This is a genomic window from uncultured Aquabacterium sp., from assembly GCF_947366995.1.
Lineage (GTDB): Bacteria > Pseudomonadota > Gammaproteobacteria > Burkholderiales > Burkholderiaceae_C > Aquabacterium.
Map to the genome: position 1 here is coordinate 1 of NZ_CANBCC010000014.1, position 56,939 is coordinate 56,939.

Genomic DNA, 56,939 nt, shown 5'->3' on the forward strand with positions numbered 1-56,939 from the left:
TCGGAGTAAGGTTTCGGGCTCACCGGCCGCGCACACCGCGACGCCAACAAGGGAGGCCCCATGTCCGAGACCGTTTCACGGCGCGCCCGATGCCACCCCAGCGTGGCGGCGCTGGCGCTCGCCTGCCTGATGGGCGCATCGCACGCGGCCGAGATCCAGCCTCTGCGCGAGTCCTTCCTCGATGCGATCTTTTCGCAGGACAGCTTCGGTGCCAGCCCGATCGACATCCGTTTCAACCCGGGTGGCGTGATCCACAACGCAGACTGGCGCACCATCGACCTGAAGGCCTGGGGCCATGTGCGAGGTTCGCTCGGCGCGCTGACCGAGAGCGCCGGATTGGCCGGGTCGCCCACCATCCCGCTTTTCTATGTGGATGGCTATGTCGAACGCGGCATCCCGGCGCCGTCCGTGGTGGGGCTGGCCCGCGTGGGCAGCGCGGGCGTCACCGTGCGTGCCGACTTTCAGGCGGACCTGCTGCCCAGGCCGGCAGGGCAGTGGCCGTGTCCGCCGCCAGATGCACATATCCCGGGGTGCCATGTGCCCTCGCCAGCTGTCGGCCCAGCCGAGATCGAAGCCCATCGGTGGCGTGCTGCCGCAGTGGTGGCGCACGAACTGGGCCACAACCTGGGCCTGATGCACACCCGTGTCGAGAACAACCTCATGGACGCGACGCTGCAGGATCCGGCCGCCTACGCGCTGACGTCACTTCAGGTCAGCACCATCCTGTCCAGCCGGTTCGTGCAGACGGATGCATGGGGGCAGCGGTTCATTTCGATCACGCCCTTTGCCGTGCTGGGTGCACCGGTGCCCGAGCCCGACGGCTGGCTGCTGGTGGGCTCGGCGCTCGCCGTGGTGGGCTGGCGGGTGCGGCGCCGATCCCAGGCGCCTGCGCGTCAGGCCGAGCGGTGCCGGGCCCGTCGCCCGAGCAGCGAGCTGGGCAGCAGTGCCACCGCAGCGGCCGCGAGCAGGGCCGCCATGGGCAGATGACCGGTGGCGCCGGCCCAGACCGCGGCCAACAGGCCCGCCAGGGCGGCCACGGTGGCGATCACGCGAGCGCGTCGCCACGGGGAAGGGGCTTGCCGAGAGTCCATCGCACCTCCTGAGGGGATGGCGTGGCAACGATTGACGTTTCGTGAGGGATGCCACGCGGAACCGCCATTGAAGACCCGTCAAGCGTCGAGCGCAAGGCAGGGGAACCCCGCGGTACCCGGCGTGTGCGCGGCTCACAGTGCCAGTCGGCTGGCGTAACCCGTCATCTCCAGATAGCCGCCGCCCACAATGCGGCCGGTGTCGTCCTTCAGCGTGCTCAACCCTTCCCAGTAGACGCTGCCGGTGCTGCCGCGGCTGTCGAGCTCCTGGTTGTCGAGTTCGGCCTCTACCGTGTAGCGGCGGCCCCCGGGCAGGGTCACCGTCCAGGCCACCGGGTAGTTGGCCCCGGTGGCCGGGCTGCGCCAGCGCCGGCCTGCGGCGAACTGCACTTCGCCATTCGCAAAGGCCTGCGCGAGCTGGCCTGGTGCGCGCCAGCTGCCGCCGGTCCACAGCGTGCTGCCATCGGCCCGCCTCAGCCTGAAGGCGGTGAGGGCGCTGCCATCGGCCAGGTTCATGCCGACCCAGTCCCAGCCCACCGCGTCGGGGTGCATCACGGTCTCGCTCCATTCATGGTCCATCCAGGCCCGGCCCTGCACGACCAGTGGCTCAATGCGTGAGCCAGCGTGGTCGACCCGCTTGAGCGTCAGGCGGCCGTCCACCTGCAGCTGGGGATGCGAGTAATAGTGGCTGGCTTGACCGACCTCGGGCCCCTTGCGTGAAAAGCCGCCCTGCCCTTGAAGCAGCACGGGCTGGGTCTGGCTGAAGCGCAGGTCGAGCAGAAAGTCGCTGGCGTCGACGCGGCCGATGTAGCGGCTCTGTGCCGCTTCGCCGTCGCGGCGCAGGCTCCAGCCGCGCAGGCGCACGTCGGTGTCGCGGGTGCTGGCCTCCGCCAGGCCAAAGCCGGCGCGGGCCAGTCGCTGGTCGTGCAGCAGGCGCCGGCCGGCCAGGTCGGTCACGGCAGCGTGGGCGAACAGCAGCTGGTGCGGGGCGAAGGCGCTCGGGTTGTCAGGCCCGACGTCGGTGCGCGAGCGAAAGAAGGTGATCTGGAAGCCGAAGCGGCGTGGCGAGGGGCCGGCTGTCTGCAGCGCCCCCGTCAGGTACCACCATTCGGTGCGGCTGCCCGGGTGGGCGCCGAAGTCGCGCGGAAACCGCAGCGTGCGCCCGGCACGAGGGAGGTCTTCGGGCGAGCGACCATCGGCCGGCCCGCGGCCTTCGGGCTGGGCCGCCCAGGCCGCCGCACCCGGTGGCAGCGTGCACAGGCTCATCAAGCGAGCCAGTGCCCGGCGTCGGTCCATCGGCATCACCAGTCCTCCTTCACGGCCATCACCGCGTCGTGCCCGGCGGCGGCGCGGCCCGCCAGCCAGGCCGTCAGCGTGCCCGCCAGCACCACGCTGGCGCATAGCGCGGCCAGCCGCCATCCCGGCAGCAGCAGGTCCATCGTCCAGTGAAAGCTCTGCGGGTTCACCACATGCACCAGCACCACGCTTACGGCGACGCCGAGGCCCAGCCCCAGCAGGGCTCCGACACCGGTGAGCGCGGCGCCCTCGCCGGCCACCGTGGCCAGAATCTGCCGGCGCGTGAAGCCCAGGTGGCCCAGCAGGCCGAACTCCTTGCGACGCGCCAGCACCTGCGCCGAGAAGCTGGCCGCGGTGCCGAACAGGCCGATGCCGATGGCCACCGCCTGCAGCCAGTAGGTCACGGCAAAGCTGCGGTCGAAGATGCGCAGCGTGACCTCGCGGATCTGCCTCGGCTCGGCGAACTCGAGCAGGCTGCCATCGAGTTGCTGCTGCGTGGCCAGCGTGCGGATCTGCGACTGCAGGGCATCGGTCCGGGCCTCGGGCGCGAGCCACAAGGCCAGGTCGTTGACGGTACGGTCGCCGGTGAGCCGCTGGTAGTCGGCCTCGGCCAGCACCACGGCCCCTTGCTGACGCGCGTAATCTCGCCACACGCCGAGCACCCGCGTGGCCACGGGCGGTTGGCCTGCACGCAGGGGCAGCATCAGGCGCGTGCCGGGCCGGGCGCCGTAGAGGTCCACCATGGCCTCGCTGACCCACGCCCCCACTTCACCCGGCTGCACCGTGCGGGCCGGCAGCGCCACGCCCACCAGCGGCAGATCGCGTGCCGGATCGGACAGCGGGCGGGCGATCAGCGCAATGGCCGGTTGGGCCGCATCCAGCCGCAAGCTGGCCACGCGGACCCCTTCGGCGCGGCGCACCCCCGGCAGCGCGCGGATGCCCTCGAGCAAGGCCGGCCCGAGGTTCTGGGCCTCGGCCTGGTCGTTGTTCGTGGCGGTGCGCGCATACAGGTCGGCCGGCAGCACCACATCGAGCCACTGGGTGACCGAATCGCGGAAGCTGGCCACCATGACCGTGAGGGCCACGGACAGGCTCAGGCTGGCCACCACCCCGGCAATGGCCACCGTGGCGGTGTGGCGCATGCGACGGGCGCGTTCGACGGCGAGCAGCGCAGCCGCGTGTCGAGGCGCCGGGAACAGGCTCAGCAACCCGCCCACTGCGGCCGGCACACAGGCAATGCCGCCCATCAGGATGGCGGCGACGGCCAGGTAGGCCCACAGCGGCACGCCGCCCACTGGCGGCAGCAGGGCCAGGCCGACGCCGGCCAACAGCAGGCCTGGGCCGATCCAGGCCGAGCGCCCTGCGCCGCCCAGTTCGCCCAAGCCCTTCAGCGCCTGCGCGGGGGCCAGCCGTTGCGCCGATCTTGCCGGCAGCCAGCCGCCCGCCAGCGCGGCCACGACGCCCAATGCGCCGTACAGGGCGGCCGCGCCGGGTGACCACTGCAAGGCCGGCGCAATGCCGGGGAAGTAGCCGCCACCCAGGTCGCCCGACAGCAGGCGCAGGGCGGCGGCGGCCAGCCCTGTGCCCAGCGCCAGGCCCAGCGCCGAGCCCACCACGCCGATCAGCGCCGATTCGGCCAGCACGAGCTGCAGCCGTTCTCGCGCGCCCAGGCCCAGCACGCCCAGCAGCGCGAACTGCTGCTGGCGCTTGGCGACCGACAGCGACAGGATCGAGAACACCAGGAACGCACCGGTGAACAGCGCCACCAGGGCCAGCACCGTGAGGTTGACGCGGTAGGCGCGGGACACGTTCGAGACGCGCTCGCCCGCGTCGTCGGCCGAATCGGCACTGACCCCGGGCGGCAGGGCCAGTGCGCGCAGCACGGCGGCGGGTTGTGCGCCCTCCACAAGCTGCAGATCGAGCCGCTGCAGCCGGCCCCACTGCGCGAACACCTGCTGTGCCCCGGCAATGTCCATCACGCCCAGCGCCGCGCCGGTGGCCCCCACCTCGCCCACCACCGACAGCCGGCGCCACGCCAGCCCGGCCTGCACCTCGATGGCATCACCCGGCTGCACACCCAGCGCGCGCCGCGCCGTGGCGTTCAGCGAGATGGCGTCCGGACGCAACAAGGCAAAGCGATCGCCCTCGTCGGACGACGCCCGTTCGACGGGCCGCGCCATCAGCGTGGGGGCGAGCGGGGCCGCCACCAGCCCGTCCAGACCGATCACCTGCAGGCTCACCGGTTGAGCCTTTTCTGGCGTGCCGCCTGATCCGACGCGCCGCGCGCGTGTGCGCACCTCGACCACCGGGCTGGCAAGCCGCACCTCCGGGTGGGCAGCCACGCGGGCATACAGGGCTTCGTCCAGGCTGCCGCTTGCCGCGCGCAGGCTCAGGTCGGCCTGGCCATTGACGCTGCGCACGGCGGCGCTGAACTCGCTGAGCGCCGAGCTGTTGATCAGCTGCACCGAAAACGCCAGCGCCACACCCAGCATGACGGCCAGCACCGCCGTGGCATGGCGCAGCCCGTGGTGGCGCAGTTCGGGCCACGAGAACGCGCGCAGCAGGCGGCCCAGCACCCGCGGTGCGGCGGTGTCGGCTGCGGGCGTCATGCCGGATGCGGCGCCGTGCCGGGGGCCGGCCGCGTCAGTTCCGTCAGGCCGGTGGCCGTGAGCCGCAGCACGCGGTCGGCCCGCGCCGCAGCGGCCTCGGAGTGGGTGACCATCACGCACGCTGTGCCATGCTGTCGGGTCTGCGCCACCAGCACCGACATCACCTGCTCGGCCGTGCGCGGGTCGAGGTTGCCGGTCGGCTCGTCGGCCAGGATCAGCGCCGGGCGGTGCACCAGGGCGCGGGCAATCGCCACGCGCTGCAGCTGCCCGCCCGAGAGCTGCTGCGGCAGCCGCGCGCCCAGGCCATCGAGCCCCACGTCGGCGAGCGCCTGCGCCACGCGCCCATCGTCGCGCTGGCCCAGCAGCATCAGCGGCAGGGCCACGTTCTGCGCCACGTCGAGGTGCGGCAGCACGTGAAAGGCCTGGAACACGAAGCCTAGGTGCCGGCGGCGGAACAGCGCCTGCTCGGCCTCGCCCAGCGTCGTGATGGGCGTGTCCAGCACCGTCACCTCGCCTTCGGACACCGTGTCCAGCCCGGCCAGCGCATTGAGCAGCGTCGACTTGCCGACGCCGGACTCGCCGACGATGGCGACGAACTCGCCCGGACGGACGTGCAAGTCGACTTGGGAGAAGACCGGATCGGGGCCATAGCGCTTGGCCAGCTGGCGGACGTGAAGCATGCCCACAGCATATCGGCACCGCCCGGCCTGCCCTGCATCCGGGTGGGGACAAGACCATGACGGCCGCACGCACCCGGGCGGCTTGCCCTACGGTGCGGGCCCATGTCGTTGCCCGTTCAACCCGCCGCCCCCGAGCCCTCCGTGCCCAGCCCGTGCCGCAGCCTGTGCAAGCTGGACGCCGACAAGGTCTGCACCGGCTGTGGCCGCACGATCGACGACATCCGCGCCTGGCGCGAGATGCCCGATGCCGAGCGAATGGCGTGTGTGGTGCGGGCCGAAGCGCGCCGTCTGGCCTGGGGCCAGTTGGCGTGAGGGCGTGCGCGGGCGCTCAGTGCGCGCCGCGGGTCAATGTGTCGGATGGGCTTTCGCCGAAGAGCTTGCGGTAGTCCAGTGCGAACTGGCTCAAATGCCAGAAGCCCCAGCGCGCGGCCACATCCTGCACGCCCTGCCCATGGCGCGCAGCCTCGCGCAGATGGCGGCGGGCGCCATTGAGGCGGATCGCGCGCAGGTACTGGATCGGGCTCAGGCCCATGACCTCTTCGAAACAGTACTGCAGCGTGCGGCGGCTCACGTGCAGGCGCTCGCACAGCTCGGGCACCGTCACCGCCTGGTCCGGGTGTGTCAGCACGTACTCGCGTGCGTGGGCCACCACCTTCTGCCGGCGGGCCACGCTCTGCCGTACCGCGGTGTCGGCTTCGCTGGTGTCAAGCAGATCGAGCAGCAGGCTCAGCACGGCCCCTTCCATGGCCACCAGGTCGGCGCCATGCCAGCCGGTGGCATGCGGTTCGCTGAGCGGCAGCAGCCCGTCCAGCGCGTTCAGGCAGGCGTGCCGGGCACCTTCCTGCACGCGCAGCACCTCCGCCTGATGCAGCGCGTCCCAGTCGACATGGCAGCCTTGCCGTGCGGCTGCGTCCTGCAGTGCCTGGCGCTGCACCACCACGCCGAACAGGCTGTGGCGGTCGGGGGTGACGAGGTCGAAGCGCTCGCCGCCCGGGCGTACCATCACGTCGTGCGAGCCGTGCAGGCGGCCGTTGATGCGGGTGGGCAGCGTGGCGGCCGGGTCGGGCACGCCGAACCAGAAGGAATCGGCCCAGACCTCGCACGACTGGCGCAGCGCCTGGCTGGTCTGCTCGCGGAAGACCTGGATGTGGGGCAGGCGCCACTCGGTCAGCCGGCCGACGAAGCACCCAGCCCCGAGCTGGTCGTACTGCTGATGCCAGGCGGTCAGGTTGTGCGCGTGTTCATCGACGTCCTGCGCGACCGCCTGGTGCAGGCCCGACGGGGTGGCCGCGAGCGCGCCCCACAGCGGTGCAGCAGGCAGAGGGTGGTCGGCAACGAGCGGGTGTGCGGGCATGGTGCAGGGCGGAAAACAGCGTCAGCCCTGCTTCAAGCAACTTTCCTACCCGCTCGGTGCCGCGCCCCTGCTTGCGGTCAGAAGCTGCGCGTGACGCTGGCCACCCAGCGTGTGCCCACCACGTTGCGGCCGCGCCCGTTGGCGTCGAAGAAGGTCCACAGCGCGGTGTCGCCCTTCTTCGCGTCGCCGGTGTTGTGGCTGCCAGCCAGCGAGAACGTCCACGGGCCCTCCACGCGCGAGACCCCGACCTTCACGTCGGTGAAGTTGTAGGCGGCGAAGTTCTTGACGATCTGGCGGCCGGCATGCAGGTTGAGCGTCCAACCCGGGGCGATCTCCGGGTTCCAGTTGGCCTCGATGTAGGTCGAGCCGCGCGAGCTCTTGTTGGCGCCGCTGTAGGGGTCCACCGCAAAGCCGGACCAGTGCGAACTGACGGCATGCCAGATCCCGGCCGAGGCGGCGCCGTGGCTGACGGCCGCGTGCAACTCCTGGGTGTCGTAGCTCACGTGCTTGCCATCGGCATCGCGCGTGAAGGCGCCAGGGAACCAGTAGCTGATGAAGCCCAGTTCCAGCCCCACGCCCGGGCTGAGCTCGGTGCGCCAGCCGCCATACAGGTCGATCTCGGTGCCCGAACCGTTGGGGTAGGCCGCGTTCGACACGCCCGAGCCGAACAGGCCGGCGAACCAGCCGTCCCGGTGTGTCGCGTCGAAGGTCAACTGGGCAGCGGGCTTGCCCTGGGTTTGCGACACACCGCGGAACAGGTAGTCGGACACCACGCCGGCGGTGCCGGTCAGGGTCCAGCCGGAGGCCGTGGTCGTCTGCGCGTGGCCGCACAGCGGGGCAAGCAGGGCCAGCGAGGCCGCAAGGGGCAAGACGGGAAGGCGGCGCAGCGCGTGGATCAGGGACATGCGTGAGGCTCCATGTGGGTTGCTGAGGCACCTCCAGTATTTCGGGCGTTCGGCGGAAATCCTTATCAAGATTCGGCAAACCTGCGGCGCCAGCCCGCGCCCTCCCACAGGTTTGCCGAAATCCGATAACGCCCGCCCGGGGGCCTTTCTACAGTGAGCTCAGATCCATCCACCTGCGCGCCCTTGCCGGCCCGTTGCCATCATGTCGACCTCACCCCCCACCGGTTCGCACACCCTCAAGCCCGTGCTGAGCACCCTTCAGCTCTGGGGCATTGCCGTCGGCCTCGTCATATCGGGCGAGTACTTCGGCTGGAGCTTTGGCTGGGCCTCGGCCGGCACGCTGGGCTTCATGGTCACGGCGCTGTTCGTGGCCACCATGTACACGACCTTCATCTTCAGCTTCACCGAACTGACGACGTCGATCCCGCACGCGGGCGGTCCGTTCGCCTACAGCCGGCGCGCCTTCGGGCCCAAGGGTGGTTACCTGGCCGGAGCGGCCACGCTGATCGAGTTCGTGTTCGCGCCACCGGCCATTGCGCTGGCCATCGGGGCCTACCTCAACGTGCAGTTCCCATCGCTCGACCCCAAGACGGCGGCCCTGGGCGCCTACCTGATCTTCATGGGGCTCAACATCGTCGGCGTGCAGATTGCCGCCACCTTCGAGCTGCTGGTGACGTTGCTGGCCATCTTCGAACTGCTTGTTTTCATGGGCGTGGTCTCACCCGGTTTCTCGGTGGCCAACCTGGTCAAGGGCGGCTGGTCCGGTCAGGACGAATTCAGCCTCGCGGCCATTCCCGGCATCTTTGCGGCCATCCCGTTTGCCATCTGGTTCTTCCTGGCGATCGAAGGCGTGGCCATGGCGGCAGAAGAAGCCAAGGACCCGAAGCGCTCCATTCCCATCGCCTACATCACCGGCATCCTGACGCTGGTGGCACTGGCGATCGGCGTGATGGTGTTTGCCGGCGGTGCCGGCGACTGGACCCAGCTGGCCAACATCAACGACCCGCTGCCCCAGGCCATGAAGATGATCGTGGGCGAGAACAGTGGCTGGCTGCACATGCTGGTGTGGCTGGGCCTCTTCGGCCTGGTGGCGAGCTTCCACGGCATCATCCTGGGCTACTCGCGCCAGATCTTCGCGCTGGCCCGTGAAGGCTACCTGCCCGCCTTCTTCGCGCAGGTTCACCCGCGCTTTCACACGCCGCATCGCGCCATCCTTGCCGGCGGGGTGGTCGGCATCGCGGCCATCTACAGCGACCAGCTGATCCAGTTCGGCGGCCAGACGCTGACGGCCAACATCGTCACGATGAGCGTGTTCGGCGCCATCCTCATGTACATCCTCAGCATGCTGAGCCTGTTCAAGCTGCGCCGCAGCGAGCCGGGCATGGTGCGGCCCTTCCGCGCGCCGCTGTACCCGGTCTTCCCGGCGATCGCGCTGTGCGGCGCCCTGGTGTGCATGGCCACGATGGTCTATTACAACCCCTTGATCTTCGGCGTGTTCGTGGCCATGCTGGCCGTGGGTTACGTGTACCACCTCGTCACGGGCCACCAGCGCGCCACACCCGAGGCCGCATCCGCCGTGACGCCCGCCCTGCACTGACGATGACCGAGACCACCGCGCCGCGCTATGCCCACCGGGTGGGGGCCCACACCTTCACGTTCCGGGACCTGAAGGACCTGATGGCCAAGGCCACGCCGGCCCGCTCGGGCGACCGGCTGGCCGGCGTGGCCGCAGGCTCGGCGCAGGAGCGCGTGGTGGCCCAGATGGCGCTGGCCGAACTGCCGCTGCGTACCTTCCTGAACGAGGCGCTGATCCCGTATGAAGAGGACGAGGTCACCCGCCTCATCCTCGACACGCACGACGCCGCCGCCTTTGCGCCCATCGCCCACCTGACCGTGGGCGACTTCCGCAACTGGCTGCTGGCCGACGACACCGATGCCGATGCGCTGGCCGCGGCGGCACCCGGCATCACGCCCGAGATGGCCGCGGCCGTCAGCAAGATCATGCGCAACCAGGACCTGATCCTGGTCGCTCGCAAATGCGCGGTGCGCTCGGCTTTTCGCAACACCATCGGCCTGCCGGGGCGCTTCTCCACCCGGCTGCAACCCAATCACCCGACCGACGACGCCAGCGGCATCGCGGCCAGCATGCTCGACGGCCTGCTCTATGGCAGCGGCGACGCCGTCATCGGCATCAACCCGGCCACCGACAACGTGCCCCAGGTCATCAAGCTGGTGACCATGATGGCCGAGGTCATCGCGCGCTACGAGATCCCCACGCAGTCGTGCGTGCTGACCCACGTCACCAACACCATCCAGGCCATCGAGCGCGGCGCGCCGGTCGACCTGGTTTTCCAGTCCATCGGCGGCACGGAGGCCACCAACCGCAGCTTCGGCATCGACCTGGCCGTGCTGGGCGAGGCCCGTGCGGCGGCGCTGTCGCTGCACCGCGGCACGGTCGGCGACAACGTCATGTACTTCGAAACCGGCCAGGGCAGTGCGCTGTCGGCCAACGGCCACCATGGTGTCGACCAGCAGACCTGCGAGGCCCGCGCCTATGCCGTGGCGCGCCACTTCAAGCCGCTGTTGGTGAACACGGTGGTGGGCTTCATCGGGCCGGAGTACCTGTACGACGGCAAGCAGATCATCCGCGCCGGGCTGGAAGACCACTTCTGCGCCAAGCTGCTGGGCCTGCCCATGGGCTGCGACGTCTGCTACACCAACCACGCCGAAGCCGACCAGAACGACATGGACGTGCTGCTGACGCTGCTGGCCGCGGCCGGCTGCACCTTCGTGATGGGCATCCCGGGTTCGGACGACATCATGCTGAACTACCAGACCACGTCCTTCCACGATGCGCTGTATGCGCGCCGCGTGCTGGGCTTGCGGCCGGCGCCCGAGTTCGAAGCGTGGCTGGCCCGCGTGGGCATCTTCAGCCAGGCCGATGCGGGCTTCCGCCTCCCGGAGGGCATGCCGGCCTTGTTTCAGCCTGCGCTCAAGGGGGCGGCCTGATGGCACAGGATGATCGTTCCGACGCGCCCCCGCTGGTGCACGCCAACCCCTGGGCCGCCCTGCGCCACTTCACCGCCGCGCGCATCGGGCTCGGTCGGGCCGGCGTGAGCCAACCCACGCAGCCGCAACTGGCCTTCCAGCTGGCGCACGCCCAGGCACGCGATGCCGTGCACCTGGCGCTGGATCTGGACGCGCTGCAACAGGCGCTGGCTTCGCTCAAGCTGGGCTGCCTGCGGCTGCACAGCGCGGCCACCGACCGCGACACCTACCTGCAGCGGCCCGACCTGGGGCGAAGGCTGGACGCGGCCTCACGGGCGCAACTGACCGAGCGCCGTGATGCGGGCGGCAGCCGGGCAACGGCCGGGCCCGACGCGCCCACCGCGCGGCCCTACGACGTCGCCTTTGTCGTGGCCGATGGGCTGTCGGCGCTCGCGATCGGCAGCCACGCCCTGCCCTTTCTGCAGCGCATGGTGCCCCGCCTTCGCGACGAAGGCTGGCGCATCGCCCCGATCGCCCTGGTCGAACAAGGCCGCGTGGCCGTGGCCGACGAGGTGGGCGAGCTGCTCGGCGCCCGCCTGGTGGTGATCCTGATCGGAGAACGGCCGGGCCTGAGTTCACCCGACAGCATGGGTCTGTACATGACCTGGATGCCGCGTGTGGGCCTGACCGACGCCAGCCGCAACTGCATCTCGAACGTGCGCCCCGCCGGTCTGCCCTACGACGAAGCCGCCGACAAGCTGCACTGGCTGCTGACCGAAGCCCGCCGCCGCGAACTGACCGGCGTGGGCCTGAAGGACGAGACCGCCCAGCCCGCCGATGCCCTGGGGCTGGGCGCGCGCAACTTCCTGCTGCCGGACAAGGGGTGACGCGAGGCGGCTGGGGCCCGTCTGTGCCCCGGCTTCCGCCCGCCTGCCCCTGTGCCCGTCAGGGCCTGGGGGAATCCGCCATGCCTCGCGGCCCGGTTCGGCCGAACAATGGGGTCATGGCTGTCAGCGTCTTCGACCTCTTCAAGATCGGCATCGGGCCCTCAAGCTCGCACACCGTGGGGCCGATGCGCGCCGCGCGGATGTTTGCCGAGCGCCTGCAGCGCGGCGGGGTGCTGGCCCGCACCGCCCGCGTGAGTGTGGCGCTGTACGGCTCGCTCGGGGCCACGGGCAAGGGCCACGGCAGCGACAAGGCCGTGCTGCTGGGTCTGGCCGGCCACGAGCCCGAATCGGTGGACGTGGATGCCATCCCGGCCGTGCTGGGCGCCATCCGCGAAGCAGGGCGCATCGCGCTGCTGGGGTCTCACGACATCGCCTTCGCCGAACGCGACGACCTGATCTTCCACCGCCGCGAATCGCTGCCCTTTCACGCCAACGGCATGGCGTGCACGGCCTTCGACGACGCTGGCACCGTGCTCGACGCGCAGCGCTACTACTCGGTGGGCGGCGGCTTCGTGGTCAGCGAGCAGGTGGCCGAAGACGGCCAGCGCCACAAGGTCATCGCCCCCGACACCACCGTGCTGCCGCTGCCGTTTCGCAGCGCCGACGAGCTGCTGGCGCTGTCGCGCCGTGAAGGCCTGAGCATCGCCGCCGTGATGCGCCGCAACGAACGCCACTGGCGCAGCGACGACGAGATCGACCGCGGCCTGCTGCGCATCTGGCGCGTGATGCAGGACTGCGTGGCCCGCGGCTGCGCCACCGACGGCACGCTGCCTGGCGGCTTCAAGGTGCGCCGGCGCGCGGCCGAACTGCACCGGCAGCTGTCGGCGCCGCCCGATGCCGCCGCAGCGCAGGACCCGTTGCGCGCCATGGACTGGATCAACCTCTACGCCCTGGCCGTGAACGAGGAGAACGCCGCGGGGGGGCGGGTGGTGACGGCGCCCACCAACGGCGCGGCCGGCATCGTGCCCGCGGTGCTGCACTACTACCGGCAGTTCGTGCCCGGCGCCAGCGAGCAGGGCGTCATCGACTTCCTGCTGACGGCCGGCGCCATCGGCATCCTCTACAAGGAAAACGCCAGCATCAGCGGGGCGGAGGTGGGCTGCCAGGGCGAGGTGGGCGTGGCCTGCTCGATGGCCGCCGGCGCGCTGTGCGCGGTGCTGGGCGGCACGCCCGAGCAGGTCGAGAACGCCGCCGAGATCGGCATGGAGCACCACCTGGGCCTGACCTGCGACCCGGTGGGCGGGCTGGTGCAGATCCCGTGCATCGAGCGCAACGCGATCGCGTCGGTGAAAGCCGTGAATGCGGCCCGCATGGCGCTGCGCGGCGACGGGCGCCACCACGTGAGCCTGGACAAGGTCATCAAGACCATGCGCGAGACCGGCGCCGACATGATGAGCAAGTACAAGGAGACGGCCCGCGGCGGGCTGGCCGTCAACATCGTGGAGTGCTGAGAGGGGCTGCGCTCAGCGGCGCACGCAGCGCTCGAAGCCGTGGTTGCCGCCCTTGAACTCGGCCTCGTAATAGAACTTCTGGAAGCTGGCCTTGCCCTTGCGCACCGAGACCGTGCCCAGGCCGGTGCCGTAGTCCTTGGTGGACGGATCGGTCAGGGCGAAGGTGATGGCGATGTGCGAGCCCGTGGCCACGGCCTGACCCAGGTAGGTGCCGAAATCGGGCACCTCCATCTTGAACGCGTAAGCGCCATAAGCGCCCACGCTCTGCGACTTTTCGAGCGCCATGGTGACGACGGCGGTGTAGGGGCCTTCCTTGGCGTCCTGGCCGGTGCAGTCGTACACGCCGCTGAGGTCAGGGCCCTGGAAAGGCTTGGCGGCGTGGGCGGGGAGGATGAGGGCGGCGGCGAGGGCCACGGTGGGGGTGAGGCGGGTGGGCATGAGGACGAGCGCGATGGGTGAGCGAGACACCCTGATTCTGCCTCGGGCGGGACCCTGGTCGTTCAGCGGAGCAATTCGCGTTCTGTCGCTGCCAGATGGATCGCTGCCTTGAGCACCAGCCTTTCCCTTTCAGGCTTGATCTGCAAAATAGATCGAACTGATGATCCCTTCAGGCAATGGTCGGTCCGGGCGATCAGCCAAAGGCCGTCGATCCATGTTCCGACAAGGGGCGGTTGTTTGCGAACTTCAGCTCCTTGTCACCGCCGATGTAGCAACAGCGCGGGTCGGATGGCAGCGTCTCGTCTTTGGCGAAGCCGGCCAGAGAGTCATGGACAAAGTGATCGAAGAACTCGATGACGAGCGGGTCGCTCAAACCCTTGCCGTGGATGAACTCGTCTTCGTACGCCTTCAGCATCCGTTGGTAATGCGGCCTCAGGCGCGTATTGCCTCCTGCTTGATGGGCTTTGATGTATTCGATGTCCTTCAACAGGTTCTTGTCATAGATGTCAAGGTTTCCGATCAACTCGTCGCTGTAATCCGGCAGGGCTCGCTGCTTTGCACGCTCGCGCAGGAAGGCATCGTTGACGTCGTCAAAATGGGCCTTGGCTCTCAAGTAGGCTTGGTGTTCTTGCTCGTGCGGAAAGTCTGGCGAAGACTGACACGCAAGCAGCCAGGCACTTTTCTTGTCGTTCATGTCCTTTTCAGCGCGCAGCCGCGCAGGATCCTGTTCCAGCGCACGGACCCTGGCCTGCAGGCCTTGCTGCCCGGACGCTGGGTCGCCTTCGTCCTCCTTGCGGAAGATGTCGTTCTGCTTCTTGATTTCTGCGTATTCCTGATCCCGCAAGCGCAGGCGGATCTTGCGAAAGCGCCAACGGTAATACAGTTCGCTGTTGGCAAGGAGGGCATCGCCGAGGCGGCCTTCAGTGAATCCACCTGCGGACAACACCTTGTTGAATCGTTCGCCCAGTGCCGAATCAAACTCGAAGTCGCCAGCGATCGCGGGATCACTCAGTCGCTTCAAGGGGACGCCAGACGTAACGGCCTCCTCATACATTCTCCGCAGCGGAATCTTGCTGAGCAAGAAGCTCTTGAGCGGACTTTTCCCGCCCTCTCCAGGGCGGTATCCACCGCCGACGTTCGAGTGCGCCCCGGGATAAACCACTTCCTGCGCGCCAGCGGGTAAGTTCGCGCCATCCCACACCGTGTCCAGGGGGAACGAATTTCTGAACTCGTTCATCGCCATGAGGTGTACGGTTCGCGTCACCAGCGGGGGAATGCGGAGGTTCCTGGCCCATGAGCCGTGCCCGTCGAACGCGCCAGGGGTGGGATCGGCGCCTGGGGCGTCACCGAAGGCCAGGGTGTTGAGCCAGTTTCTGCGGCGCGCCATGGCCGTATCCAGCGCCATCCACTTCTTGGCCGCAGCCAGCGAGCCCAGGCTGGTGCTCGCGGGCAGACCAACCGAAGCCACAGTGTCGAACAGGCCAAGAAAGTAGATCTCGCACGGACGATCGATGCTTGTCAGCGTTGCTTTGCCGGTACTGGCATTCCAATAACAGCGGCTGTCCACCCGCCGCGCGAACGCGCGCGCCAGAGTGGCTCCGCGGGAAAAGCCAAAGATGGCCAGGTTGACGGCTTCGATTTTGTCACTGGGGTGCTTGGCGATGGTGGCATCGAGCCACTTCATGGCCTGATCCAGGCGCGCATCGCCGTACTTGCCAAAGGCCATGCCGTCGTCGTCACCGATGTCGCCAATGTCCTTGAAGTAGGTGCCTAAGCCTGGGATGTAGTGAGCATAGACGCCTTTCTCGATATCTTCCCTGGGGTGTGCTTTGAACAGGCGGGCGACATTGCTGTGCTTGTCCGTACCTTCGTCAGCGTCCAGGTTGTTGCCGGTGCCGTCGAAGAAGAAGGCGATCTTCAGTGTGACTCTGCACGTGTGAGCAGGACGCTGCGCGGCCAAGCGCGCATCCAGGGCCTGCGCGCGTTGAGCGAGGTCTGGCCCCTCCAAGGGAGCTTGCGGGGGGGGGCACACCGGTGCGGTCAAGGTGGTGGAAGCTGCTGCGCTGCTGCTCAGGGCTTCGTAAGGCTGTCGCGTGGCGGGACCTGCCGTAGAGGCATCAGCGGGCTTGCTGGCGTTGATCATGGCTGCACGGTGGATGGTTGTGAGAGGCGCCTGGGCGTTGTTCGTCTGCGGTGATGGGCAGTTTCAGCCGAGGTGGGGAATAGCCCGGTGTTACCGCGGCTTCGACATGGCCGTCGGGGTAGAAGTGCACCTCCAGCGCCATGGCCGGTGTCGACACGGCGCTCAAGGGAATCAGTGCCTCCTTCCATAGCGTCTTGCGTTCAACCACAAAGCGAGGACCGAAAGCGTATGGGTTGGCTTTCTGTTCCATGCAGTAGGCCGCGGCCCATCGGATCTTCAACTGGATGGGTCGGTCTGCATTGGGGTCGAAGCTGTAGCAGCAAGTAGATTTGCCTCCACCAGTCGTCGGGCTGCTCACAAAGATGTTGCCTCCGCCTGCCCCATTGACCGTGAAGCTGTCGATGTAGGTGTCCGTGTAGTTGTAGCCTTGAATCAAAAGACCTTGTAGGTCACGTGCCCCGCTCCCGCTCTCCGCCACCGGACTGGATGGGGACGCCACGCAAGCTGTGATACCAAGGCAAGCGGTGAAGAGGGTGACAAAGATCGTTGGCTTCATTTGCGGGTGACGTGTTCAATGGCCTGGCGCAGCGTCGACTGGCGATTCTTGACTTGGGCCATTGCAGTAGCCCACTCCTTGCTGTCTTCGAAGCCTTCGCCCAGCTCCAACGACAACACGCAGAACATCACGCGGTCAGAGAGCGCTTCCAGCCGTAGCCGGTCTGCTGCCTTCAGCATGCGTCTGGTCATAGCTACCCTTTCTTCGACCTGAACAGCCAAGAACGCTTCAGGAGATTCGCGTACCAACTCCGGCATGACCGTGTCCACCTCGGCCGCGGCGAGCAAGAGATCGGCTTGATGCTGCGTCAGGATCAAGGGGGCCGCAAAGGGTGCTGCCTCGGTCGTGGGCGGCAATTCGATGGTACGGAAGGTGCGCGCGCGGTCCACATAGGCCCACTGGCCGCCCAATGCCCAATACCGCATCGCTTGATCTTCTCGCAACACCGCATGGATCTCGGGCAAGACGCGCGGGTCATAGCACCGGAGCAGCACATGGTAGTCGTCTGGCAGTGTGGCCATGGTGCGCTCGTTCAATGCGTGTGCCAAGGCGCTGGGTGCCAGCGTGCTGTGCAGCCACGTCACACAAGCGCTCCGGCTGGCCCATTCGAGCGTTTCGTCAAAGTCGCGCAGGCCTGGCCGCTCAGGCCGCAGCGGCATGAGCCATGCGCTGGCTTCTTGCGCGTCAGGTCGTTCATCCGCCAAGATGTTGTGAGCCTGGCGTGCTTTCAAGCGCGCCAAAACCTGACGCTTGTCTACATGAACGTTGGCCATGTCGACCAATGCGTAGCGCTGATGCTCTACGGGAGCCTCTGTAAGCCAGGTGTGCGCGGCTGCTTTCCAATCTGAACCCGTCAGCATCGTTCACCCGCGTTTGGCAAAAGGCGACCCGGACTTGGCGGCGTTGAGCAGGCAGGATACGCACACGGAAGTCGGCATGGTCGGCATTTGCCATGCAGAAGAGCCGCCGCCCACCATCGATTTCTTCCCCGCCTTCACCGTGATCTTCCCCGGACACTGCGCCGTGAAGCTGCCCCCCTCAATGATGATGCTCGCACCCCCCGACACAGCCAGCACGACCCTCTTGGCGGCCGCGACGTTCACCACCCCATTCGCCGTCTTCAACTCCAGCGTCTGCTTGGCTGCCACCTGCGCCGCACCGGCCTGCGCCTGCATGTCCACCGCGCCTTGCGCGGCGATCATCGTCAGTCCCTTGCCTGCGGCTTCCGCCCCCGGCTGAATCGCCCCGGCCAGCACGCCGATGGCCTGCCCGGTGTGCACGCGGGCCTGCCCGCCCACGGCCACCTGCGTGTCCTGCCCGCTGGCGATCTGCACGGTGTCCTGCGCACTGAGGTGCAGGTCCTGCCCGGCCGTCAGGCCCAGCCCGGCCTTGCCGATCAGGGCAATGTTCGGGTCGGCCATGTGCGGCACCTTGCCCGTGCCGGGCGTGGTGCACTGGTCGGCCGCATCGCCGCAGGCGTCGCCCAGGCTGGCCGCGCTCACCATGCCGCTCAGGCTCTGGGTGAGTGCGGCCGCCGGGGCGGCGCGGTCGTTCAGCGCACTCTGGCCGGCGCCCAGTGAACCCGCCGCGGTGGCGACGCCCACCGTCTGGTGCGTGGTGGCCGCCTGGTGGAAGGTCTGGCTCAGTTGCTGCGCCTGCTTGGCCAGCGCCATGCCGGGTGCGTTGTCGCCGGCCGGCGTGGCGCTCTGGCCTTGCGCCTGCGGCAAGGCATAGGTGCTCAGCATCACCCCGCGCGCAGCCCGCAGGCCGCCCCAGGCGTCGGTGCGCAGCTCCAGGCCCAGGCCGCGCAGGCTGCCGCGGTGGTTGTCGGCCTGGTGCAGCAGGTGGCCCATCTGCAGCCAGGTCTGCGCCTGCGTGGTGTGCAGGGCCAGGCGTTGCTGGCCGGGCGTGTCGTCGAACACCAGTTGGTTGTGGCCGCTGCCCCCGAACTCCTTGCTCTTGACGCCGCTGAGCGCCGCCGCATTGGCCTGGCCCTCGTTGCCGTCGGTGGCGCTGCCGGGGGCGGCGCCGTGCCAGGCGGGGCTGTGGCCACCTGCGCCAGCCGCCACGCGGTTCATCTGGCTGGCCGGGCGGTGGTCGGTGGATTGAGCCAGCGCCGTGGTGTCGGCCTGTGCGGCTTCGCCACCCGGCGTGGGCGGCAGGCCCGATTCACCCCGGCCGTTGTAGAGCGCGCCGATGACCACGGGGCGGTCGATGTCGTTACCCAGGAAGCCGACCAGCACCTCCTGGCCGATGCGGGGGATGAACTGGTGGCCCATGCCGGGGCCGGCAGCGCGCTGCACCACCCGCAGCCAGCAGCTGTGGTCGGTGTTGGCGCGCTGCGGGGCAAAGGGGTTGGCCTGCCAGTGAAAGCGCACCTTGATGCGGCCGAGGGCGTCGGTGTGCAGTTCGTCGGCGCCGCTGGGTGACACAGTGCCGCCGGGGCCCACGACGATGGCGGTTTGCGGGCCGAGCGCCGTGGGGCGCGGGCGGGGCCGCAGGCCGGTTTCATCCAGCAGCACGGGGCGCCAGGGCACGCTGCGGCGCAGGGCTTCGAACGCGCAGGCGAAGCCGGTGGCCGCAGCCCGCTCGTGCAGGGCCTCGGTGTCGGCGTCGGCCCCCACTCCCGAACGGGCCTGCAGGTCCGAGGCGCCGATGGCCTGGGTCACCGCCTCGCCCAGGTCCTTCGGCAGGTTGTTGACACCCAGGGCGATCACGCGCGTGGTGAAGAACTGCTTGTCTTCGTCCTTCAGGCCGAAGACGGCCAGCGGGTCGAGCGTGCTCTGCGTCAGCGCAAACCATGTGCCGGCACGCAGCGTGCGCACGGTGCCGTGGCCGAGCCAGGTCTTGTAGCGGGCTTCGTGGGCTTCCTGCAGCAGGGTGGCGAGGAAGGTGGCCTCGTCGCTGCCGCTGAAGAGGAAATCGCCCGTGGGGTCGTAGCTGGCCAGCCAGCCTTGCAGGCTGGAGGCTTCCTCGCCACCCCACGGGTTTGCGGTGGGCACCTCCGCCGTGATGGCAGTGTGGGCCTTGTAGTCCCATCCCTGAACCACGGTGGCGGTGGGGCCCAGCGCCCGCCAGGCACCCATGGCCTGGATGCTGTCCTGGGCCTCCTGGCTGCTGCTGCGGTGAAAGCGGATGCCGCCGTCGGTGTGGCTGGTGCGGTCTTGCGGCTGGGCGGCGCTGCGCACGAAGAAGACCACGCGGTGGCCGCCGGGGGCGGCCTCGTCTTCTTCCACGCGCCAGGCGATGCCTTCTTCGGCCAGCAGGCGCTGCACGAAGGCCAGGTCGGATTCGCGGTATTGCGCGCAGTACGAGCGCAGGCCACCGTTGCGGGCAAACAGGCCCTGTGCCACGTGGTCGGCCACGCCGTCGTTCCACTGCCAGGCGGCCACCGCGCTGTGGTCGGCGAACACATCTTCGACGATGTCGATGACGCTCTTGTCCTGCCACACCCGGCTTTGCAGGGTGTGGCCCAGCAGCGCGATCCAGGGCTGGATGACGAGCGCCTTGCGGGCCAGGCCGCCGTCGGCATCCAGGCTGTGGGCCTCGGTGACGTAGCCGCTGCGGCGGGTGCGGCTGCCGTCGGCCAGCGTGGTGTGCAGGGTGACGGGGCGCGCGTAGAGCTGCTTGAGTTCGACGTGGGTGTCGAGCACAAGCGCGTGCAGCTCGAGCCGGAACGGCTCGGAGACGGCTTCGTGCAGCGTGAAGCGCTCGACCATCAGGTCGGCCGGCAGCGGGCGTTCGCTGGATGCGCCGGTGAGGGTGTAGAGCCGGGTATCCGACTGCCAGCTTGCGATCAGTTGCCGCAGCAGGTGCTTCAGCCCGGCCTGTGCGGCCGAACCAATGGCGGACGCGGCGGCCTGGCCTGCAGACGTGACAGCGTCTGGCAGGAGTGATGTGCCCATGCCCATGGCGGGTTCCCTGAAATCTGTTTGTGTGCGCGGGTGCGCTTGGATGGCAGGATTTTGAGCGGGGCCGCGGGGCTTTCGTCCACCCCGTATGGGTGAGGCTGAAACAGCTTGTAAGGTGCGTGTCGGACGGCAGTCAGCCGACGAACCACGCCAGCGCGAACCAGCCGACCATTGCCACCGCCAGCATCAGCTTGAGGACCAGTGCGAGCACGAAGCCCAGGCCGGCGGCGACCCCGGCTCGCGCTGCGCGGGCCGGGTCGCGCCGAGACACCCATTCGCCCAGCAGCGCGCCCAGCATGGGCCCCAGGATGAGGCCCGGCAGACCGCCGAAGAGGCCGGCGACGGAGCCGATGCCGGCACCGCCCATGGCGCTCTGGCTGGCGCCCGCACGCTTGACCGCGATCACGGCCGCGACGTAGTCGACCAGCCAGCCGAGCAGGGCCAGCAGGCCCAGGCCGAGCAGCGTGCCGCCGCCCACGCGGGCGTAGCCGTCCGCCCAGGCGGCCAGCCACATGCCCACGAAGATCAGCGGCGTGCCGGGCAGCAAGGGCAGTACCACGCCGAGCACGCCGATGACGATGGCGGCGATGGCAAGAAAGGCGAGCAGAGGGTCCATGCGTGTTTCGACTCGGGTGCGAGCCGCGGGTTCCCTGCGCGGGCCCGGCTCAGCCCGCGAGCCGAGCCGGGTGGGTGTCCAGCACTTCGGGTTCGGCGAGGTGCAGCACGTAGCGGCCGCGGCCAGTCTGCTTGGCCTGGTACATCGCGCTGTCGGCGGTGCTCATCAAGGCGTCGAACGAACTGTCGCCATCGCCCAGCGCAATCCCGATGGACAGGCCCAGTGCGCACGGCTGCCCGGCGATCTGCACGGGCTCGGCGAGGGCCTGCATGCATTTGGTGGCCACGGCCCGTGCGCTGGCGCTGGCATCTTCGTTGTTCAGGCCGAGGTCGCTGAGCACCAGGGCGAACTCGTCGCCGCCCACGCGGGACAGCGTGTCGCTTTCGCGGACGATGGCGGCGAGGCGGCGCCCGACTTCGACAAGGGCCAGGTCACCGGCCTCATGACCCAGGCTGTCGTTGATAGGCTTGAAGCCGTCCAGGTCCATGAAGAGGACGGCGAGCCGGGTGCGGGTGCGGCGGGCGCGGGCCAGCGCCTGGCCCATGCGGTCGGCCAGCAGCAGGCGGTTGGGCAGCCCGGTGAGCGCGTCGTGGTGGGCCATGCGGGCCAGTTCGTTCTGGCTGTCGATGAGCCGGGCGAGCAGCCGGTTGAAGGCCTTGGTGAGGTGGCCGACCTCGTCGTCGCGGACGACGGGCAGCGGGGCGAGTGGCATGTCGCCGCGGCTCATCCGGTCGGCGTGGTCGGCCGCGCGCAGCAGGGGGCGGAAGACGAGGTACAGGCCAACCGAGGCCAGCAGCAGAAAGATGACGACCGTGGCGACGGCGTGCACGCGCACGAAATGCCGGGTGCGCTCGATCGTGACGAAGGCTTCGTCGGCGGGCATGCGGGCCACCACGAACCAGCCCGCGCCTGGCACCGGCGCCACACCGGCGACCGCTTCGGCGCCGTTTGCCTCGGTGATGAGCCCGCCGCCCTGGTGACCGGTGGCCGCCGCATCGAACAGCGGGATCTGGCCGATTGCCGGGGCATCGCGCAGCACCTGTTCGGGGTCGGTGGCCGCGACGATGAGGCCGTCGTAGGGCGAAATCACCAGCAGCCCGCCCATCGAGCCCACGCGGGCCTGCGCCAGGGGCTGAAGAAAGCCGGGTGCATCCAGGGCCGTCAGGCCGGTGAGGACGGCCAGCACGCGGCCTTGCGGGTCGACGATGGGTGCCGCCATCGGGAGCAGCGTTTCGCCGGTCTGGGGCGCGCGCAGCGGCCGGCCGAGTGCCGGTGTGCCGTTGAAGGCGGTGCGCACCCAGGCGGGCATGGCTGCAGCCGTGTTCGATGCGCCCATCTGGGTGGCCGTCCGCACTTCGGCCAGGGCCCGGCCGTCCGGTGCAAGGATGGCGAGGCCGGGCACGAAGGCGGACTGCAGCCGGTGCTGGGCTGTCAGCCAGGCCTGGAGCGCCTCGGGATCGGTCAGGTCACCCAGCGGGGCGGCGGTGGCCAGGCGGTGCAGCGTGCGTTCGCGTTCGTCGAGCTTGGCGGTGATGTCGCGCGCCACGTAGCCGGCGAGCGCGGCCTGCTGGCCGGCCAGCACGGTGCCGAGGTCGTCGCGCAGAAAGGTCGGCAGCCGGTGATAGCGAACCACCGAGCCAGTGAGGGCCAGCGCCACGCCGAAGAGGACGAGCCGCGTGACGATGCTGCTGGTGATGCGCCGAAATCCCATTGGGCGGGATCATAGGGACATCCCGGCCGCGGCCCTAGTGGAAAAGCGAGGAACACCGCCTTCATTCCATGATGCGGGATGCGGTCTGGGGCGTGGGGCCGACACGCCACACCGTGTTGCCCACGTCGTCGGCCACCAACAGCGCGCCGCGGCCATCGAGCGCCACGCCCACGGGGCGGCCCAGCGCCTTGCCATCGGGGCTCAGAAACCCGGTGAGCACATCCACCGGCTCGCCCGAAGGCTTGCCTTGCGAAAACGGGATGAAGACAACCTTGTAGCCGCTGCGGGGCTTGCGGTTCCACGAGCCATGCTGCCCGATGAACATGCCCTGCTGCCATTGCGGCGAGAGCGCGTTGCCTGCGGCGTTGACGAGGCCCAGCGAGGCGGTGTGCGCGCCCAGCGCATAGTCCGGTGCGATGGCGCGGGCGACCTGCTCCGGCTGTTGCGGCTTGACACGCTCGTCGACGTGCTGGCCCCAGTAGCTGTAAGGCCAGCCGTAAAAACCTCCGTCCTGCACAGAGGTCAGGTAGTCCGGCACCAGGTCGTTGCCCAGTTCATCGCGCTCGTTCACGACGGTCCACAGCCGGCCGCTTTCCCACGCGAGCCCGTTGGGGTTGCGCAGCCCGGTGGCAAACAGCCGATGACGGCCGGTGGTCAGATCCAGTTCCCAGATGGCCGCACGCCCGGTCTCCTGTTCCATGCCGTTCTCGGCCACGTTGCTGTTCGAGCCCACGGTGATGTAGAGGCGCTGCCCGTCGGGCCTGGCGATCAGGTTCTTGGTCCAGTGGTGGTTCAGCGGGCCACCCGGCAGGTCCAGCACCTTCTCCGGGGCGGCGTCGATGCGGGTCTGGCCGGGCTTGAACGGCAGGCGCACCACCGCGTCGGTGTTGGCCACGTAGAGGTGGCCCCCCACCAGCGCCATGCCGAAGGGCGAGTTCAGGCCGTCGCGCAGCACGGTGCGCACCTCGGCGCGGCCGTCGCCGTCGGCATCGCGCAGCAGGGTGATGCGGTTGGCGCTGGGGCCGGACGAGCCGGCCTTCTTCATGGCCCGCGCCATGAACCAGCCGCGGATGCCTTTGTTGTCCTCGGGTTTGGGCGGGGCGTTGGTTTCGGCCACCAGCACGTCGCCATTGGGCAGGGCGAGCAACCAGCGCGGATGCACCAGTCCGGTGGCGAAGGGCTGCACGCTGAGCCCCGCGGCAGCCGTCGGTTGCTGGCCGGCCGGCCACCCGGTGGCTTCGGCGATGTGGACCGTCGGCACCCACTGTCGGTTCGGTGCGGGCAGCGTCGGGGACGCGCCGTATCCGGCTGTGGTGGGCAGGTCGCTCGCGTCACCGCACGCGCCGAGCGAAAGGGCGCTGACGACGCCCGCGGCGAGGGCACAGGCACGTACGGCAGAGAGGCAAGAATGGGGACGGTGCATGGTGGCTCCTGGTGGCACGGCACGGATGGCGCGGCTGGTTGGGCAAGCGCCGCGCCAGAAACGTCGCCGTACCAGGTCGGGACACTGTGTCACGCGGCGCGTTTGACACAGGTACAGCGAAAACCTGTCACGCTCCGTGACACTTTCAAGGGTTAACCCTCAAAGGGTTCCCGGCAGTGTCGGCTTCTTGACACCCTTGCCTACCATGGCGCTCCACTGGGGCGGTGTGTGCTCCAGAAGGTGACGATACGGGGACACATGCCCCGCACGGTGTGCCAGCGGCGGTGATCCCGCCTCCGGCGAGCCGGTCACAGCACGAGGAGACCCACCAGATGAACATGCGAACGCTGCACCACCCCGGGGCACCCCTGCGAGGCAGCCTGTCCGAGACAGGCGGCCCGGTGTTGCCCGAACCTGTGATGGGCGAGCGGCATGCCGAGACCATTCAGCAGTCGCATGAGCGCTGCCTGACCATGGGGCTCAACCGGACCGACCGGCTGGACTTCCCGACCCTCAGCCGCAACGAGCTGGCCCTGGCGCGCGAGCGCAACCACCGGCTGTACGTGCATGCGGCGCCGGTGATGGAGACGCTGTTCTCGCAAATCCTCGATTCGCAGAGCATGGTCGTGCTGACCGATGCCAACGGCACCATCCTGCACACGATCGGGCCGGATGCCTTCCTGCAGCGCGCGGCCAAGGTGGCACTCAGCCCGGGCGTGAACTGGTCGGAGTCGACCAAGGGCACGAACGCGATCGGCACGGCGCTGATTGAAGAACTGCCGACGCTGGTGCACGGCGCCGAGCACTTCATCAACGCCAACCACTTCCTGACCTGCTCGGCCGCGCCCATCCTCGACCCGCGCGGCAACATCCTGGGCGTGCTCGACGTGACGGGTGACCAGCACACCTTCCATCCCTACACGCTGGGGCTGGTGCGCATGTCGGTGCGCATGATCGAGAACCACTGGTTCTCGGATGACCACCGCAATGTGGGGCACATCTACCTCCATGCACGACCCGAGTTCCTGGGCACGCTGACCGAAGGCATCCTGGCCGTGAACCCGGACGGGCGCATCATGGGCGCGAACCGCGGGGCCCAGGAGCAACTGGGCATGAGCAGCGCAGCCCTGCGCATGCACACCGTGACTTCGCTGTTCGGTGCCACCATGGGGGCGCTGACCGAGCGCTTCCGTTCACCGCAGGTGGGCCCCATGCTGGTCGAGACCGTGTCGGGTCGCCAGCTGCACCTGCGTGCGCGTTTCAACTGGCCGGTGTGGCACAGCCTGTCGGAGTCCACAGCCGATGCCGTCGAGGCCACGCCGGTGGCGGCGGTGGCGGGCGGCTCCGGCCTGACGCTGCCTGCGGCCTCCGCGCCCAAGGACGCCTCCGCCGCCCCCGGCGGCCGGACGCCCCTGCGCACCGCCGAAATGGGCGGCGTGACGGGGGCACCGGCCCCGGCCGGGCTGGGTGGCTCGCTGGGCAGCGGGCCGACCTCGGTGTCGTCGGCCATGCCGCCCGGCAGCCCGTTCGGCGTGCCGAGTGGCCGCCTGGCCGATGCCTTCGTGCCGGGCACGCCGGGAACCGGCTCATCGGGTGAGCCACCGCGTTCATCGGCCTCTCGCAAGCTCGGCCTGAGTGCGCTGGCCACCGGAGACGCGCAGATGGCCGCCCTGCTCGACAAGCTCAAGCGCGTGCTCAACCGTGACATCCCGGTGCTCATCCAGGGTGAGACCGGCACGGGCAAGGAGTTGCTGGCACGCGCCATCCACCTGGATTCGAGCCGCGCGAGCGCACCGTTTGTCGCAGTCAACTGTGCTTCCATCCCTGAAACGCTGATCGAGTCGGAACTGTTCGGTTACGAGGAAGGCGCCTTCACCGGTGCGCGGCGCAAGGGCGCGGTCGGCAAGATGGTGCAGGCCCATGGCGGCACGCTGTTCCTGGATGAAATCGGCGACATGCCGCTGTCGCTTCAGGCCCACCTGCTGCGCGTGCTGCAGGAGCGCGAGGTCACGCCGCTGGGCAGCGGACGCGCCATCCCCATCGACATCAACCTGGTCTGCGCGACCCACCGCAACCTGCGCGAGATGATCGAGCGCAAGACCTTCCGCGAAGACCTGTACTTCCGCCTGAACGGGTTGGTGGTGCGGATTCCGCCGCTGCGCGAGCGCACCGACCTGATGGTGCTGGTCGAGCGCATCCTGCAGCGGGAATGCCCGGATGTGGCCCATGAACTGGCGCCCGACGTGCTCAACCTCTTCCAGGCGTGCCGCTGGCAAGGCAATGTGCGTCAGTTGGCGGGCGTGTTGCGCACGGCCTGCGTGATGGCGGGTGACGAGCGCTTCATCACCCGCGCGCACCTCTCGGACGACTTCATGGACGACGTGCTGCGCAGCCAGAGCCAGGCCGGACTGGGCGCACGGGCCACCGCGACCGGTTCGGGTGGCAGCATGGCCGGATCAGGCTACATCGGCGGCGGCATGGTGCCGCCGGCCGCAGCCTCGAGCGGGCTGCACGGCCACGGGCAGGGTGGGCTGCATGCGGTCGCTCCGGTGCACGCCTACCCCGAAGCGAGTGCCGCCGAGGGCATGGACATGGGCCGGCACGCCGCTCCGCCGGCCGCTGCACCCAGCACCGTGGCCAGCGCGCCATCGGCGCCCGCCTCGCTGGTCGACATCGAACTGCAGACCATCCGTCAGGCGGTGGAGGCTGCGCGTGGCAACATCTCCGAAGCGGCCAAGCAACTGGGCATCAGCCGCAACACGATCTACCGCAAGCTGCACTGGCAGAACAAGCAGCAATGACGACCTGATTGCGACGCCGGGATTCAGCACCCCGGCCCTCCACGGCGCCAGAGGGCGCCGTTTTTTTTGGCGGCCCTTGTCAGAAGCCGTGCAGGTAGCGCACGGACAGCAAGGCATTGCGGCCTGCCGCGGTCTCGAAGAAGCGGCCGTTGCCATCGTTGACGATGACGCTGCCGGCGTAGCGCTTGTCACCCACATTGTCGACGCGGGCGAGCACCTCGATGGCGCTGCCCTTCGCGTCAAGCTGGAAGCGCTGGAGCCAGCGCACGTTCACGATGCCCCAGCCGGCGGCGAAGTCGCTGTTGCGGTCGTTGACGGCCGTGCGGCTGCGGGCCTGCCATTCCAGGCCGGCTTCCATGCCGCGCTTCGGCTGCCACACCAGCTCGGCAAACGCGTTCTGCTTCTGCGTGCCGGCGATGCGGTTGCCCGCGGCCACGGGGGCGGTTGCGGTGGTGCAGGGGGTTCCCGCGCAAGTCAGGAAGTTGTCTCGGTAGCTGGCGTCCAGCCAGGTGAAGGCGGCGGCCGTGCGCCACTGTGGGCTCAGACGCCACTGGCCGCTCAACTCCAGGCCCTTGCGCTGGGTGTGGCCCACGTTCTGAAACGTGGCGCGCCCGCCGCTGTTGCTCAACGCGCCGATCTCGTTGCTGGTGTTGACGACGAACAGCGTGGCGTCCAGCGCCGTGCCGGGGGCCGGGCGCCACTTGCTGCCGATTTCGGCGTGGCGGCTGGTTTGCGGCTGAAGCGCGGTGTTGAAGCCGCCGCTGCCATCCGGGCGGTAGGCCAGCTCGCCCAGGGTGGGTGACTCGAAGCCGCGTCCGGCGCCGGCATGCAGCGTCAGAGTCGGGCTGGCTTTCCAGCGCAAGCCCAGCACGGGCGTGTTGTAGTGAAAGCGCATGGTGCCCGAGTCGTCGACGTTGGTGCCCACCACGTAGCTGTCCTTGCTGACCATCGTGACCTGGCCCGAGCGCAGGCCGGCCGTGGCCGCCCAATCCGGGAGGATGGCCCATTCCGCCTGGGCGTAGGCCTCGCGGGTGCGCGCCGAGTTGGCCTCGTCGCGCCGCTGGGTGCCCTTGACGCCGTAGAGGGGCGCACTGCTCGGGCCGGTGTAGTTCAGGTAGCCACGGCGTGCGTCGTACTGATCCTCCATGTTCAGGCCGGTGACCAGGTCGACGTTCGTCCAGCGCCAGTTCATGCGCCCGTCCAGGCCCATGTAGTCGCGGTCGAAATCGACGACCCCGCCGCTGTGACGCGACGTCAGGGGATTGGTGCCCTGTGTGCCAGCCGCGATGCTCTGGTACTGCGTCACCGTCCGTCGGCCCGCATAGGCCACCAGCTGGCTTTCCTGCAGCGCCCCCGCCTGCGTGAAGCGGTGCTGCCAGCTCGAGCCGAGCTGCGTCTGGTTCAGGTTCTTGCGCGTGTTGTACTGCTGTGCCTCCGGCGTGACCTGCTCTGGATCGGCATCGAACTGCGACCGGCTCAGCCCCAGTGGGTCCTGCGCCTGCTGCACATGGTGGCTCAGCTGCGCCACGATGCGGTCATGCGGCAGGCGCCATTCGGCCTTGACATTGCCCAGGTGGCGGTCTGCGGCGCTGCGGTCGCGCGGGCCGTCGGTGTGCAGGCTCGAGGCGCTGGCCGACATCGACAGCGTCTCGCTGATCGGCGCGCCACCGGCCAGCCGCACCTGGTACAGCGCGTTGCTGCCCACATCCACGCTGCTTTCGAAGAAGCGCTCGGTGATGGGCTGACTGACCAGCGAGATCACGCCGCCGGCCGCATTGCCGTACAGCGCCGAGAAGGGGCCACGGATGACCTCGATGCGCTGCGCGCCGGCCAGATCGAAGTGACCGACCTGGCCCTGCCCGTCGGGCATGGTGGCCGGGATGCCGTCGGTGTAGAGCCGCAGGCCGCGCACGCCGAAGGTGGCGCGGGCGCCGAAGCCGCGCGAGCTGATCTGCAGATCCTGCGCGTAGTTGTTGCGGTTGTTGACCACCAGGCCCGGCACGCGCGCCATCGCCTCGGACAGGTTGACCATGGGCCCGGCCGCGCGCAGGGTGCGGCTGTCGACCACGCTGGCCGCGAATGGCGCGTCCTGCAGGCGGGTGGCACGGGTGCTGGCGCTGACCACCACCGGATCGACCTCGGAGGCCGCTTCGGACGCCTCGGCTGCCCGGGCGGCACCGGTGTGCAGAAGGCCGGCGCAGCTGGCCAGAGTGGCCCAGGCCAGCGGGCTCAGTCGGAGCGGGGTGGGGCGGCGGGAGGCGATGTGGTGTCTCATGGTCTCGTTGTGTTGGCAGCGTGCCCCGGACGGGCCGGGTGCGGTCGGTGTCCGGGTGCAGACACCGTGCCAGGGCGCCAAGGGCGTGTCATCGGGGCAAGCACGCGCCGCGCGCGGGCCGGCTTGGGGGGAGACCCGCGGGGTCGCTCATGATTTTCTGGAGCCTGTGTGACAGCGGTGACACACGTGCGCCTGCGTGTCCCGGCATGGAGCACGCGCGACGGCGCTGATGGGCGGCAAAAAAAAGCGGGTCCCGAGGGACCCGCATCGAAAGCACAAGACTGCCGTGCTGCTAGGAGGAGACAAGCATGAAACAGAACGGGTCCGCCTGACGGGAGCAGGGACTTGACGACCAGGCCGGTCGGGCGGGATACAACTGGAACAACGGGTACAACCGGTACAACCACTGCGATGCGGCGTGAACCGGCGCCGCGCCGGGGTGAGGGCATCCGCCCCCGGAAATCAGTGCATCTGGATGCCGCCAGCGGCCTTGCCCTTGCCGGCGCGGGCGGGCGGGTTGCACATGCCACACACGAAGTGACGCGAGATCTCGTGCGGGTGGGTGACGAAGTGGCCGCCACACTTGGAGCACTTGGTCATCGTCAGCATGCCGTTGTCGACGAACTTCACCAGACGCCAGGCGCGCGTCACAGACAGCAGCGGCTCGAGGTTCTGGGTGGTGGTCTGTTCCAGATAGAGCTGATAGGCCTTGATCACCACGTCGATCTCGTCCATTTCCGCGGCCTTGTTCAGGTACTCGTGGATGTTCATGAACAGGCTGGCGTGGATGTTGGGCTGCCAGGTCATGAACCAGTCGGTCGAGAAGGGGAGCTGGCCTTTCGACGGCGACTTGCCCGAGACTTCCTTGTAGAGGCGCAGCAGGCGCTCGTAAGACATGTCGGTTTCCGACTCCAGCACTTGCAGGCGTGCACCCAGGTTGATCAGGGTGACGGCGCGCTCGATTTGCTTGGCTTCGGTCAACAGGCTCTTGGTGCGCATGGTGGTCTCTCTCGGTAGGGCGAAAACGGCGGACGCGGGGCGGGCGGCCCGAGGATCAGGCGGCTTCCTGGTGGCGGCCGGCCATCAGGATGGAGGCATGCAGGCGGCTGACGGCGTCGTTGGCGGCGCCCTTGCCGTGGTTGGTCAGCAGGTTCCACACGAGGTCGTCGTCGACACGCATGCGGCACACCAGGGTGTTGCCCGAAGCGATCTTCAGCACCTGGGCCGGGGTCAGCGAGGCCAGGCGGTCGGCCGCTTCTTCCGACAGACCCAGGCGGAACAGGGCCTGCTCGCGGTCCGTGCGGATCAGGTTCTGAGCCAGCATCAGGTACGAGAGGTTGGTTTCGCGGATTTCGTTCAGGATCTGTTCGTTGGTCATGGTGTGCTCCGAGTTCTTGCTGTGCGGTGCAGTGCGGAACTGCGTTGTCGATGGAGTCATTGTGCAAACAACGGCCAGTTTTCTTGATAGGCGGCTGGCTGTAAGGCCGGTCGGCGGGCGGCTACACGGCGTGTAGGAATTTGTCTGACAGAAGCCCCGAACAGCGGCATCCGTCACGGCCAGACAAAAGGTTGTGAAAACCTGCCTATTTGTCTGTTGATTCACGCCGGCGGGCGCACGGAGGTGATGCCTGCGTGACGGGCGTCACACGTTACGCGTGAAAGGCGGTTCTATGCTGGGGCGATCAAGGCAACCGCCCGATGACGGCGCATCGAGCTGCGCCGCCCCACGAGGTTGCCGTCACACCAGGAGGGCGCCCATGCGCTGGCAGAAAACGGATTTCTTCTCCCTCACGCCCGTGGCGGCCTGGCTGGCCCTTGGCCTGACCGGCGCTCCGGCGCTCGCAACCGCCTCGCCTTCGCCCGCGGTCGGCATGAAGCTGCAGACCCAGGCCGCGCTCGCGCCCGCCCGGCTGATGGCCATGCAGCCGGGCGAGGTGGTGAGCATCGATTTTCCGATGGCGGGGCGCCACAGCGTCGTCTTCGAGCACACCACCGCCGGCCGCGGCGGGCTGCGCTACTGGCACGGCCACCTGGCGGGCCAGGAGCGCGACCGCGTCGTGCTGCAGGAGCTGCCCAATGGCCGACTGGTGGGCGCGCTGCGACACCAGGGGCAGCTCGTGAGCTTCCGGCAGGAGGCCGACCGGCGCCTGGTGGCCGACCGCGAGGCAGCCCGCATCAGCGGGCAGGCCTGGCGCCTGGGCGAGCGTCTGGACAAGGGCACTCGGGTGGTCCATGAGAACGTGGCAGCGCTGGTGGACGCCAGCGTGGGCAGCGAGATCGCGCTGCCCCTGCCCGACGGCCGCACCGAGGTGGCCATCGTGACCGCCAGCGGCCTGGATGCCGATGGCCATCTGCAGATCCAGGCCATCAGCCGCCTGGAAGGCCGTGGCAGCCCGACCGTGGTGACCGTGGGCAGCGACGCGCTGTTTGCCGCCGTGTTCACGCCCCAGGGCGAATACCAGCTGGTGACCCGCCAGGGCCGCACGCTGATGCTCGACCCGCAGGCCGCGGGCTTGACCCAGCCCCAGGGCGATGACCACATCCCGGTCACCGACGCGGCGGGTGCCACCCTCGCGGCAGCGCAGTCGACCCGCACCACCACGAAGACCACCACCACGACAAAGACCACCACGGTGGCGGGCAGCACCACGACCACGGGCTCGACGGCCTTCGTGCCGCTGGCCGCCGGCACGGTGGACACCACGCTGACGCTGTTGATGACCTACAGCCCCAGCTTCGTCAGGCAGTGGGGCACCGAAGCAGCCGCGCGCACGCGCCTGTCCAACATCGTGCAGGTCGCCAACGCGGCCTACGGCAACAGCGGCACGGGCGTGCGCTTCAAGGTGGTCGGCTGGAAGCTGGTGAACCAGGCCGACGCCACCCCGCAGACCGTGATCTCGGCGCTGCGCGCAGGCACCGGCGCGTTCGCCGGCATCGGCACGCTGAAGGCCAGCGTGGGCGCGGCCCTGGTGAGCTTCTACGCCCCCTTCAACACCACCACGGCGGCCTCCAGCACGTGCGGCGTCGCCTATGTGCCCGCCTCGGGCTCGCAGGGGCTGGCGGCCTACCGCACGCAGGCCCCCACGCTGATGTACTCGGCGCTCAATGACGGCCAGACCACCAGCAGCTACTGTTCGCTGCTGAGCTTCCCGCACGAACTGGGGCACAACCTGGGCGCCCTGCACGACAAGGCCAACTCCAGCACCTCCGGCGTGTTCCCCTACAGCTACGGCAAGGGCGTCAGCGGCAGCTTCGGCACGGTCATGTCCTACATCTCGCCGCGGGTGGCGCTGTTCTCGTCGCCGCAGCTCCAGTGCACCGCCACGGGCGCGGCCTGCGGCACCGACACGGAAAACGTCGTGGCCACCGTGCTGCAGACCAAGTCGGTCGTGGCGGCGCTCGGCAAGCCGGCGAATGCCGACGTTGCGGTGACCGGCGCCACCATGGTGGCTGGCGCGCTGCGCACGGCGACGGGCGGGGCGTACACCGGCGCCACCACCATCGGCACCAGCACGCCGGGCGTCACCTGCACAACGGGCACCACCGGGCTCTATGTGTGTCGCGTGCCCAACGGCACGGCGTCGATCACTGTCGCGGTGAAGGCCGTTGGCAAGACCGTCAGCCCCTCGGTGGCCACCTTCGCGGTCAGCCCGGTGGCCGAACGCCCCGTTGCCGGCACCACTTTTTACGTGCGTTGAGGAGGAAGTTGGCGCTCACTCACGACGACATCGCCGCTTGGTGACCCCCGGGGCAGGCCTTGGGGGTTTACAGCAAGTGAAATGCCCTGCTTGATAGCTGTTGGCAATGGAGTGAATTTGTTCAATCAATTCGCTTTATGGGGCGGGCTGGCCTAAGATTCACTTCGTTGTTCATCACAACCCAAACCAAGGAACCAGTCATGAGCCTGATCAACACGCAAGTCCAGCCTTTCAAGACCACCGCTTTCGTCAACCGTGGCGACAAGGGTGAATTCATCGAAGTCAGCGACGAAAGCCTGAAGGGCAAGTGGTCCGTCCTGATCTTCATGCCGGCCGCCTTCACCTTCAACTGCCCGACCGAAATCGAAGACGCCGCCAACAACTACGCCGAGTTCCAGAAGGCCGGTGCCGAGGTCTACATCGTGACCACCGACACCCACTTCTCGCACAAGGTGTGGCACGAGACCTCGGAAGCCGTCGGCAAGGCCAAGTTCCCCCTGATCGGCGACCCGACCCACCAGCTGACCAACGCCTTCGGCGTGCACATCCCGGAAGAAGGCCTGGCGCTGCGCGGCACCTTCATCATCAACCCCGAAGGTCAGATCAAGACGATGGAAGTTCACTCGAACGAAATCGCCCGTGACGTGTCGGAAACCCTGCGCAAGCTGAAGGCTGCCCAGTTCACCGCTGCCAACCCCGGCCAGGTCTGCCCGGCCAAGTGGAAGGAAGGCGCCAAGACCCTGACGCCGTCGCTGGACCTGGTCGGCAAGATCTGATCGACCTGACGTCAGACACCTTGTTTGACCTGTGAGAAGGCGCGCCCTTCCCACATTGCTGACACTGCCTACCCTGCGGGCCCACGAGGCCGGCCGGGGTGGTGCAGTGCAGCCTGCTCGCTGGCCTCAACCCTTGACGCAGTACAGGAGGCCGGTTTTCACAGTCGCTTGACACCGAATTCACTCAGAAAAGGATGACCACCATGCTGGACGACAGCCTCAAAGCCCAACTCGGCGCCTACCTGGAGCGCGTACAACAGCCGTTCGAGATCGTGGCCTCCCTGAGCGACAGTGAAAACTCCCGCGAGATGCTCGAGCTGCTGCAGACGATCCAAGGTCTGCGCGCCGACAAGATCACCCTGAAGACCGACGGGCAGGACGCCCGCAAGCCTTCGTTCACGCTGCAGCGCGTGGGCAGCGGCACCAGCCTGCGCTTTGCCGGCCTGCCGCTGGGCCACGAGTTCACCTCGCTGGTGCTGGCGCTGCTGTGGACGGGCGGTCATCCCCCGAAGGAAGAAGCCGAGACGCTGGACAACATCCGCGCCCTGGACGGCGACTTCAACTTCGAGGTCTACATGTCCCTGAGCTGCCACAACTGCCCGGACGTGGTGCAGGCGCTGTCGCTCATGGCCATCCTGAACCCGAAGGTCAAGACGACGGTCATCGAAGGCGGCGCCTTCCAGGAAGAGGTCGAGAAGCGCGAGATCATGGCGGTGCCCATGGTCTTCCTCAACGGCCAGGTGTTCGCCTCGGGCAAGATGTCGGTGGCCGAGATCGTGGCCAAGCTCGACACCAACTCGGCTGCCAAGGAAGCCGCCAAGATCGACGCCAAGGCGCCGTACGACGTGCTGATCGTGGGCGGTGGCCCTGCCGGTGCAGCCGCGGGTGTGTACGCAGCCCGCAAGGGCATCCGCACCGGCATCGCCGCCGAACGGTTTGGCGGGCAGGTGAACGACACGCTGGCCATCGAGAACTACATCTCGGTGCTGGAAACCGACGGGCCGAAGCTGGCTGCCGCGCTGGAAGCCCACGCCAAGGCGTACGACGTCGACATCATGAACCTGCAGAAGGCCGCGCAGATCATCCCGGCCGAGCAGCCCGGTGGCCTGATCCAGGTGAAGATGGAAAACGGCGGCACGCTCAAGGCGAAGACCGTGATCCTGTCGACCGGTGCGCGCTGGAGGAATGTGAATGTGCCCGGCGAAGCCGAGTACAAGAACAAGGGCGTGGCCTACTGCCCGCACTGTGACGGCCCGCTGTTCAAGGGCAAGCGCACGGCCGTGATCGGCGGCGGCAACTCGGGTGTCGAGGCCGCCATCGACCTGGCGGGCATCGTGGCCCACGTGACGCTGATCGAGTTTGCCGACACGCTCAAGGCCGACGCCGTGCTGGTCAACAAGCTCAAGAGCCTGCCGAACGTGACCATCTACACCAACGCGCAGACGACCGAGATCACCGGCGCAGAGGGCAAGGTCAATGGCCTGAAGTACAAGGACCGCGCCACGGGTGAAGAGCACACGGTGCCGCTGGAAGGCGTGTTCGTGCAGATCGGCCTGGTGCCCAACACCGAGTTCCTGCGCGGCACGGTCGAGTTGAGCAAGTTCGGCGAGATCATCGTCGACGCCAAGGGCCACACCAACGTGCCGGGCGTGTTCGCGGCCGGCGACTGCACCACGGTGCCGTACAAGCAGATCGTGATCGCGGCCGGGGCCGGTGCCACCGCGGCGTTGAGCGCCTTCGACCACCTGATCCGCCAGGGTTGAACGATGACAGCTTGAACCGGTTGGTTCCTTGAGAGGCCTGTTTCCGCAAGGGAGCAGGCCTTTTTTTTGTTCGGCCCTCCTGCGCTGTCAACCACGGCATTCCCCAGCCCGCGGTCGGGGGGCGAGGTCGCATCATCGCCCCATGCCCTCGAACGCCGTGCCCCTGCCCTCCTCCCTCCGCGTGCTCGAACGCGGCTGGCTGTCCTCCAACCAGATCCTGCTGTTCGACGACGACGGCGCCACCGTCGTCGACACCGGCTACGTGACGGAAGTGGAGGACACGCTGCGCTTGATCGACGAGGCCCTGGCCGGCCGGCGGCTCAAGCGCATCGTCAACACCCACCTGCATTCCGACCACGCCGGCGGCAACGCGGCGCTGCAGGCCCGACACGACTGCGTGACGTGGATTCCGCCTGGCGAGAGCGAGGCGGCCGCCGCGTGGGACGAAGACCGTCTGAGTTACCGCCCCACCAGCCAGCAATGCCCGCGCTTCCGGTTCGATGCGCTGGTGCACCCGCACCAGACGCTGCACCTGGGCGGCGAGGATTGGACCGTGCTGCCCGCCCAGGGCCACGACGAGGCCATGGTGATGCTGTGGTGCGCGCGTCAGGGCATCCTGGTATCGGCCGATGCGCTGTGGGAAAAGGGCTTCGGCGTGATCTTTCCCGAGCTGGTGGGCGAGGCGGGCTTCGAGGCCCAGGCGGCCACGCTGGCGCTGATCGCCGACCTGGCGCCGCGTGTCGTGATCCCAGGCCATGGTGCGCCGTTTACGGCAGTGCAGCCAGCGCTCGAAGCGGCGCGGGCGCGCTTGCAGTGGTTGCGCAACGAGCCCGTGAAGCACGGGGAGTACGCACTGAAGGTGCTGGTGTCGTTCAAGCTGATGGAGGCTCAGTCGCTGAGCCAGCCGGCCGTCGAAGCGATCGTGCAGGCCGCCTTTGATCGGCAGCCTGCCCTGGCCGCGCTGTATGCTGGCCGCGAGGTGGCTGCGGTGGCCCGCGACGTGGTGACGCAACTGGCGCGCAGCGGCGCCGTGCAGATCCGCCTGGACGGCGGCATCGACGCGCCGGCGCGCTGACGCTGCACGCCTGGCTGCTCACCCCGCGCGCCGGAACGTGAGGTTGATCCGGTCGGGCCCGAAAGCCGGGTGGTGCGCTGCCTTGATCGGGCGCACACCGTGAAAGCGCAGCCGCGCGGGGCCGCCCCACACCAGCACATCGCCGTGCCACAGCGGGATGGGTTGCGTGCCACCCGCCCGCGCCAGTCCGCCCAGCAGGAAGGTGGCCGGCACGCCGAGTGAGACCGACACGATGGGCGCGCTGAAATCGCGTTCATTGCGGTCCTGGTGAAGCGACAGGCGCGTGCCCGGCACATAGCGATTCACCAGGCAGGCATCCGGCTCGAATCCCGGAAACCCGGCGGCATCGGCGGCGGAGCGCGCCAGCGCCAGAAACGCATCCGGCATCGGGGGCCAGGGCGCATCGCACAGCGGGTCGAGCGGGATGTAGCGGTAGCCGCGCCGGTCACTGACCCAGCCGAGGGCCCCCGTGTTCGTCATGGCCACCTGCATGGTCTGGCCGCCGGGGGTCTGCATCTGGCGCCACGGCGCGGCGGCGACCACGTCGGCCACCCCGGCCAGCACGGCCGCCTGGTCGATCAGGGCATGGCCGGGCAGCAGCACCACGCCATCAGCCAGGGCCATCCGCGCGGGCCGTGTCGGTGGCCCTGCCTCGGCGACGGTGCCAAACAGGTCGGCCTGCTGCGCGGGCGTGGGGTCGGGCATGTCAGCCCCGCAGCGTGGCGGCCTCGGCCAGGATGGCGAGCAGCAGCGCATGACACTGCCCCACCGAGGCGATGTCCACGCGTTCGCCCGGGGCGTGTGCCCCGCGGATCGTCGGCCCGAACGAGACGATGTCCATGCCCGGGTGTTTGGCGGCCAGGATGCCGCACTCCAGGCCGGCGTGGATCACCTGCACGCGGGCGGGTGCGCCCTCGCGCGCGGCATACACCCGCTGACACAGCGCCAGCAGCGGCGAGGCCGGGTTCGGCGTCCAGCCCGGGTAGTGGCCGTCGATCTGCACCGTGGTGCCGCTCAGGTTGAACAGGCTGGCAATCTCTTCGGCCAGCGCCAGGCTGCCGCTGTCACGCAGCGAGCGGACCATGAAGTTCGCCTGCCCGCCTTCGGGGGTCAGGCCCACCACACCGAGGTTGTTGGAGGTCTCGACCACCCCCGGCACCTGGCGGCTCATGCGCCGCACGCCGTGGGGGGCTGCGTGCAGGCTGGCGAGCCACACGGCCTGCTCGGCCGGCGCCATCACGTAGCCGGGCAGCGGGGCCGGTGTGGGCTCGGCGGTCAGGCTCAGGCCCGACTCGATGCCCGTCAGTTCATCGGTTAGCAGGCCGGCCCAGCGCGCCAGTGCAGCGTGCAGGGCATCCGCCTGGTCTGGCGGCAATGCCACCGTGGCAAACGCCTCGCGCGGCAGCGCATTGCGGGCGGTGCCCCCGCGCAGGCTCACCAGCTGCACCGGCAGCGTGGCGCACAGGTCCCGCAGCACGCGCACCAACAGCTTGATGGCGTTGCCGCGCTCTTCATGGATGTCGACGCCGGAGTGGCCGCCGCGCAGGCCGCGCAGGGCCAGGTCGAACACCGCGAGGTGCGCCGGCCGCAGCACGGGCGCCGCATGGCGGCTGACGTTCACGTCCACTCCGCCTGCGCAGCCCAGGTAGAACTCGCCCCATTCCTCGGTGTCGAGGTTGAGCATCAACCGCCCTGTCAGCGCCCCGGCCGCCAGCCCATGCGCACCGCCCATGCCGGCTTCCTCGTCCACGGTGAACAGCGCTTCCAGCGGCCCGTGCACGGCGGTGGCGTCTTCCAGCACCGCCAGCATCATCGCCACCCCCATGCCGTTGTCGGCACCCAGCGTCGTGCCCTCGGCCACCAGCCAGCCATCGCGCTGCACCGGCACGATCGGGTCCTGAAAGAAGTCGTGCCCGCTGTCGCTGTTCTTCTGCGTGACCATGTCGAGATGGGCCTGCAGCACCACGCCCGGCGCCGCCTCGTGGCCCGGCGAGGCCGGCTTGCGGATCAGCAGGTTGCCCGCCGCGTCCACCTCGTTGGACAGGCCCCGCGCGGTGGCCCAGTCGATGAGATGCGCGCGCAGTGCCGCCTCGTGCTTGGAGGGGCGGGGGATGCGGCACAGCGTGGCGAAGTGGGCCCAGACCAAGGCCGGTTCCAGGCCGGCAAACGGGGCAGACAGGTCAGGCGTGGACAGAGGTGCGGCGGCAGACATGGCAAGCGTGTGCGCCGCAGACGGGCGCGTCGTCAGGGACAGGTCTGCATCGTACGCCGCCCGACACGCGTGGGCCCGACGCGGGCTTCCACCGCGGCCTTCACCCCGCGGCCCAGGTGCAGCGCAAAGCCCACTTCGGCCACCACGAACAGTGGGCCGATCACCAGGCCGACCAGGTCGTCCACAAAGGCCGGCTTGCGCCCTTCGAAGGCGTGCCCGATGAACTGGATTACCCAGCCCACGCCGAACAGGGCCAGCCCCAAGCCCAGCCAGATGCCGGTTGCCTGCGCGGCCACAGCCTGCCCGACCACGTGGGCGCCGGCCAGCAGCGCCCCCATCACCAGGCCGTAGCCCAGGTGCAGGCGCAGGTAGTAGGCCACGGTGGCGCCCACCAGCAACGTGGCGGGCGACACGGCCCCCACCTGATCGAGGTGGGTCCACACTGGCCGCGACGCCAGGATGGCGACGGCAAGCACAATCATCGGGATGCCGACCAGGTGCGTCGCGATGTTGCGGCGGTCCCGGTGGTAGTCGGCGTACTGGGCGAGCTGGTCGGTGAGGGTTTTCATGCCGCCATGCTCCGCGCCCGCACCCATCATCGTCTGTCAGTGAGCCGACGTTTTCTGCGTCCAATTCCTCGGGTTTGTCCGGGCCTTGGCAGGCGGCTGTCGTATCGAACCCCCGTTCATGGCATAGTGGAACGCACCAGTACCAAGCAGTAGCATGTCCCAAGACAACGCCTTTGATGCCCGCGCCCATCGCCCGCTGCTCGAGCGCCACGCATGGTTCGCAGGCTTGCCCGAAGCGCTGAAGCAGACCCTGCTCGATGCGGGTCGGCTGCGCCGTCTGCGGGCTGGCGAGGTGCTGTTTCGCCGGGGTCAGCCGAACTGCGGTCTGTATGCCGTGCTGCGGGGTTCGGTGCATGTCGGCTCGGTCACGCGCTCGGGTCGGCAGAACCTGGTGGCCGTCGTGCCGGCGCCGCACTGGTTCGGCGAGCTGGCGCTGATCGACGGCGGCCCGCGCACCCACGACACCGAGGCGCGCGAGGCCACCGAGCTGCTCTGGGTGCCGCTGCCGGATCTGGTCAATCTGCTGACCCGGGAGCCGCAGCACTGGCAGAACTTTGCCGCGCTGGCCGTGCACAAGCTGCGCGCTGCGTTCGAGGAACTGGAAGACGCCGCCCTGCTGGGCACCCAGGCCCGGGTGGCCAAGCGGCTGCTGCAGCTGTCGACCGGGCACGGCATGCTGACCGCCCAGGCCTCGCTGCGCACCGTGGCGCTCAACCAGGAGGAGTTCGCCGCCACGCTGGGCCTCACGCGGCAGACGGTCAACGAGGTGCTCGGCCTGCTGGCCGATCAGGGCTTCATCGCCAAGGGCTACGGCCGGGTCGACATCCTCGACCCGGCGGGCCTGCAGGCCCTGTCGCGCCCGACCTGAGGCAGGCCGGGCGGCGGCTGTCGTTCAGTCCGCCAGCATCATGTCGCGGCTGAGCATCGAGCCCGTTTCGCGGAAGCGCGTGTGCCAGGCAAAGGCCTCTTCCAGCACATGCGGCGTGTGGCCCCCGCGGCGGCAGGCTTCCTTGAAATAGTCCTTCAGCGCGTCGCGGTACAGGGGGCTCACGCACTGGTCGATGACCACACGCGCGCGCTCGCGCGGTGCCAGGCCGCGCAGGTCGGCCAGGCCGTGCTCGGTCACCAGCACGTCCACATCGTGCTCGGTGTGGTCTACGTGCGTGACCATGGGCACGATGCTCGAGATGTCACCGCCCTTGGCCAGCGACTTGGTCACGAAGATCGACATGTGGGCGTTGCGCGCGAAGTCGCCCGAGCCGCCGATGCCGTTCATCATGTGCGTGCCGTTCACGTGCGTGGAGTTGACGTTGCCGTAGAGGTCGCACTCCAGCGCCGTGTTGATGGTGATCAGGCCCAGCCGGCGCACCACCTCGGGGTGGTTGCTGATCTCCTGAGGCCGCAGCACCAGGCGCGACTTGTAGCGCGCCAGGTTGGCCATCACGCGGTCGTAGCAGCCGGCCGACAGCGTCATGGACGAGGCCGAGGCAAACGTCATGCGGCCGCTGTCGAGCAGGTCGATGCTGCTGTCCTGCAGCACCTCCGAGTACATGCGCAGGTCCTGGAAGGGCGAGTCGAGCAGCCCGTGCAGCACCGCGTTGGCGATGGTGCCGATGCCGGCCTGCAGCGGCTGCAACGACGGGCTCAGGCGGTTGGCCTTGACCTCGCGCATCAGGAAGTCGTTGAGGTGGTCGGCAATGGCGGCCGTTTCCAGGTCCGGCGGCAGCACGGTCGAGGGGCTGTCCGGCCGGTTGGTGAAGACGATGGCGGCGATCTTTTCCGGATCGATCGGAATGGCCGGCGTGCCGATGCGCTGGTCGACCGACACCAGCGGGATCGGCTGGCGGGTGGGACGGTAGGTTGGGATGTAGATGTCGTGCAGCCCTTCCAGTTCGAGCGGCATGCTCAGGTTGATCTCGACGATCACCTTCTGCGCCAGGATGGCAAAGCTCGCCGAGTTGCCCACCGAGGTGGTCGGCACGATGCCGCCGTCGGCCGTGATGCAGGTGGCCTCGATCACTGCCACGTCCACCGGCTTGAGCTGGCGGTTGCGCAGCATTTCCACCGTTTCCGAGAGGTGCTGATCCATGAACATCACCTCGCCGGCATTGATGCGCTTGCGCAGGCTGGCGTCCACCTGGAAAGGCATGCGGCGGGCTGTCACGCCCGCGTCGCTCAGCACCTTGTCGGCGTCATGGCCCAGAGAGGCGCCGGTCATCAGCGTGATCTGCAAGGGGTGCGTCTTCGCGCGCTCGGCCAGTGCAAAGGGCACGGCCTTGCAGTCGCCCGCACGGGTGAAGCCGCTCATGCCGACGGTCATGCCGTCGTGGATGAGGGTGGCGGCTTCCTCGGCGGACATCACTTTGTCCCTCAGCCGGGGCAGGCGGATGCGATCGGGGTGCATGGGGGGTCTCCTGTTCGTCGGTGCCCCGGGGGCCGGGCCGCGAACCAGGCATGCCGAGGTCGCCTCAGTATCGGAAAGCGCATGCCATGCGTAAAGCGACTAATATTCATGCGACCCAGTCGAAAAAGGAATGACATCCATGGATCTGCGCGCGCTGCGCTACTTCGTCGAGACCGTGCGCCGCAACAGCTTCACCCAGGCGGCCGAGGCGCTGCACGTCACGCAGTCGACGGTCAGCAAGATGGTGCGCCAGCTGGAAGACGAGGTGGGCCAGCCGCTGCTGCAGCGGGTGCCCGGTGGGGTGCGGCTGACCGATGTGGGCGAGGTGGTGTTCGCGCGGGGCCAGGAGGCACTGGCCGTGGTGCAGGGCCTGCACCGTGAGCTGGACGACCTTGCGGCGCTCAGCCGCGGCACGCTGGTGGTCGGCATCCCGCCCATGGTCAACGTGTTCTTCTCGCCGCTGATTCAGCGCTTTCGGGCCGCGCACCCCGGCATCGCGCTGCAGATGAAGGAGGCGGGCGGCGACGTCATCGGCCAGATGATCGCGGCCGGCGAGCTGGAAGTCGGCGTGGGCACCTTGCCGCTGGCGCCCGAACTGGCCCATCTGCAGACGGCGCTGCTGGGCCGCTACCCCGTGTGCCTGGTGGGAACGGCCGACATGGCCTGGACGCGCCTGAAGCGCCCGGGCCTGGCCAGCCTCGACGGCCAGCCGGTGGTGATGCCGGGCGAGGGCTTCACACTGCACCGCCACCTGCACGATGCCTGGCGCCTGGCCGCCGTGCAGCCGCAGGTGGTGGCCGAAAGCGGCCAGTGGGATTTCCTGCTGTCCATGGCGCAGGCCGGCATGGGCACTGCCATCCTGCCGCAGCCGGTGCTGGAGCGGCTGCAGCTGGCGCCCGAGTTGGTCGTGCGGCGCCTGCCCGCGCGCGAGATGGTGTGGGCTGTGGCCCATCTGTGGGCGCGCGGGCGCTACATGAGCCACGCGGCGCGGGCGTGGCTGGCGTGCTGCCGGCAGGGCTGATTGCGGCCTGGGCCAGGGGCACGGCACCGGTGCCACCGGACTCGCGCGCAGGGGTGCAAGCAGGCACAATCGCGCGCTGACCTTGCCGCCTGCCATGACCGACACCGACCTCGCCGCCTTCAACGCCCCGCACCTGACTCGCTTCACGATCCTGCTGCGTGAGGCGATGGCGTCCGGCCGGCTGCTGCGGCTGGTGCTGGTGGGTTACCAGGGCGGCGTCAGCGAGGCCGATGTGGCCGGGCAGCCTCTGCAGCGCGTCATCGTGCGCGCCGTGGCGCTGCGTGACGAACCCCATCTCAGCTTTGTCTGGCGGTATCCCACCAAGGACATCACCAGAAACCTGCCGGCCTCGGCGGGCGTGGACGCGATCCTGAGCTGGTTGCAGGCCGGCGCCTTCCGCAATGCGCACATGCACACGCCGACGGAAGAGGTGCAGCTGGCCTTCAGCAAGAAGGGCAAGGCCAGCGTACGCGTCGGCAAGGCGGCGCCCGGCGATGCCGCAGCGGCGGGTGAGGGCGAGGCGCAGGCAGCGCAAGCCGGGCAGGCCGCCCACAACCGCGACAAGCACCGCCACCTCGAAGTCTCGCGCCCCTTCCTGCGCGAGCTGGGCGTCACCGACGCACAGGGCCACCTGATCCCGGCCATGTCGCGCAAGTGGAAGCAGATCAACAAGTTCATCGAGGTGTTCAGCGCGGCGCTGGGCCGCTCGCGCCTGGCCGACAAGCCGGCGGTGCACGTGGCCGATTTCGGCTCGGGCAAGGGCTACCTCACGTTTGCCGTGCACGACTGGCTGACGAACACGCTGGGGCGCCAGGCACGCGTCACCGGGGTCGAACTGCGGCCCGATCTGGTCAAGCTGTGCCAGGGCGTGATCCAGCGCCTGGGCCTGCAGGGCATGGCCTACGAACAGGGCGACGTGCGCGACTACCACCCGAGCGACCTCGACGTCGTCATCGCGCTGCACGCCTGCGACATTGCCACCGACTACGCCATCCACCTGGGCATCCGCGCGGGCGCCGAGGTCATCCTGTGCTCGCCGTGCTGCCACAAGCAGATCCGCCCGCAGCTGTTGAGCCCGCACCCGCTGCGGCCCATCCTGCAGCACGGCATCCACCTGGGGCAGGAGGCCGAGATGCTGACCGACGGCCTGCGCGCGCTGCTGCTGGATGCGGCGGGCTACGACACGCAGGTGTTCGAGTTCATCTCGCTGGAACACACCAACAAGAACAAGATGATTCTGGCGGTCAAGCGCGCGCAGCCCCGGCCCAACGACGAGGTGTGCGCCCAGATCCGCGAGATCAAGGCGTTCTACGGCATCCGCGAACAGGCGCTGGAAAGCCTCCTGCAGGCCGACGGCTTGCTGCCGGCCTGATCGCAGAGCCCCCCGGCGGCGGGCGGCCGCCCGACACGGGGTGGGCCGCGGGGGCAAGTGTGTGTACAGTCGCCCCAGGGCGAAACGGACAGACCGGGCACAACGCATGCCCCGCTGACCGGCCCGACGACACCCCCAACCGCAGCCAGGGATGAGCACGGATGAGACAGGCAGGCTGGTCACGGACCGCTTCCATGCGCACGCGCGCGGAGCCCGCGCGATGAGCCGCGCGGCCCGGATGCCAGGCGCCGAGGCCCGACCCGTGCCCGCGGACCTGCGGGGCGTGTGGGTGCGCACGCTGCTGCAGACCGAGACGCTGGCCGAACACGTCGGTGCGCCGCCCAGCGACACCACCACCTGGGTGCGCTGGCTGCAGACGAGCCGCTGGCACGCCGACCTGCGCGTGCCGCAGCGCGCCTTCCACGGTCGCGTGGCGCTGCCCCTGGCCGAGCAGGCTCCGTCCCAGCTGGCGCTGCTGGCCGAGCAGCAGGGCTTTGTCGGCGTGACGCAGGTCGAGACCCAGCCCACGGGCGAGGTCTGCACCTGGCTGCGTGCGCATGACTTCCAGCCGCCCAGCCTGCATCCCGATTCCGGCTGGTTGCTGTTCGAGCGCCCTGACCGCCTGGTGGAGGTGGGCATCCACGCCGATTACAACGAAGTGTGGGAGCGCCTGCCCGATTCGGGGGGGCGCTTTGTCGCACTGGCGGGGCTGGACGCGTCCGGGCAGGACGACGGCCGTCGGCTGCTGCTGGCGGGCCGCTACCTGGCCCGGGTGCGCCCTCGCCAGGCCGCTTGGCCGCGGGGCATGCCGCCCGGCATGACGCTGGTGGAGGCCTTGCTGCACCAGCCCGAGCGAGCGCGCGACTGGCTGGATTTCGAGATCAGCTTCGGGACCTTCGACGGGGCCGCGTGGCAGGTCCAGTGTTCGACGCTGCCGGTGTTCGAGAACCAGGCGCTGCCCTGTGCCGTGCATCGGCTGGACGACCGCCTGGCCAGCGTCACGCTGCCGGCCGAGCCGGGGGGCACCGCCGAGCCGGAAGCCTGGCAGGTGCTGGAATGGGACGACCCGGCGGGCAGCCTGGGCTGAACCGCCGCCCGGGCCGATCGCCGACAATGGCGGCATGCCCTCCCTGCGTCCCCTGATTCCGCCCGCCCCGCCCGAGGTGACTGCCCCAGCCTCTTCGCCGGCACCACGCGGCGTACCGGCCGACCCGCAGAAGCACCCGGTGACGATCGGCCCGAGCGCCATCGACGGACAGGGCGCCTTCGCGGGCGCCGCCATCCCGGCGCGCGCCAAGATCGGCGAGATCCGCGGTGAATTCGTCGACATGGCCGAAGCGCGGGCCCGGGCGCGCCGCGCCGAGCGGGAGACTGGGCGCATCTTCATGGTCGCGGTCTCAGACCGCCGGGCGGTGGATGCCACCGCTTCGACCGACCCGCTGCGCTATGCCAACCACGCCTGTGAGCCCAACATGGTGCTGAAGGTGCAGCAGGGCCGGGTCGCGTTCTACGCACTGCGCGACATCGCCGCCGGCGAGGAACTGACGGCGCGCTACGGTGCCACGCACCACGGCGGCCGGCTGGTGTGCCGGTGTGGCTCCCCGCGCTGCATCGGGCGACTGTGAACCGGCAGCCATGAAAAAAGCCCCCGGCGCCGGATGGCGTGCGGGGGCCTGTCAGGGCGCGGGGCAGACACCCGTCGGTGCCGCCGCCGCCCGAGGGCGGATCAGCCCAGGGCCTTCAGCTCTTCGTCGATCTTGGCCAGGGCTTCTTCGGCGATCAGGCCACCGGAGAACTTCGCGACCATCGACAGGGCGAAGCCCTTGCCCATGCCGATCTGCGGGTGGTTCGAGATGCCGGGCAGGTGCTTTTCCAGGACGGCCTTGGCGGCCTCGTTGTCCAGCAGGTCGCCGAGTTTGGTTTCGATCGAGAAGCTCATGCTTGTGTCTCTCAAGAGATGGGTTGACAGGTGCGCACGGCGCAGCGTGTCGAAGCCACGTGCCGGTGTGCAACCAGTAGCATACCGCTTTCAAACGATTGTTTGGCTTCCTGTGGCCACAAAGCCGAGGGAAGACGGGCTCTGGCCGGTTCACGCTAGCACAAAACAAGTCGACCGCGGCTGTGGAGCCCGCGTTTTCTTGAGCCGTGTCAGCCAGTTATCCCCACATTCGGTCGAGCGGGGTATGCCCCACCTTCGGGGCGATACATTGTCTGAAATCCCCTGGCTCGACGTCGTAAGTCGTTGATTAAAAAGCAGTTTTCCGGAGATCGGGCCTCTGTGTGTGGATTGGTGGAAACCCTGGGTTGACCGTCATCCCGAACGCCTGTCCGACTTTTCCCCACAAAGTTATCCACAGCTTGGTCGGGAAGCTGACAGTCGAAGAATCAAGCACTTGCAAGCCCCTGTGCGGGTACCACATTCATTGATGCGAGCAACTGGCGTCGGCGATGTCCGGATACCCGAAGTTATGTGGCGAAAATCACGTTCCCACCGCAACCCCGGTGGTCTGTTGGGCAACTCGGGAAAACCCTTGTTTGCGTAAACGAGTGACTCAGTTATCCCCATCGCGAGCGGAGCGAGCGCCGGGCGCCGCCTTTGAGAGCCCGCCCGGGTATCATGCCGGGGTGGCTTCGCTAAGTGCTTGATTTTATTCAGGCAGCTGCGTGTGCTGCGGGATGTGGCAATCTGCGACTTGCCTCGGTGCGACAAGCATTTAGCGCGCATTTACAAGCCTTTCCCACAAAGTTATCCACAGCCTGCGGGGATAAGGGCCTGGTCCTTATGGATCAAGCACTTGCCTGTTCTTGTTCATGCCCTTGTCAGAGAACGCGAGACCCACCACGCTGCCCGATGAAGCAGCTGATGCCTCCCAGCGCGGCTGTCGGGTGCCGGTCGTGGTCGAGACCCCTCAACACAGCGGCCTGACCAGCCCCCTCGACTACCTGGCCCCCACCGCCTTGCCCGCGGGCACCCTGGTGCGGGTGCCCCTGGGCCGGCGCACGGTGCTCGGTGTCGTGTGGGATACCCCCGCAGCCGGCCCCGACGCCCTGCCCGACGAGCAACTCAAGCCCGTGGCCGAGGTGCTGGATGGCCTGCCGCCGCTGCCGGCCGACTGGCGCCAGCTGGTCGGCTTTGCGGCCGGGTATTACCAACGCGCCCTGGGTGAGATGGCGCTGATGGTGCTGCCACCCGAACTGCGGCAGTTGGACGCCACGCAGTGGGGCCGCCGTGAAAAGCGCCTGCACAAGGCGGTGGCTAGCCACGATGACCGCGTGGCCACGGCCGAGCGCCCGCCGCTCACGCCGCAGCAGGCCGACGCGCTGGCCGCGCTGGCCGAGCCGGGGTCCCCCAAGCCCTTCCTGCTGTGGGGCAGCACGGGCAGCGGCAAGACCGAGGTCTACCTCCGCCAGGCCGAGCGCGCGCTGGAGGCCGGGCAGCAGGTGCTGATGATGGTGCCCGAGATCAACCTCACGCCGCAGCTGGAGGCGCGCGTGGCGGCGCGCTTTGCCGACCGGCGCATCGTGTCGCTGCACAGTGGCCTGACCCCAGCCCAGCGGCTGCGCAACTGGCTGATGGCCCACTATGGCCATGCCGACCTGGTGCTGGGCACACGGCTGGCCGTGTTCACGCCCCTGCCGCGGCTGGGCCTCATCGTGGTCGACGAAGAGCACGACCCGAGCTACAAGCAGCAGGACGGGGCCCGCTACTCGGCGCGCGACCTGGCGGTCTACCGCGGGCACCTGCACAAGGTGCCGGTGATCCTGGGTTCGGCCACGCCCAGCCTGGAGAGCTGGTTCAACGCGCTGCCGCCGAGCGAGGGGGGCACCGGCCGCTACCGCCGGCTGGCCATGCCGGCCCGCGTGGGCGACGGCAACATGCCCACCGTGCGCGTGCTCGACCTGTCGCGCGCGCCCAAGCCGGCGAGGGGTGACACTGCGCCGCCGCTGGCGCGTGAGCTGCTGGCGGCCATCACCGAGCGCGTCGAGCGCGGAGAGCAGAGTCTGGTGCTGCTCAACCGCCGCGGCTATGCACCGGTGCTGCAGTGCGGCGACTGCGGCTGGAAGAGCGGCTGCCCGCACTGCAGCGCCTGGCGGGTGTTCCACAAGGTCGACCGCACGCTGCGCTGCCATCACTGTGGCTTCACCGAACGCGTGCCCCGCGCCTGCCCTGACTGCGGCAACCAGGACATCGCGCCCGTGGGCCGCGGCACCGAGCGCCTGGAGGAGCAGCTGGCCGAGGCGCTGCCCGGCGCCCGCCTGGGCCGCATCGACGCCGATGTGACCAAGCACAAGGGCGCGCTGGAGGCGCAGCTGGCCAGCGTGCACGCGGGCGAGGTGGACGTGCTGGTGGGCACCCAGATGGTGGCCAAGGGGCACGACTTCCGGCGCATCACGCTGGTGGCGGCCGTCAACCCCGACGCGGCGCTGTTTGCCAGCGATTTCCGAGCGGCCGAGCGCCAGTTCGCGCTGCTGCTGCAGGCCGCCGGTCGGGCCGGGCGCGATGCCGGCGTGGCCGGCCACAGCGAGATGTGGGTGCAGACCTGGCACCCGATGCACCCGCTCTACCAGGCGCTGCGGCGCTATGACTACGCCGACTTCGCGCGCCAGCAGCTCAAGGAGCGCGAGATGGCCGGCCTGCCGCCGTACGCGAGCCTGGCCATGCTGCGCGCCGAGGGGCGCACGCAGGAAGCCGCGCAGGCCTTTCTGCTGGAGGCTGCCCGGCTGGCGCAGCCCCATGCGGGCGAGGCCGTCCGCCTGTATCCGCCCGTGCCCACGCCGGTGCAGCGGGTGGCGAACGTGGAGCGGGCACAGATGATGATCGAGTCGCCGCAGCGGCTGGCCTTGCAGCGCTTTCTGGCCGCGGCCCACCCGGTGTGGCTGGCCCAGGCGCAGCAACACCGCCGCAGCGGTTTGATGCGCTGGGCGGTGGACGTTGATCCGCTGGCGATCTGAGCGTCAGCTGATCAGGCAGTCGAGGCCTTCGGCCAGCTCGGCCACGGGCGGCATCTCGCTGAGCAGGTTGTCTGCGGTCAGCCCCAGTCGGCTCAGCACCGCGGCCGGCACGGTGGCAGCCAGTTCTTCGGCGCTCAGCTCGTTGTGCTCGGCACGGGCACGCCAGGCGGCCACGTGCAGCAGCGCGGCCACGGGGTCGAACGGATCATGGGCCAGCGGATCGGGGAAGTGCTTGATCGCGTCGGCAAACGTCAGCGGGAAGCGCCACTGACGGGCCAGCTCGGCGCCCACGTCGGCATAGGTGTAGCCGAACGAGGTGTGCTCCATGTCCATGCGGCGCGGGTCCATCGGCGAGGCCAGCTTGTCGATCTGCAGCATCTGTTCCGGCATGCCGGCGTGCATCACCAGTTCACCGATGCTGTGCATCAGGCAGACCGTGAAGGCCTGGTCGCTGTTGACGCCGGTGCGGCGGGCCAGCCAGCCACCGATGGCCGCGGTGTGCAGGCTGTAGCGCCAGAAGCGCTTGAGGTCCATGCCGGGCATGGACTTGTAGCCCCCCGTCAGGCCCGAGCTGATGACCAGCGTGCGCACCGTGACGAAGCCCAGCATGGCCAGCGCCTCGTTGACCGTGCCGATGCTGCGTGACACGTGGTAGTACGCCGAGTTCGCCAGCCGCAGCAGGCGGGCGGACAGCACCGGGTCGGCGGTCAGCTTGCGGGCGATCTCGTCGATCGAGACATCGTCGCTGTTGAAGCTGTCGATCAGCTCATGGACGATCTTGGGGATGGCCGGCAGGGCCTGGGGCTGTTTGAAAAGGGCTTCGAGCTGCATGTTTGCAAGCCTCCATCTCGAAAGTCACAGTGAGCATCGATCACGCCGGTGCGTGGGCGCACCGTCTGTGGCAGATTGACCGTTATCGACCGTCTGGGGCCGGGTCTTGAGCATTGCGCCGCTTCTTTTTTCAGAAGGCGCAAGAAACAGGGCTTGCCCGCCCCAGTTCCGCGCCCCGCGCGCCCTTTGTCCGCCTGTGCCATGCCGCTGCCGCTTGCCATCCTGCCTGTTGCCCTGACCCTGCTGGTTGCCCTCACCGGGGCGCCCGCACGTGCCGAAAGCCTGCCGCAGCGCAACCTGCTGGTGGAATGGCGCACGAGCGGCCAGTCAGAGGACGCCCGCGCGGGCGCCGGGGCGGGCGTCACCACCACCACGCGCAACGTCCCCACCCCAGGCGGCGGCTACACCGTCAGCACCACCCGTCGCACCGAAACCACCGTCACCTTTGGCGCAGGCAGCGTGCAGACCCAGTCCAGCGGCCAGGGGCAGCAGCAGATGCTGGTGCTCAATGGCGGGCAGGCGCGCCTGTTCGTCGGCGAAAGTCGCCCCTTCACCGTCTGGCAGTGGGGCTGGGGCACGCCGGTGGGCCAGCCGACCTCGCCCACCGCACAGCCGCAGGCTCAGGCCTGGGGGCAGACCGTCTTTCTCGATCTGGGCCAGGGCCTGGTGGTGCGGCCCAGCTGGCCCGGTGGTCAGGCTCCGGTGCGGGTGGAGTTCCAGGCGACGTCGGCGCAGCGCGGCACGGCCTACGAGCCAGACGGCACCAGCCGGCGCGCCGAGGTGGCGTCGACCCTGCTGGTGCCGCTGGGGCAGTGGCTGGTGGTGGCGCGCAGCGGCCAGCGCACCGAGACCGATCAGGCTGGTACGCTGTCGACCCGCACCCTCGAACGGCAGGACAGCGGCGTGCTCGAGATCCGCATCACCGCCCCCTGACCGGCCCCTCCCCCTCACGTGCCACCCATGTCTGCCACCGACCGCTTCAGCCCCCTGACCCGCGCCCTGCTGGACAACATCCTGCGTGCGGGCTTTCCGCCGCTGCACACGCTGCCTGTTGCCGCCGCCCGGCAGGCCTATGCCGCCGGCGTGGGCGCCATGGCCGAGCCCGGCCCGGCGCTGGCCCGTACCGAGCGCTTCAGCATCCCGGGGCCGGCGGGGGCCATCCCGGCCGCGTTGTGGGCACCGCGCACCGAGCCCGGCCTGCCGGTGCTGCTGTACCTGCACGGTGGGGGCTTTGTCATCGGCGGCATCGACACCTGTGAGGCCATGTGCCGTCGCCTGGCCGAGCAGGCCGATGTGGCCGTCGTCGCCATCGATTACCGCCTGTCGCCGGAGTACCGCTTTCCGGCTGCCCTGGACGACAGCTGGGCGGCGCTGCGCTGGCTGGCCGACCAGGGCTACACCCTGGGGCTGGACACGCGCCGTCTGGCCGTGGGCGGTGACAGCGCGGGCGGATGCCTGGCCGCGTCGTGCGCGCTGCTTGCCCGGGATGCCGGCATCCCGCTGCGCCTGCAGGCCCTGTTCTACCCTTCGGTGCAGATGCGGCAGGCCACCGACTCCTTCAAGACCTGGTCGCGCGACACGCCGCTGTCGGCCGAGCTGATGGCCTGGTTCCAGGCCCAGTCGGTGGCGCCGCTGCCGCCGGATCAGGCCTGGCACCGCGAGCCGCTGCATGCGCCCAGCCATGTGGGGGTGGCGCCCGCCTGGATCGGCCTGGCCGAATGCGACCCGCTGGCCGACGAGGGCCGCCTGTATGGCGAGCGCCTGCGCGCCTCGGGTGTCCCCGTTCAGGTGCGCGAATGGCCCGGCGTGCTGCACGACTTCATCAACATGGGGCGCTTCATCCCGGAAGCCGGGCAGGCGCACGCCGAACTGGCCGCTGCATTGCGACAGGCCTTCGCCGTCTGACGTGATCCGTCGGTGGCATGGGCCTTGCGACGCCCTTGCCCATGGACACGCCATCGCCTCCCCGGTCGGTGCCTCCCGGTGCGGAGGCCCACGCTTCGCGCGCGGCTGCGGCATGGCGCGACCGCTTGGGGCTGCTGCTCGAATCGACCGGTGAGGGGGTCTACGGCATCGACACCGAGGGCCTGTGCACCTTCATCAACCGCGCCGGCGCCCGCCTGCTGGGCTACGAGCCGCACGAGGTGCTGGGCCGCAACATGCACGACCTGGCGCACCACACGCACACCGACGGCCGCGCCTACCCGGTCGACGAGTGCCCCATCTACAACGCCTTCCGCGCCGGGGTGCCGTGCCGCATCGACAGCGAGGTGCTGTGGCGCCGTGACGGGCAGCCCTTTGCCGCCGAGTACTCCTCCTACCCGATCCTCGATGGCACCCGCGTGCTCGGGGCGGTGGTCACCTTTGTCGACATCACCGAGCGACGCGACCAGCAGACGGCGCTGCAGCAGGCGCACGATGCGCTGGAGGCCCGGGTGGCCGAGCGCACCCAGGCCCTGAGCCTTGCCCTCGGGCAACTGCGTGACCTGCAGGCCCACATCGAGCACGTGCGCGAGCAGGAACGCACCCGCATCGCCCGCGAGATCCATGATGAGCTCGGCAGCCTGCTGGTGGGCCTGAAGATGGACGTGAGCTGGCTGGAAAAGCGCGTGCGCGAGCAGCCGGCCCTGCTGTGCAAATGCCAGGACATGCGCGGCCTCATCGACCGGGCTGTGGGCAACGTGGGCCGCCTCATCACCGACCTGCGCCCGTCCATCCTCGACCACCAGGGCCTGTGGGCCACGCTCGAGTGGCAACTGCAGGACTTCATCGAAGCCAGCGAGCTGGCCTGCGACTGGGCCATCGACATCGCGCCGGGGCTGAAGGCGCCCGAGGGGCCGCTGGCCACGGCCGTCTTCCGGATCTTTCAGGAGCTGCTGAGCAACGTGGCCCGCCACGCGCACGCCACGCAGGTGCAGGTGCGCATCAGCGCCACGGCCAGCGACCTGACGCTGCGGGTGAAGGACAACGGCCGAGGCGCCCCGCCCAGCGCCTTCGAGCGGCCCGATGCATGGGGCGTGATGGGCATGCGCGAGCGCGCCGGGCATTTCGGCGGCTGGCTGCACATCGACAGCCAGCCCGGTGGCGGCACGCAGGTCATCCTCAGCATGCCGCTGTACCAGGCGGGCGTGCACAGCCGCCTGCCGCAGGAGCGCACCGCATGATTCGCGTGCTGCTGGTCGACGACCACCTCGTGGTGCGCCGGGGGCTGCGCCAACTGCTGGCCGATGCCGGCGACATCGACGTGGTGGGCGATGCGGCCGACGCCGCCACGGCCGTGCAGCAGGTGCGTGCGCGGCTGACCCCGGGCGGCGGCGGGCTGGACGTGGTGCTGCTCGACATCGCCTTGCCTGGCCGCGATGGCCTGGACGTGCTGCGCCAGCTGAAAGCCGAACACCCCCGGCTGGCCGTGCTGATGCTGAGCACGTATCCGGACCGGCAGTTTGCCGTGCGCTGCCTGCGGGCGGGCGCGGCCGGCTATCTCAACAAGACGGTCGACCCCGACGAGTTGACCGCGGCGCTGCGCAAGGCAGCGGCGGGCGGGGTGTACCTCACGGCGTCGGCGGCCGAGGCGCTGGCCGTCTCGCTGCACGAACTGCGCGACCGCCCCGGCCACGAAGGGCTCTCGCAGCGCGAACACCAGGTGTTCCGACTGCTGGCCCAGGGGCAGTCCGTTGGCCAGATCGCGCAGGCCCTGAGCCTGTCGTCCAACACGGTCTCGACCTACCGCGCACGCATCCTGGAGAAAACCGGCACCCGCAACGACGTCGAGCTGGCGCTGTACGCCGTCCGCCAGAGGATCGTTACCGTTTGACGTTATGCATCATTAAATGTTCACGTCTTCTCGCTCTCGCGACGTTACGTATTGATACAGATCATGCGGATCATGGGACCATGCACTCCGCTGTCTGACCAGAAACCTTTTATGGGCGGCACATCTGAGGAAGGCCCCCATGCGAAGCAACCAGCCCGTTACCCAGCGCGAGCACGACTACCCCGGCGATGCCACGTTGTTGTCCACGACCGACCCGGACAGCCGTGTGACCTCCGCCAACGCCGCCTTCCTCTCGGTCAGCGGGTTCGAGCGCGACGAACTGCTGGAGCAGCCGCACAACGTGGTGCGCCACCCGGACATGCCGGTGGAGGCGTTTGCCGACATGTGGGACACGCTCAAGAAGGGGCGCTCGTGGACGGCGCTGGTCAAGAACCGGCGCAAGGACGGAGACCACTACTGGGTGCGCGCCAACGTCAGCCCCATGCGGCGCAACGGCCAGGTGACAGGCTACATGTCCGTGCGCACGAAGCCGCGCCGCGAGGAAGTGGCCGCCGCCGAGGCCCTCTACAAGCGGTTCCGTGAGGGCGCGGCCGGCTCGCTCGGGTTTCATCAGGGCCTGGTGATCCGCACCGGCGCGTGGCGCTGGCTTTCCTGTCTGCAGACCCTGGGTGTGCGGGCGCGCCTGTACGCGCCCTTGCTGCTGGCGGGCGCCCTGACGGTGCTGGCCGGGGCCGGGTTCGGCCTCCAGGGCGCGGCCCTCGCCGGCCTGGGCGCGACCGTCGCGGTGCTGGGTGGCCTCAGCGCGTGGTGGCTGACGTGCCAGATCGCCCGGCCGCTGGCGCAACTGGAGCGGCAGGCGCTCAGTGTGGCGGCCGGTCAGCCCGGCGAGAACATCCAGCTCGACCGCGTCGACGAGATCGGCACCATCCTGCGCTCGGTGAACCAGGCGGGGCTGAACCTGCGCTCGTTGGTGGACGATGTGGCCGAGCAGGTGCGCGGCGTCGGGCAGGCCAGCGAGCAGATCGCGGCGGGCAACGATGCCCTGAGCGCCCGCACCGAGCAGACCTCGGCCAACCTGGAAGAGACAGCGGCCTCGATGGAGCAGATCACCGCCAACGTGCGCGCCAACGCCGACACCGCCCGCCAGGCGGCCGACCTGGCGGGGCGCGCCAGTGCGGCGGCAGGTCAGGGCGGTGAGGTGGTGGGGCAGGTGGTCAGCACCATGAGCACCATCTCGTCGTCCAGCAGGCAGATCGCCGACATCATCGGCGTCATCGACGGCATCGCCTTCCAGACCAACATCCTGGCGCTCAATGCCGCGGTCGAGGCGGCCCGGGCGGGGGATCAGGGACGTGGCTTTGCCGTGGTGGCCAGCGAGGTGCGCAGCCTGGCAAAGCGCAGTGCCGAGGCCGCACGCGAGATCAAGTCGCTCATCCACGACAGCGTGCAGAAGGTGCAGGACGGCGCCGCGCTCGTCGATTCGGCCGGGCAGTCCATGGCCGCCATCGTGGCGCAGGTGCAAAGCGTCACGGCCCTGATCAACGACATCAGCGAAGCAACCTCCGAGCAGTCGTCGGGCGTGGCGCAGGTTGGCGACGCGGTGTCCGAGCTGGACGAGATGACCCAGCAGAACGCCCTGCTGGTCGAGCAGGCCGCCTCCAGCGCCGTCGACCTGCATGCGCGCGCGAGTCGGCTCAGCGAGGCGATCGGCGTGTTTGCGCGCCGCGCCAGCCCGACACCCCGCGGCTTCTGACGCCCTGCCCGGCTTTTTCTCGGACCCCCGCGCAGGCGGCCCGGCTATGCTCGGACGATGGAGGTCTGTCCTCCGCGCCCGTCTGTCCGCTGAGGAGGAGCCTGCCCTTGTCCGAATCCCACACCCTGCCGTTTCTGCGCGAAGCGCTGGTGTTCCTGACCCTGTCCGGGATCCTGATCCCGTTGCTGCAACGCTTCCGCGTCAACCAGATCGTCGGCTTTCTGGCCGTTGGCGTGCTGCTGGGGGCCAATGGCCTGGCGCTGTGGATCGACACCTTCCCGTGGCTGGCCCACATCACCTTCCACGAAACGGAGGGCGTGGCCCAGCTGGCCGAGCTCGGCGTCATCTTCCTGATGTTCATGATCGGGCTGGAGCTTTCGGCCGAGCGGCTGTGGGCCCTGCGCAAATGGGTGTTCGGGGCCGGCACGGCGCAGGTGATGCTGAGTGCCGCGTGCATCGGCGTGCTGGCCTGGGCCTTCGGCAACCGCTGGCCCAATGCGCTGGTGCTGGGGCTGGTGCTGGCGCTGTCGTCCACCGCGGTGGTGGTGCAACTGCTCACGCAACGCCAGGCGCTGGGCACCCCGCTGGGCCAGGCCACCTTCTCGGTGCTGATGCTGCAGGATCTGGCCGTCGTGCCCGTGCTCATCCTGATCGACCTGCTGGGCCCGCGCGGCGCCGGTGACGACGTGGGCACGGCCGTGGGCCTGACGGTGCTCAAGTCGGTGCTGGTGGTGGGCCTGATCGTGGTCTTCGGGCGCCGCCTCATCCAGCCGGTGTTCCGGGCTTTTGCGCAGCAGCGCCAGCCCGAGGTGTTCATGGCGCTCACGCTGCTCATCAGCATGAGCATGGCCGGCCTCACCGCCGCGGCGGGCCTCTCGATGGCGCTGGGCGCCTTCCTGGCCGGGTTGCTGCTGGCCGAAACCGAATTCCGCCACGAGGTTGAAATCACCATCGAGCCCTTCAAGGGCCTGCTGATGGGCCTGTTCTTCATGTCGGTCGGCATGGGCATCGACGTGCGGGCCATCCTGCACGATCCCGTCTGGCTGCCGCTCTCGGTCGTGGGCCTGATCGCGCTGAAGGCCGCCATCGTGGCCGTGCTGTTCCGCGCCGGCGGCCTGTCGTGGGGGCGCTCGATCGAAGGCGGCTTCCTGCTCGGGCAGGGGGGCGAATTCGCCTTCATCGTGGTCGGGGTGGCCGCCGCTTCGGGCCTGATGGACCGCCAGACCGTGCAGTTCATCCTGCTGGTCGTCGGCCTGAGCCTCTTCGTCACGCCCATGCTGGCCCGCTGGGGCGCCATGGCCGGCGAGGCGCTCGATGCCCGGCTGCGCGGCCCCCGCGACACCACCGTGGTCGACGAAACCGACGTGTCCGGCGGGCATGTGGTCATCACCGGCTTCGGCCGCGTCGGCCGCCTCGCTGCAGACGTGCTCAGCCGGCAGGGCGTGCCCTGGATTGCGGTGGAACACGACGCCGCCCGCGTGGCGCAGTGGCGCAGCGAAGGCCGGCCGGTGTTCTACGGCAATGCATCCCGCCCGGAGATGCTGC

At 69.2% G+C, this 56,939-nt stretch carries 45 protein-coding genes (1 of these 45 running past the window's edge); 23 read left to right on the forward strand and 22 right to left on the reverse strand.

The features are described 5' to 3' along the window. Nucleotides 1-60 precede the first annotated feature (60 nt). Nucleotides 61-987 (forward strand): matrixin family metalloprotease, encoded by a 927-nt coding sequence (locus Q0Z44_RS05960; protein WP_298011224.1) that lies wholly within the window; start codon nt 61-63, stop codon nt 985-987. Between the two features lie 236 nt (nt 988-1,223). On the opposite strand, the gene Q0Z44_RS05965 is transcribed toward Q0Z44_RS05960, so the two are convergent. The 3 genes from Q0Z44_RS05965 to Q0Z44_RS05975 are packed head-to-tail and all read right to left on the reverse strand — an operon-like array spanning nt 1,224 to nt 5,673. Further along, a complete protein-coding gene (locus Q0Z44_RS05965; RefSeq protein WP_298011225.1) occupies nt 1,224-2,390 on the reverse strand; it encodes a carotenoid 1,2-hydratase in 1,167 nt (388 codons plus the stop codon). Beyond that, on the reverse strand, nt 2,390-4,993 hold the full coding sequence (locus tag Q0Z44_RS05970) for an ABC transporter permease (protein ID WP_298011226.1): 2,604 nt from the start codon (nt 4,991-4,993) through the stop codon (nt 2,390-2,392). Before Q0Z44_RS05970 ends, Q0Z44_RS05965 begins: the two co-directional genes overlap by 1 nt. Continuing rightward, nucleotides 4,990-5,673 carry an ABC transporter ATP-binding protein gene (locus Q0Z44_RS05975; protein ID WP_109033785.1) on the reverse strand — a complete coding sequence of 228 codons (684 nt, stop codon included), beginning with the start codon at nt 5,671-5,673 and terminating at the stop codon, nt 4,990-4,992. The genes Q0Z44_RS05970 and Q0Z44_RS05975 overlap by 4 nt, the downstream gene beginning before the upstream one ends. Before the next feature lie 102 nt (nt 5,674-5,775). Here Q0Z44_RS05975 and Q0Z44_RS05980 point away from each other — a divergent pair, with 102 nt between their 5' ends. Beyond that, nucleotides 5,776-5,985, forward strand: coding sequence for a DUF1289 domain-containing protein (locus tag Q0Z44_RS05980; protein WP_109033786.1), 210 nt, complete (start codon nt 5,776-5,778; stop codon nt 5,983-5,985). A 16-nt stretch (nt 5,986-6,001) separates the two neighbouring features. On the opposite strand, the gene Q0Z44_RS05985 is transcribed toward Q0Z44_RS05980, so the two are convergent. Further along, entirely contained in the window at nt 6,002-7,027 is a 1,026-nt protein-coding gene (locus Q0Z44_RS05985) for a helix-turn-helix domain-containing protein (protein WP_298011227.1), read from the reverse strand. Between the two features lie 77 nt (nt 7,028-7,104). Then, complete coding sequence (locus tag Q0Z44_RS05990; RefSeq protein ID WP_298011228.1) at nt 7,105-7,932, reverse strand: TorF family putative porin; 828 nt, start codon at nt 7,930-7,932, stop codon at nt 7,105-7,107. 202 nt (nt 7,933-8,134) lie between these two features. On the opposite strand from Q0Z44_RS05990, the gene eat reads away from it, so the two are divergent. From eat to Q0Z44_RS06010, 4 genes are all read left to right on the forward strand, one after another. Then, a complete protein-coding gene (gene eat / locus Q0Z44_RS05995) occupies nt 8,135-9,529 on the forward strand; it encodes an ethanolamine permease (RefSeq protein ID WP_298011229.1) in 1,395 nt (464 codons plus the stop codon). Between the two features lie 2 nt (nt 9,530-9,531). Continuing rightward, a complete protein-coding gene (locus Q0Z44_RS06000; protein ID WP_298011230.1) occupies nt 9,532-10,941 on the forward strand; it encodes an ethanolamine ammonia-lyase subunit EutB in 1,410 nt (469 codons plus the stop codon). Then, the gene (eutC, locus tag Q0Z44_RS06005) at nt 10,941-11,807 is read left to right on the forward strand and encodes an ethanolamine ammonia-lyase subunit EutC (protein ID WP_298011231.1); all 867 of its coding nucleotides are present in this window, start codon (nt 10,941-10,943) and stop codon (nt 11,805-11,807) included. The genes Q0Z44_RS06000 and eutC overlap by 1 nt, the downstream gene beginning before the upstream one ends. A 116-nt stretch (nt 11,808-11,923) precedes the next feature. After that, nucleotides 11,924-13,318 (forward strand): L-serine ammonia-lyase, encoded by a 1,395-nt coding sequence (locus tag Q0Z44_RS06010; RefSeq protein ID WP_298011232.1) that lies wholly within the window; start codon nt 11,924-11,926, stop codon nt 13,316-13,318. A gap of 12 nt (nt 13,319-13,330) precedes the next feature. Here the strand turns inward: Q0Z44_RS06010 and Q0Z44_RS06015 are convergent, their stop codons facing one another. The 8 genes from Q0Z44_RS06015 to Q0Z44_RS06050 all read right to left on the reverse strand — a co-directional run bounded on the left by Q0Z44_RS06015 (nt 13,331) and on the right by Q0Z44_RS06050 (nt 24,116). Further along, entirely contained in the window at nt 13,331-13,756 is a 426-nt protein-coding gene (locus Q0Z44_RS06015) for a hypothetical protein (protein ID WP_298011233.1), read from the reverse strand. A 193-nt stretch (nt 13,757-13,949) separates the two neighbouring features. Next, a complete protein-coding gene (locus Q0Z44_RS06020) occupies nt 13,950-15,899 on the reverse strand; it encodes a DUF2235 domain-containing protein (RefSeq protein WP_298011234.1) in 1,950 nt (649 codons plus the stop codon). Further along, the gene (locus Q0Z44_RS06025; RefSeq protein ID WP_298011235.1) at nt 15,874-16,455 is read right to left on the reverse strand and encodes a DUF3304 domain-containing protein; all 582 of its coding nucleotides are present in this window, start codon (nt 16,453-16,455) and stop codon (nt 15,874-15,876) included. Before Q0Z44_RS06025 ends, Q0Z44_RS06020 begins: the two co-directional genes overlap by 26 nt. Next, nucleotides 16,452-17,315, reverse strand: a complete 864-nt coding sequence (locus Q0Z44_RS06030; RefSeq protein WP_298011236.1) for a DUF4123 domain-containing protein — start codon at nt 17,313-17,315, stop codon at nt 16,452-16,454. The genes Q0Z44_RS06025 and Q0Z44_RS06030 overlap by 4 nt, the downstream gene beginning before the upstream one ends. 3 nt (nt 17,316-17,318) lie before the next feature. Beyond that, the gene (locus Q0Z44_RS06035; protein WP_298011237.1) at nt 17,319-20,360 is read right to left on the reverse strand and encodes a type VI secretion system Vgr family protein; all 3,042 of its coding nucleotides are present in this window, start codon (nt 20,358-20,360) and stop codon (nt 17,319-17,321) included. A 139-nt stretch (nt 20,361-20,499) separates the two neighbouring features. Next, nucleotides 20,500-20,982, reverse strand: coding sequence for a DUF456 family protein (locus Q0Z44_RS06040; RefSeq protein ID WP_298011238.1), 483 nt, complete (start codon nt 20,980-20,982; stop codon nt 20,500-20,502). Between the two features lie 49 nt (nt 20,983-21,031). Beyond that, nucleotides 21,032-22,693, reverse strand: coding sequence for a diguanylate cyclase (locus tag Q0Z44_RS06045; RefSeq protein WP_298011239.1), 1,662 nt, complete (start codon nt 22,691-22,693; stop codon nt 21,032-21,034). 61 nt (nt 22,694-22,754) lie between these two features. Next, the gene (locus Q0Z44_RS06050; protein ID WP_298011240.1) at nt 22,755-24,116 is read right to left on the reverse strand and encodes a sorbosone dehydrogenase family protein; all 1,362 of its coding nucleotides are present in this window, start codon (nt 24,114-24,116) and stop codon (nt 22,755-22,757) included. A gap of 332 nt (nt 24,117-24,448) precedes the next feature. On the opposite strand from Q0Z44_RS06050, the gene Q0Z44_RS06055 reads away from it, so the two are divergent. After that, on the forward strand, nt 24,449-26,917 hold the full coding sequence (locus tag Q0Z44_RS06055) for a sigma 54-interacting transcriptional regulator (protein ID WP_298011241.1): 2,469 nt from the start codon (nt 24,449-24,451) through the stop codon (nt 26,915-26,917). A 79-nt stretch (nt 26,918-26,996) separates the two neighbouring features. Here the strand turns inward: Q0Z44_RS06055 and Q0Z44_RS06060 are convergent, their stop codons facing one another. The 3 genes from Q0Z44_RS06060 to flhD all read right to left on the reverse strand — a co-directional run bounded on the left by Q0Z44_RS06060 (nt 26,997) and on the right by flhD (nt 30,570). Beyond that, entirely contained in the window at nt 26,997-29,192 is a 2,196-nt protein-coding gene (locus Q0Z44_RS06060; protein ID WP_298011242.1) for a TonB-dependent receptor, read from the reverse strand. A 462-nt stretch (nt 29,193-29,654) separates the two neighbouring features. Next, nucleotides 29,655-30,191, reverse strand: a complete 537-nt coding sequence (gene flhC / locus Q0Z44_RS06065; RefSeq protein WP_298011243.1) for a flagellar transcriptional regulator FlhC — start codon at nt 30,189-30,191, stop codon at nt 29,655-29,657. Between the two features lie 55 nt (nt 30,192-30,246). Further along, nucleotides 30,247-30,570 carry a flagellar transcriptional regulator FlhD gene (gene flhD, locus Q0Z44_RS06070; RefSeq protein ID WP_109033803.1) on the reverse strand — a complete coding sequence of 108 codons (324 nt, stop codon included), beginning with the start codon at nt 30,568-30,570 and terminating at the stop codon, nt 30,247-30,249. A 379-nt stretch (nt 30,571-30,949) separates the two neighbouring features. On the opposite strand from flhD, the gene Q0Z44_RS06075 reads away from it, so the two are divergent. The 4 genes from Q0Z44_RS06075 to Q0Z44_RS06090 all read left to right on the forward strand — a co-directional run bounded on the left by Q0Z44_RS06075 (nt 30,950) and on the right by Q0Z44_RS06090 (nt 36,504). Continuing rightward, complete coding sequence (locus tag Q0Z44_RS06075) at nt 30,950-32,890, forward strand: reprolysin-like metallopeptidase (protein ID WP_298011244.1); 1,941 nt, start codon at nt 30,950-30,952, stop codon at nt 32,888-32,890. A gap of 200 nt (nt 32,891-33,090) precedes the next feature. Continuing rightward, nucleotides 33,091-33,666 carry an alkyl hydroperoxide reductase subunit C gene (gene ahpC, locus Q0Z44_RS06080; protein ID WP_298011245.1) on the forward strand — a complete coding sequence of 192 codons (576 nt, stop codon included), beginning with the start codon at nt 33,091-33,093 and terminating at the stop codon, nt 33,664-33,666. 203 nt (nt 33,667-33,869) lie between these two features. Beyond that, nucleotides 33,870-35,429, forward strand: a complete 1,560-nt coding sequence (gene ahpF / locus Q0Z44_RS06085; RefSeq protein ID WP_298011246.1) for an alkyl hydroperoxide reductase subunit F — start codon at nt 33,870-33,872, stop codon at nt 35,427-35,429. A gap of 142 nt (nt 35,430-35,571) precedes the next feature. Then, a complete protein-coding gene (locus Q0Z44_RS06090; RefSeq protein WP_298011247.1) occupies nt 35,572-36,504 on the forward strand; it encodes an MBL fold metallo-hydrolase in 933 nt (310 codons plus the stop codon). A gap of 18 nt (nt 36,505-36,522) precedes the next feature. Here Q0Z44_RS06090 and alkB read toward each other — a convergent pair whose 3' ends face one another. From alkB to Q0Z44_RS06105, 3 genes are read right to left on the reverse strand one after another with little or no spacing between them, the layout of a single operon-like run. Next, complete coding sequence (gene alkB / locus Q0Z44_RS06095) at nt 36,523-37,209, reverse strand: DNA oxidative demethylase AlkB (protein ID WP_298011248.1); 687 nt, start codon at nt 37,207-37,209, stop codon at nt 36,523-36,525. A gap of 1 nt (nt 37,210) precedes the next feature. Continuing rightward, nucleotides 37,211-38,716, reverse strand: a complete 1,506-nt coding sequence (locus Q0Z44_RS06100; RefSeq protein ID WP_298011249.1) for an aminoacyl-histidine dipeptidase — start codon at nt 38,714-38,716, stop codon at nt 37,211-37,213. A 32-nt stretch (nt 38,717-38,748) separates the two neighbouring features. Next, nucleotides 38,749-39,285 carry an Mpo1-like protein gene (locus Q0Z44_RS06105; protein ID WP_298011250.1) on the reverse strand — a complete coding sequence of 179 codons (537 nt, stop codon included), beginning with the start codon at nt 39,283-39,285 and terminating at the stop codon, nt 38,749-38,751. A gap of 154 nt (nt 39,286-39,439) precedes the next feature. Between Q0Z44_RS06105 and Q0Z44_RS06110 the strand changes: the two genes are divergently transcribed. Next, nucleotides 39,440-40,153, forward strand: a complete 714-nt coding sequence (locus Q0Z44_RS06110) for a Crp/Fnr family transcriptional regulator (RefSeq protein ID WP_298011251.1) — start codon at nt 39,440-39,442, stop codon at nt 40,151-40,153. 24 nt (nt 40,154-40,177) lie between these two features. Here Q0Z44_RS06110 and Q0Z44_RS06115 read toward each other — a convergent pair whose 3' ends face one another. Beyond that, the gene (locus tag Q0Z44_RS06115; RefSeq protein ID WP_298011252.1) at nt 40,178-41,689 is read right to left on the reverse strand and encodes an acetyl-CoA hydrolase/transferase family protein; all 1,512 of its coding nucleotides are present in this window, start codon (nt 41,687-41,689) and stop codon (nt 40,178-40,180) included. Nucleotides 41,690-41,828: 139 nt separating this feature from the next. Between Q0Z44_RS06115 and Q0Z44_RS06120 the strand changes: the two genes are divergently transcribed. From Q0Z44_RS06120 to Q0Z44_RS06135, 4 genes are all read left to right on the forward strand, one after another. Next, the gene (locus tag Q0Z44_RS06120; protein ID WP_298011253.1) at nt 41,829-42,710 is read left to right on the forward strand and encodes a LysR family transcriptional regulator; all 882 of its coding nucleotides are present in this window, start codon (nt 41,829-41,831) and stop codon (nt 42,708-42,710) included. A 94-nt stretch (nt 42,711-42,804) separates the two neighbouring features. After that, entirely contained in the window at nt 42,805-44,082 is a 1,278-nt protein-coding gene (locus tag Q0Z44_RS06125; protein ID WP_298011254.1) for an SAM-dependent methyltransferase, read from the forward strand. Between the two features lie 220 nt (nt 44,083-44,302). Then, the gene (locus tag Q0Z44_RS06130; RefSeq protein ID WP_298011255.1) at nt 44,303-45,169 is read left to right on the forward strand and encodes a hypothetical protein; all 867 of its coding nucleotides are present in this window, start codon (nt 44,303-44,305) and stop codon (nt 45,167-45,169) included. Nucleotides 45,170-45,203: 34 nt separating this feature from the next. Then, nucleotides 45,204-45,707 (forward strand): SET domain-containing protein-lysine N-methyltransferase, encoded by a 504-nt coding sequence (locus Q0Z44_RS06135; protein WP_298011256.1) that lies wholly within the window; start codon nt 45,204-45,206, stop codon nt 45,705-45,707. A gap of 101 nt (nt 45,708-45,808) precedes the next feature. Here Q0Z44_RS06135 and Q0Z44_RS06140 read toward each other — a convergent pair whose 3' ends face one another. After that, entirely contained in the window at nt 45,809-46,021 is a 213-nt protein-coding gene (locus tag Q0Z44_RS06140) for a hypothetical protein (RefSeq protein WP_298011257.1), read from the reverse strand. A gap of 872 nt (nt 46,022-46,893) precedes the next feature. Between Q0Z44_RS06140 and priA the strand changes: the two genes are divergently transcribed. Next, nucleotides 46,894-49,035, forward strand: a complete 2,142-nt coding sequence (gene priA, locus Q0Z44_RS06145; RefSeq protein ID WP_298011258.1) for a primosomal protein N' — start codon at nt 46,894-46,896, stop codon at nt 49,033-49,035. 3 nt (nt 49,036-49,038) lie between these two features. On the opposite strand, the gene Q0Z44_RS06150 is transcribed toward priA, so the two are convergent. After that, nucleotides 49,039-49,866 carry an HDOD domain-containing protein gene (locus tag Q0Z44_RS06150; RefSeq protein ID WP_298011259.1) on the reverse strand — a complete coding sequence of 276 codons (828 nt, stop codon included), beginning with the start codon at nt 49,864-49,866 and terminating at the stop codon, nt 49,039-49,041. Between the two features lie 201 nt (nt 49,867-50,067). Between Q0Z44_RS06150 and Q0Z44_RS06155 the strand changes: the two genes are divergently transcribed. From Q0Z44_RS06155 to Q0Z44_RS06180, 6 genes are all read left to right on the forward strand, one after another. Continuing rightward, nucleotides 50,068-50,799, forward strand: coding sequence for a hypothetical protein (locus tag Q0Z44_RS06155; RefSeq protein ID WP_298011260.1), 732 nt, complete (start codon nt 50,068-50,070; stop codon nt 50,797-50,799). Nucleotides 50,800-50,826: 27 nt separating this feature from the next. Then, complete coding sequence (locus Q0Z44_RS06160) at nt 50,827-51,771, forward strand: alpha/beta hydrolase (RefSeq protein WP_298011261.1); 945 nt, start codon at nt 50,827-50,829, stop codon at nt 51,769-51,771. A 41-nt stretch (nt 51,772-51,812) separates the two neighbouring features. Beyond that, a complete protein-coding gene (locus Q0Z44_RS06165; protein WP_298011262.1) occupies nt 51,813-53,030 on the forward strand; it encodes an ATP-binding protein in 1,218 nt (405 codons plus the stop codon). Next, nucleotides 53,027-53,680 carry a response regulator transcription factor gene (locus Q0Z44_RS06170; protein ID WP_298011263.1) on the forward strand — a complete coding sequence of 218 codons (654 nt, stop codon included), beginning with the start codon at nt 53,027-53,029 and terminating at the stop codon, nt 53,678-53,680. The genes Q0Z44_RS06165 and Q0Z44_RS06170 overlap by 4 nt, the downstream gene beginning before the upstream one ends. A 139-nt stretch (nt 53,681-53,819) precedes the next feature. Beyond that, on the forward strand, nt 53,820-55,394 hold the full coding sequence (locus Q0Z44_RS06175; RefSeq protein WP_298011264.1) for a PAS domain-containing methyl-accepting chemotaxis protein: 1,575 nt from the start codon (nt 53,820-53,822) through the stop codon (nt 55,392-55,394). Between the two features lie 107 nt (nt 55,395-55,501). Continuing rightward, a protein-coding gene (locus Q0Z44_RS06180) for a cation:proton antiporter (RefSeq protein ID WP_298011265.1) crosses the window boundary here: on the forward strand, nt 55,502-56,939 show its 5' portion. 296 nt of this gene lie beyond the right edge of the window; 1,438 of the gene's 1,734 nt are visible here — the first part of the coding sequence; its start codon is at nt 55,502-55,504; the stop codon falls past the right edge of the window.

Bases quoted from the DNA above. Each gene is read 5' to 3' on its own strand.
- Q0Z44_RS05965 (WP_298011225.1), bottom strand. From the start codon at position 2,390: ATGCCGATGGACCGACGCCGGGCACTGGCTCGCTTGATGAGCCTGTGC.
- Q0Z44_RS06115 (WP_298011252.1), bottom strand. From the start codon at position 41,689: ATGCACCCCGATCGCATCCGCCTGCCCCGGCTGAGGGACAAAGTGATG.
- Q0Z44_RS05975 (WP_109033785.1), bottom strand. From the start codon at position 5,673: ATGCTTCACGTCCGCCAGCTGGCCAAGCGCTATGGCCCCGATCCGGTC.
- Q0Z44_RS05985 (WP_298011227.1), bottom strand. From the start codon at position 7,027: ATGCCCGCACACCCGCTCGTTGCCGACCACCCTCTGCCTGCTGCACCG.
- Q0Z44_RS06110 (WP_298011251.1), top strand. From the start codon at position 39,440: ATGTCCCAAGACAACGCCTTTGATGCCCGCGCCCATCGCCCGCTGCTC.
- Q0Z44_RS06175 (WP_298011264.1), top strand. From the start codon at position 53,820: ATGCGAAGCAACCAGCCCGTTACCCAGCGCGAGCACGACTACCCCGGC.
- Q0Z44_RS06130 (WP_298011255.1), top strand. From the start codon at position 44,303: ATGAGCCGCGCGGCCCGGATGCCAGGCGCCGAGGCCCGACCCGTGCCC.
- Q0Z44_RS06025 (WP_298011235.1), bottom strand. From the start codon at position 16,455: ATGAAGCCAACGATCTTTGTCACCCTCTTCACCGCTTGCCTTGGTATC.
- alkB (WP_298011248.1), bottom strand. From the start codon at position 37,209: ATGCCCGACCCCACGCCCGCGCAGCAGGCCGACCTGTTTGGCACCGTC.
- Q0Z44_RS06020 (WP_298011234.1), bottom strand. From the start codon at position 15,899: ATGATCAACGCCAGCAAGCCCGCTGATGCCTCTACGGCAGGTCCCGCC.
- Q0Z44_RS05960 (WP_298011224.1), top strand. From the start codon at position 61: ATGTCCGAGACCGTTTCACGGCGCGCCCGATGCCACCCCAGCGTGGCG.
- Q0Z44_RS06165 (WP_298011262.1), top strand. From the start codon at position 51,813: ATGGACACGCCATCGCCTCCCCGGTCGGTGCCTCCCGGTGCGGAGGCC.
- Q0Z44_RS06155 (WP_298011260.1), top strand. From the start codon at position 50,068: ATGCCGCTGCCGCTTGCCATCCTGCCTGTTGCCCTGACCCTGCTGGTT.
- Q0Z44_RS06045 (WP_298011239.1), bottom strand. From the start codon at position 22,693: ATGGGATTTCGGCGCATCACCAGCAGCATCGTCACGCGGCTCGTCCTC.
- Q0Z44_RS06135 (WP_298011256.1), top strand. From the start codon at position 45,204: ATGCCCTCCCTGCGTCCCCTGATTCCGCCCGCCCCGCCCGAGGTGACT.
- Q0Z44_RS05990 (WP_298011228.1), bottom strand. From the start codon at position 7,932: ATGTCCCTGATCCACGCGCTGCGCCGCCTTCCCGTCTTGCCCCTTGCG.
- Q0Z44_RS06075 (WP_298011244.1), top strand. From the start codon at position 30,950: ATGCGCTGGCAGAAAACGGATTTCTTCTCCCTCACGCCCGTGGCGGCC.
- ahpF (WP_298011246.1), top strand. From the start codon at position 33,870: ATGCTGGACGACAGCCTCAAAGCCCAACTCGGCGCCTACCTGGAGCGC.
- Q0Z44_RS06055 (WP_298011241.1), top strand. From the start codon at position 24,449: ATGAACATGCGAACGCTGCACCACCCCGGGGCACCCCTGCGAGGCAGC.
- Q0Z44_RS06035 (WP_298011237.1), bottom strand. From the start codon at position 20,360: ATGGGCACATCACTCCTGCCAGACGCTGTCACGTCTGCAGGCCAGGCC.
- Q0Z44_RS06170 (WP_298011263.1), top strand. From the start codon at position 53,027: ATGATTCGCGTGCTGCTGGTCGACGACCACCTCGTGGTGCGCCGGGGG.
- eutC (WP_298011231.1), top strand. From the start codon at position 10,941: ATGGCACAGGATGATCGTTCCGACGCGCCCCCGCTGGTGCACGCCAAC.
- Q0Z44_RS06050 (WP_298011240.1), bottom strand. From the start codon at position 24,116: ATGCACCGTCCCCATTCTTGCCTCTCTGCCGTACGTGCCTGTGCCCTC.
- Q0Z44_RS06090 (WP_298011247.1), top strand. From the start codon at position 35,572: ATGCCCTCGAACGCCGTGCCCCTGCCCTCCTCCCTCCGCGTGCTCGAA.
- flhC (WP_298011243.1), bottom strand. From the start codon at position 30,191: ATGCGCACCAAGAGCCTGTTGACCGAAGCCAAGCAAATCGAGCGCGCC.
- priA (WP_298011258.1), top strand. From the start codon at position 46,894: ATGCCCTTGTCAGAGAACGCGAGACCCACCACGCTGCCCGATGAAGCA.
- Q0Z44_RS06125 (WP_298011254.1), top strand. From the start codon at position 42,805: ATGACCGACACCGACCTCGCCGCCTTCAACGCCCCGCACCTGACTCGC.
- flhD (WP_109033803.1), bottom strand. From the start codon at position 30,570: ATGACCAACGAACAGATCCTGAACGAAATCCGCGAAACCAACCTCTCG.
- Q0Z44_RS06015 (WP_298011233.1), bottom strand. From the start codon at position 13,756: ATGCCCACCCGCCTCACCCCCACCGTGGCCCTCGCCGCCGCCCTCATC.
- Q0Z44_RS06040 (WP_298011238.1), bottom strand. From the start codon at position 20,982: ATGGACCCTCTGCTCGCCTTTCTTGCCATCGCCGCCATCGTCATCGGC.
- Q0Z44_RS06140 (WP_298011257.1), bottom strand. From the start codon at position 46,021: ATGAGCTTCTCGATCGAAACCAAACTCGGCGACCTGCTGGACAACGAG.
- Q0Z44_RS06160 (WP_298011261.1), top strand. From the start codon at position 50,827: ATGTCTGCCACCGACCGCTTCAGCCCCCTGACCCGCGCCCTGCTGGAC.
- Q0Z44_RS06105 (WP_298011250.1), bottom strand. From the start codon at position 39,285: ATGAAAACCCTCACCGACCAGCTCGCCCAGTACGCCGACTACCACCGG.
- Q0Z44_RS05980 (WP_109033786.1), top strand. From the start codon at position 5,776: ATGTCGTTGCCCGTTCAACCCGCCGCCCCCGAGCCCTCCGTGCCCAGC.
- Q0Z44_RS06030 (WP_298011236.1), bottom strand. From the start codon at position 17,315: ATGCTGACGGGTTCAGATTGGAAAGCAGCCGCGCACACCTGGCTTACA.
- Q0Z44_RS06120 (WP_298011253.1), top strand. From the start codon at position 41,829: ATGGATCTGCGCGCGCTGCGCTACTTCGTCGAGACCGTGCGCCGCAAC.
- Q0Z44_RS05970 (WP_298011226.1), bottom strand. From the start codon at position 4,993: ATGACGCCCGCAGCCGACACCGCCGCACCGCGGGTGCTGGGCCGCCTG.
- Q0Z44_RS06010 (WP_298011232.1), top strand. From the start codon at position 11,924: ATGGCTGTCAGCGTCTTCGACCTCTTCAAGATCGGCATCGGGCCCTCA.
- eat (WP_298011229.1), top strand. From the start codon at position 8,135: ATGTCGACCTCACCCCCCACCGGTTCGCACACCCTCAAGCCCGTGCTG.
- ahpC (WP_298011245.1), top strand. From the start codon at position 33,091: ATGAGCCTGATCAACACGCAAGTCCAGCCTTTCAAGACCACCGCTTTC.
- Q0Z44_RS06150 (WP_298011259.1), bottom strand. From the start codon at position 49,866: ATGCAGCTCGAAGCCCTTTTCAAACAGCCCCAGGCCCTGCCGGCCATC.
- Q0Z44_RS06060 (WP_298011242.1), bottom strand. From the start codon at position 29,192: ATGAGACACCACATCGCCTCCCGCCGCCCCACCCCGCTCCGACTGAGC.
- Q0Z44_RS06000 (WP_298011230.1), top strand. From the start codon at position 9,532: ATGACCGAGACCACCGCGCCGCGCTATGCCCACCGGGTGGGGGCCCAC.
- Q0Z44_RS06100 (WP_298011249.1), bottom strand. From the start codon at position 38,716: ATGTCTGCCGCCGCACCTCTGTCCACGCCTGACCTGTCTGCCCCGTTT.